Here is a 57,671-nt window from a genome sequence, read left to right as displayed (position 1 = left end):
GGCGCGGCGCTCTTCGAACCAGGCCGGAAGCATCAGCTTCCCGCCCAGCGTTTCCGCCGCTTCGTCGACGGCGAATCCCGGCGGATCGGTCGCAATCTCGAACAGGATGCCGCCTTCTTCCCGGAAATAGACCGCGTTGAAGTACTGACGGTCCACCACCGGCGTCGGCTGAAAACCGCTGCCGCTTACCTGCGTCCGCCACAGTTCGTGCTGCTCAAAGTCCGCGGCGCGCCAGGCGATATGGTGCACCGTACCCGCGCCGCCCGCTCCCCACGGAGCCGCCGCCATCGGCAGATCGATCAGGTTGCCCAGTTCGCCCGACGCGCGGAAGCGGACAAAACCGTTGAATTCCCCGATCCGCTCCATGCCGAGCACATGCTCCAGCGCATAAGCGGTTCTCTCCGGATTCACGCTGTACAGCACCGCGCCGCCGAAGCCTTTAACCGCTTTGTCCGCAGGCACGCCGCCGAACGACCAGGTCGCGGCCGGTCCCTGCTCGCGTTCCACCAGTTCGAGCTGAAGCCCTTCGTTGTCTTTGAATTGAATATACCGTTCGCCGAAACGTTCCGAGCGCGTAAACGACATCCCGAAACCTTTCAGCCGTTCGATCCAGAAATCCATCGCGCCCACAGGAATGACATAAGTCGTAAAACCGACCTGTCCGCCGCCGATCCGGCCTCTGCGCGCTCCGGGGAACGGGAAGAAGGTGATGATGGTGCCCGGATCGCCCTGTTCGCTGCCAAAGTACAGATGATACACATCCGGCGCGTCGAAGTTGATCGTTTTCTTCACCAGACGAAGTCCGAGCACGCCCGCGTAAAAATCGACATTGGCCTGCGGATCGCCCGCGAAAGCCGTGATATGGTGGATGCCCGCCGTTTGCAAAGTCATCATGAAACACTCCTTTTTGATATAAGCTGTTTAATTCGCATTTAAAAATCTTTAATCCAAAGTATAATATCCGCAAAAAATTCGTGTGTCCGATTCTCAGCTAACTCTATCGTAGAGAAGCGCAGCCCGGCTAACCGCGCTCCGCTCCACGGCCCAGCTTCTTGAGCAGTTCCGCCGCGGCTTCCGTTTCTTCGGCGTTCAATCCGCTCATGATTTCGCTAACCGCCGCCGCATGCCGGGGAAAAATATCGTCGAACAGCTTGATGCCGGCTTCCGTAATCTCGGCGTAAATCACTCTGCGATCGTCGGGACTCGGCACGCGCCGCAGCAGTTCGCGCTTCTCGAGCTTGTCGATATTGTAAGTCACGCTGCCGCTCGTAATCAGAATCTTCTCGCCGATCTGCTGGAGCGGAAAACGGCCTTTGTTGTACAGCACTTCGAGAATCGTAAATTCCGAAGGCGACAAGCCGTGCCGCTTCATATCCTTGACCGCGCGGTCCATCACGTTCTTGTAGGCTTTGGACAGAATCACGAACAGATTGAGCGACGCCGCCTCGACGTTACGATCTTCGTTCTCCGCAGGATGTCCGCCGTCCGGCAGATTCGCTTCTTTGGATTGCGTCATCGTTCCTCGCCTCCCCGATTCAATAATGAATAGATCTGCTTTAAACCCAAAAACTTTGATTTAAACTTCTTTAATTAAAGATAAATCTTTTGCGGATACCTGTCAACTTTTTTTATCGCGGCAAACGGCGGCCCCGTGTCCGGTAATCCATCCCGTAAAAAAGAGACCCCGAAGGATCTCTCGTTGTCTATCCGCGCCTGCGGCGCGCAGGCTGATCCATACAATCTCCGGGCCCGGGCGATCAGCGCTTTCTGCGCATTCCCTGGACGAGATTGATGACCTGTTTGGCCGTGGTAATCACCGTGACGATCGTGCCGACCGTTCGAAGCAGCTTCTTCATCGCAATCCCTCCCCGTATAAACAGCGACGCGAAACCGACAACGTATGCGGTTCGCTTTACCGCTTTTTCACCAAACGGTTAGAGAGCGAAACAATCGTCTCCCGCTCCGTAAACGGCAGGCGCGTCCGGCGCATGCCGATGCCGCGCTTATTACTCGCTGCGCAGCGCCGCCACGGGGTCTTTGCGCGAAGCGAATTTGGCGGGGATAAAGCCTCCGAGCATGGTCAGTCCCACGCTGAGCACAACCAGCAGCAGCGCATGCAGCGGATTGAGCACGGCGACCCCGGACAGATCCGTCAGCGATTTGAGCACCATGTTAATCGGAATCGTTAACAGGTAAGCGATCCCGATGCCGAGCAGTCCCGACGCCGCGCCGATGATAAACGTCTCCGCGTTGAACACGCGGGTAATGTCTTTCTTGCGCGCGCCCAGCGCCCGCAGCACGCCGATCTCTTTGGTCCGCTCCAGCACCGAGATATACGTAATGATGCCGATCATAATCAGCGATACGAACAGCGAAATGGAAGCGAACGCGATCAGCACGATCGTGATGCCGTTCATGATTCCGCTGGACAGGCTGGTTACGGTCGCCGCCAGGTCGGTGTACACGATCTTCGCTTCGTCTTCGCGCCCTTCGTTCCAGCGGTCGAGATAAGCAACGATCTTTTCCTTGGCGTTAAAGTCTTTGGGATACAGCGAGATCGAAGCCGGTTCCGCCGAAGCGCCCAACGCCGCCAGCGCCTGCTGCTGCGTCGTGGCGTCGGCGGGATCGGACGCGCCGCCGGATACGCCGCGCATCATCGCGGCCGGGCCGAACGCCGCGCCGCCCAGATCGAGCCCTCCGGCGCGGAACGGCTGTCCGCTGAGCACGTTGGCCGCGGTGTTTTTCTCCTGCGCGAGCACGATCGCCGACGCCTCCGCCCCGTCGATAAAGTCTTCGGCCAGCTCGTCGGAGTAGCCAATGCCCGGGTCCAGCGTGGACATGGGCGAATCGGCTTTTTCCCGCACGATGCCGGAAATGGTCAGCGTCCGGGCGCCGGCCGAATCGTACAAATTGCTCAGATCGGCCGCGCTTCCGTTCAGCGCGAACAATCCGCCGCCCGCCTGTTTGTAAAACTCGTCGTTGCCGATCAGTTTGTATTCGCGCCCGACGATATCGTCGAACGAAATCTCCGGCGCTTCGTAATCGAAACCGAGCGCTTCCAGCACCGAGGTATCGACCCGGTTATATTCGTCCACGACCAGTACCAGATCGTTCGGCGAAGCCGGATAACTTCCGGCCAGCACATCGTACACCTGCTCCAGATAGCTGCCTTCCGTTCCGGTCGGCTTCGACGGATACGCGGTAAAATTCGCTTCGCCGAGATCGACTTCCGTCGCCGCGTTTCCCTGCTTTTTCAATACGTTCATATTCACCTGCCGCGTGTACGACACACCGTCCAGCAGACCGGGCTCGATCCCGTTCAAATACTGCAAATATTCGTCCGTGATCTTGTTGCTGTGCAGCACCATATTGATGCTCGGATCGTGCGGATACACTTCCGTCTGCGACGGAAATTCAGGTAGGCCTTCCGCCGAATCGTCCCGCATCGACGGCGGTCCGGCCGACAGATCGACATTGGCCGCGGTCCGGCTGATCGTCACCGGGAAGTTCGACAGCGCGCCCGATTCGTAGGTGCTGATCTGCTTGTCGAATCCGTTCGAGAGCGAAAGGATCAGCGCGATGCCGATAATGCCGATACTGGAAGCGAACGCGGTCAGCGCCGTTCTCCACTTCTTGGTCAATACGTTGCGGCCCGACAGCTTGAGCGCGGTCAGATAGCTCATCGCCGTTTTTTTCAGCCGGTAATTCGGATTCTCCGCTTCCGTTTCCGGCGGGTTGCTGTCCGAGACAATCTGTCCGTCGCGGAATTCCACGATCCGGCCCGCGTAGCGCTGCGCCAGATCGGGATTGTGCGTGACCATCACGACCAGCTTGTCGCTGGCGATCTCGCGGATCAGCTCCAGGATCTGTTCGCTCGTCGCCGTGTCCAGCGCTCCCGTCGGTTCGTCGGCCAGGATAATATCGGGATCGTTCGCCAGCGCGCGGGCGATCGCGACGCGCTGCATTTGTCCGCCCGAGAGCTGGCCCGGCTTTTTGTGCAGGTGTTCTTTAAGCCCGACCCGCTCCAGCACGGCTTCGGCTTTGCTTCGCCGCGCCGCAGGGCCGATTCCGCTGAGCGTCATGCCCATTTCCACATTGCCGACGATGCTCATGTGCGAGATCAGATTGTAGCTTTGAAAAATAAAACCGACGCTGTTGTTGCGGTACGCATCCCAGTCGCCGTCTTTGAAATCGCGCGTCGAACGCCCGTTGATAATCAGGTCGCCTTCGTCGTACCGGTCGAGTCCCCCGATTACGTTGAGGCAGGTCGTTTTGCCCGAACCGCTCGGTCCCAGTATCGCGACAAATTCATTTTCCCGGAAGGACAGGTCCACGTTATCCAAAGCGGTCTGGGTGAATTCCCCGGTCGTGTACCTTTTCGAAATCGATTTGAGCTGAAGCATCCCGATGCATCATCCTTCCCCGGTCTCCGGCGTTTGCGCCGGGTGTCTCCGTTTCTTCATCCTAGCATGTTCGGCGCCGGGGTTCATCCGTCGTCACTTTTTGGACACGGACTAAGTCGAATAAAAAAAGAGCCGTAAAGGCTCTGGATTGTCGAGAAACGATTGGATGCAAATCTAACTAGATAGGTTCGATTGGAATAAAAGGTCGGGGAAAGGGCTGGAAAACTAAAGCAATCGGCAAGGCGAATCTGAAATAGATACGTATATACCCTTATTCCGGCTTAATTTTGCGTTTTCGAGAAAATAACTGCGCTCATACACTTATTTCGTGCTTTTCCGCTTCGATTCGGCTTTTGGCTCCCGAATAGCTGCACCTGCGTCGCTATTTGAAGAAATCAAAGCATTTCGCCCAAAATAAATGTACCTGTGCCGCTATTTTCCGTTTGGTACCCTACCCGGCTTTCTCGACAGCCCGAGAGCCGTAAAGGCTCTTTTTTTCAGCCCGCCAGCTCCCCGCGGTTGCGCCCCGCTTCTTTGGCGCGGTAGAGGGCGCGGTCGGTTTCTTCGACCAGTTCGTTTTCCGAGAAACGCGGGTACATGCCGATGCCGAGCGAGACGGTGATACGGATCACGCGGCCTTCGGGCAGCACGAAGTCGGTTTCTTCGATCTGCCTGCGCAGTTTCTCGGCCGTCTCGTACGCTTTCTTCGCGTCGCACGGGCGCAGGATGATCGCGAATTCTTCCCCGCCTTTGCGCGAACTGCACCCGATCCTGCGCACGCCTTCCCGCAGGATCTTGCCGAGCTGGATCAGGACCGCGTCGCCCGCCGGATGTCCGTATGTATCGTTCACTTTTTTGAAATGATCGATATCCATCAGCAGCAGCGCGAACGGACTGCCCGAAGCGACGGCCATGCGATACCGGGATTCGAAGCCGCGCGAGTTGTACAGACCCGTCAGGAAATCGTGCTCGATATCCTGTTTGAGCGCCGTGTGCAGTTCGCGCGCGGTACGCAGATAGCGCATCAGCAGATACGTGAAGAGGCAGGCGACGATCTGGACGGCCGCCAGCAGCAGGATGAGCGGAATGCCCGCCGGACCGAGCCGGTAATAGATCAGCCCGATCGCCAGCAGCATGGACGTCAGGGCAGCGGTCGCCCACTGCTTTTCGAACGAAATCCGCAGCAGAAAAGCGGGCGCTACGGCAGCGAACGTCAGCAGGGCCGCAAATGCGCCGATCAGCGCCGAAACGTTCACTTCTCCCGCGATAATCAGGCGTCCCGCCGCAATAATCGAAGAAGTCAGCAGCGCCGGCCACACGCCCCCGAGCGCCGCGGAGACCATGATCGAGAGCTGGCGGAAGTCCAGAAGCATGCCGTTGGGCAGTTCGAACGTAAACATCATCTGAAGCACGCCGAACAAACCCAGCGCGGTTCCGTACAGCGTTTTGAGCAGCGCGGGCCTGATCGTAAACCGGTCCTGAATCATATACCCGAACATGTCCCCGAAAAATAGAAAGGAGGACAGCAGGCAAAAATTTACAAACAGATCGCTAACCATAATTTTACCTCTTCCTCCAGATAATAAATGATTCACTTTCGCAGGTTCTTACTAACTGTATCGGACAAAAAGAATTCATTTTAAAGTCGGTTCCGTGCATTTTTTTGTCGAATACGCGATTAACAGATATCCAAGCGCGGTTAATTCTTAACATTCGGCGGAAAGGGCGTAAGGTCCCGGGCCACGCCGGCAGTTTCCGCGCAGACGATCTATAAGGAGGCCTTACTTTGCCGCAATCGAGCCAGTATCCGCACCTTCTCCGCTATGCGGAGACTTTATGCCGCAGTCAGTTCGGCAAAATCCCTCAGTCGGTAGAGTTGAAGGTCGACAAACGCTGCATCGTTTTTGTGCTTGACGGGCTGATCGCGGAAGGAGACGACCGTCTGCCCGAAGATCCCGACGAGCTGTATACGCATCTTTACATTTTGCTGGACCAGTTTATTTTCCCGCCTCTGCGCCGCAAAGTGGAGAAAGAACTGGGCAAGATCGCTTATACGTTTATCGATTGGAAAAGCGAAAACAACCAGGCGATGATCTCGGCTTTCTTCACGCCCAATGTGTACGAACCCGTAGAAGATATTTATCCGGGCAAAGCGGAGCTGCATCTTCAAATCAGCAGGATCACCGAAGAAGTGCAAAAAGAACCGGCTGCTGTCGAATCGTTCTGGCTGGATGACGATACGGTTATGGTAATCCGCAGGGGGCTGCTGTTCAGTCTTGAGAAGCAGATCGTCAAAAAAGGTTTTAACAGCGCACTTCGGGTATCCAAACGCGAGCTGGAACTGGACCGTTTTTACGAAAATCTCAAGATCTCCGACCTGTTCGGCCGCAAGCTCGACGCCGCTTTTCTGGATTGGGCGTTCGACGACGATATCAGTCTGCTGGCGCTCAAGCTGGAGCAGGCCGGCGAACCGGCCTGAGCCGCAAACGCAAAACCGCCTTCCCTCCTCAGCGGAGTGGAAGACGGTTTTTTTATATTGGGCGCAGTCGGCTCGAATCCCTGCAGCGCCGCGAAAAGTTTACTCTTCTCCGCTCTCCCGATAGTGCGCCGCGCAGAAAGCTTCCGTCTCCTCCAGCTCGTCGTCTTCCAGCTCGAAGTCGAGAATCCGCTGCGTGCCGCGTTCGATGATTTCGTGCTTGACGATTCTTCGTTCCTCGCCGTTCACGGAATAGATCACTCTCAGCAGCAGCCCCTGCGGCGTGTACAGTTCGTCTTCCTCGTCCACTTCGAACTCCAATATGAACTCGTAGCGCTCTCCCTGCACGATGCCGAAGGCGTCGCGAATCTTCTCCACCGTGTATTCCGTAAATTCCATCTCAATTCTCCTTTGCGGCGCCGCGGGGCAGCAGGCTGCCGATCCGCTCGCGCACTTCGTTTTGCCGCAGGGCCTGTCCGAAAATGCTGACGCGGCCGCTGTCCGAACTTGTACGGATCAGCCGGCCGATGCCCTGGCGAAGCCTCAGCAGCATATGCGGCATATCCACTTCATGGAACGGATCGGCCGATTCGCGCCGCTTGGCGGCGAATACCGGATCGTTCGGCGGAAACGGCAGCTCCCAGACGATGACGTGGTTCAGCGAATCGCCGGGCACGTCGAGACCTTCCCACAGCGTCACCGCGCACAGATTGACGAATGTGCCGTTCTGGAACTCCGAGATCAGCCGGCTGATCTCCGCGTCGCCTTCGTACAGCAGACGGTGTTCGGAGAACGCCGGGCCGGCTTCGGCCAGCCCGCGGAACCGCTCCATTTCTTCGCGCGACGGAAACAGCAGCAGCGTGCCGCCTTCGCGGCGGTTCAGCGCGTCGAGCACGTACCGCGTTTTGGCGGCGTCGTCCGTTTCCGTCAGCAGCGAAGATTTCATCCGCTGTTCGTAATCGTACGGCGAAGCGACGGAGAACGACAGATAATCGGTTACCCCGAGGCTGTCCGCGATATAATCGAACGATTCGTCCGCCGACAGCGTGGCCGAAGAGAAGACGATCGGCATTTTCTTGGAGAATACGCGCTCGTTCAGGATTTCTTTGACTTTCTTCGGCATGAGCACGAGCGTCAAGTCTCCCGAATCGTCCTGCGTCCAGCAGATCAGTTCGCCCGGATTGCCAAACAGCGCAAGCGCCGTCTGCATCATCTCCAGATGTTCTTCGACGATGCGCAGCTGGTATTCGTCCAGGCTGAACATGCCGCTCTCGAACACGATCTCTTCTTCGATGGCGTCGATCGCCGAGCGGAACGCGCTTACGCCGGCCATCAGCTCGGCGCTCAGCTCAAGTTCGCTGCGCTCGGACGCCGGAACCGGCGTGCTGAAGCGCGCCAGCAGCTCGAACAGCACATCGCTGCGCTCGATCGATTCCTCGATCGACAGCGCCAGCGTCTCGCGGACTTCGCCTTCGAGCAGCCGTGTGACGATCGACTCGAAAGCCGAATGCTTCAACTTGTAGGTCAGCGCGCTCTGGGCCGCCGTTTCCAGCAGATGGCCTTCGTCGAATACGACCGAACTGTGTTCGGGCAGCAGCGGAAGCTGGCCTTCGCGCTTGCGCGCTTCGAACGTCCACACATGCTCCATGTAGAAGTCGTGCGAGCAGACGATCAGGTCGACGGCTTTGCGGTAATGGTCGCGCGACAGCGTCTGGCCGCAGCGGTGACGGCGCGGGCAGATCAGGCAGTCCTGGAACACGTCCCAGCCTACCCGGCTCCACTGGTCGTCGCGCAGCTCGGGATAGTCTTTGCGGCTGCCGTACGGATAGAACGCTTGAAGCGTATCGGGAAAATGCACGAACGGCGGCAGTTCTTCGTAGATATCCTGAAAAATCTGTTCGTTCTCGCCGGGTCCGCGCACTTCTTCCAGTTTGTTGAGGCACAAATATTGATCCTGCGATTTGCCCAGCCGCACATCGATATTCAGATCGAGGTGCCGGGCGATCTTGGCGATATCGCCTTCCGGCTTGACGAGCTGCTCGATCAGCGATTCGTCCGCGCAGGCGATTACGGCCGGCCTGCGCGTATAGCGGGCGTGCAGCGCGGCGTACAGCAGATAGACCAGCGTTTTGCCCGTGCCGACGCCGGCTTCGGCAAATATCGTTTTCTTTTCCCGGTAGGCACGCTCCAGCTGAAACGCCATAAAGATCTGCTCGTCACGCGTCTCGAAGCCGGCATCCGGCAAAATATCGTAAAAAACGTCCGCGATCCAATCGGACGCCTGGTCCAGAAACGGAGTCTTGGGATCGAAAGTAAACGGGTAAGTGGTCAACGTGAATAAAATCCTCCATTTAGCTTGCGATTTTGGCCGCTTATCTTGTCTCCATCAAAGGAATGGTTAAAACGACAACAATCGGGCCACCCGTCATTATAACCGGAATCGCGCGGCTTGGCGAGAGGGGATTGAGCCGGGCAGGCCGGATCACGAACCGATTTTGGCAAACGGCAAAAAACCGGCGGACGAAGAACACCGTTCCGTCTGCCGGACGCCCTGCGGTCCGCCCGCAGCCGGACGGCCCCTATCTTTTTAAACCCTGCTGTTTCAAAATACGCACTCCGTCGCAATCCGCGGCCGGTTAAGCGTCGGCCAACCCGTTTTCCCCGAGATAAAAGCGGCCAGCTCGGCGCCCATCCGGTAATGCGTCTGATAGCCGGGATGGTAGCCGCCGCCCCACCCTTCCACTTCCGGATGAATCAAGCCCAGGTCGACGACAAACACTTTGGCGTTCCCGCCGCTGTTGAAATGACGTACCGCCTGCTCCACGCCCGGCAGGTAATTGTTGCTCATCGTCCCGACGCAGCAGAAGATATACGGGTCGCCGTACCGCCGCAGAATATCGTCGATAAATCCGATATAAGCGTCCGTATACTCCCCGTCGTCGATCGGCGTGGAGTAATCGTTCTGGCCCAGATTGACGACGATGCCGTCGGGGACGTACCCGGCAAAATCCCAGGGCGTCGTTCCGGCGCCGAGCGTGCCGGCAAAGTGCGCCGGCAGCCCGTTGCGTCCGCCCATCGCGTCCTGCAGCACGCCGATGCCGCAGATCGCCAGCGTATGATACTCCGCGTTCAGCATTCTGGCGCTGATGCCCGCATACGACATATAGCCGTCGTCCAATTCGGGCGCTTCGCGCACCTCGTGCGGATGCCCGATCCCCGCCCCGTCCGTAATGGAATCGCCGAAATATTCCAGTCGGAGCACTTTGGCCGGCGGAGGCGCGAGAAAGCGTCCGCCCTGCGGCAAAGCAAACCCGCGAAACACGATGCCGCCGGTCAATATGCCGGTCCGCTTATGGATCTCCAGCGTATGCTCGCCGCCGGACAGTCCCTGTTCGATCACGTATTCGTGCGTTCCCTGTTTGATATTGATCCAATTCCGGGCCACCCCGTCCAGCACGATCTCCACATAATCCAGGCCGTCCGATCCCTCGGCCGTCATGCGGATTTCCCCGCCGCTAAAGCCCAGAAACACCGCGCTGTTCACCCAGGCGCATCTCGGAGCTTCCGCTTCCGTCCGATCGAACCGGCCCATCAGCCTCGCATGTTCGGCAAAACGAAATTCCACTCTTTTTTCCTCCTTTGCCTTCCGCTTCCGCGTTCGTTTTCGCTTACGCTTTTTTGGCTAAAAATTCGTCGACCTGCCGCTGGAACTCGGTTTGGATTTTTTTGAGAATATCCGCTCCTTCCGCTTTGAACCTGGTCAAATAGTCGTCCGGGTCGAGCGCGCCGTTGAACAATCCGTTGTAATACTTCGCCTGGATCGTCGAGAACTGCGCCACTTCGTTCTTCACCGGCGTCGGATCGAATGTAAAGCCGGTCATGACGTCTTTTGTAAAATTGTCGTCCTGCGTAATGAACTGGTTGTATTTCAGCGTTTCTTCGTCCGATCCCGCCCATTCGCGCTCCAGCACCGGGTTTTGTATCAGCTGGAACGAAACGATTCCGCTGTCGTTGTTCAGCGTCTCGTATTTGTGCTCGCCGGAAGCTTTCCAGTTTACCCCTTCGATTCCGTGCTCCAGCAGATCGTAGTTCTCCTGCCGGTTGGCCCAATCGAGGAACATCATCGCCCGGTCTTTGTGCTTGCTCGTTTTGACGATGCAAATAAAGTTGTCCATTTTGAAGTTGGAAATATTGCTGCCGGGCGTCAGGTCGAACAGCCGGACCGGCTCCAGTTCGCCGCCGGAAGCGACCTGCTTCAACTGGTCGTTGAACGAATCGGGCACGGCAAACGCCATTTGCGGAGTCGCCGCGACTTTGTTTTGCAGCTGCATTTCCGCCGGTCCGCTTTTATTGGTCAGCACGTCCTGCGACATGACTTTGTCTTCGAACAGCTTGCGCGTATCGGCAATGGCGGACAAGATGGCGGGTTCCTCGGTTTCGAAAAAGTTGTACACTTTGCCGTCGTTGCCTTTGTAATAGAGCATCAGGCTCGCGCCGGAGAAATTCGTCGGACGGATATTGACGCTCGTATCGTCGCGGATCAGCCAGTTGACCCAGCTGTACGTTACGTCGTCGGCGCCGGCCAGCAGCGGCGTGATGCCCGAGCCGCCGTCGCGCACGGCGTACAGATAATTTTTCAGGTCTGCGTAAGTCTTCACGGGCGCAAGCTTGAGCTGCTCTCTCAGGTCTTTGCGAATAAACACGGACCGCTGCTGGGTATAGGCGCTGCCGAGCGGAACGCCGTAGATTTTGCCGTTGATTTTATTGGCGTCCCACATCTGATCAGGTCTTGTTTTCTGCACATTCGGACCGTACTGCCCGATCAATTCGCTCAGGTCTTCGTAGTAACCCTGGGACGCCATCGCATCCAGATGCAGCCAAGGCGCGTCGAAGACCAGATCGACATTTTCTCCCGAAGCCAGCATAACGTTCGTTTTCTGGTTCAGATCCGCGAAGTCGAGCATCGTGAACTTGACCTGCGTGTTCATTTCCGTTTTCAGCCGTTTGTTGACTTCCGCCAGCACTTCGTCGAAATTCGCGCCTTTGTTGCCCGGGACGACGATCTCCAGCGTAACCGGCTCAAGTCCCGTTCCGCCGGGATCGGCGGCCGGAGAAGAGTCTCCTCCCGAGCATCCCGCCGCCGCAACCGCCAGCGCAAGCACCGCCGGTACGATCCACATCGTTTTCCATTTGGCCATCTGCCGTTTCCCCCTCCGCTTGATCGCGTTCAGCCTTTGACCGACCCCAGGGTCAGTCCTTTGACGAAGTATTTCTGTACCATCGGATATACGAAAATAATCGGCCCGATCGTCAAGCATACGGTGGCGAGCTTGACGCCTTCCGCCGGCGGCAGCGTCAGCACATTGCCGTGGTTGAGCGAGCTGAGCTGCATCTGCGACATCAGCTGCCGCAGCAGCAGCTGGAGCGGATACTTGTCGCTGTTGTCGATAAACAGCAGCGACAGCCACCAGTCGTTCCAGTACTGAAGCGCATAGAACAAACTGATCGTCGCGATGACCGGCGTCGAGATCGGCCGGATAATCCGGAAGAATATGCTCCACTCTCCCGCTCCGTCGATCTTGGCCGATTCGTTCAGCTCGTAAGGCAGCGAACGATAGAACGAGACCAGAATAAAAGCAAAAAACGGATTCATCACATAAGGCAGCACAAGCGCCCACAAACTGTCTTTCAGATGCAGCCACTGCACCACCAGCAGGTAGAATCCGACCAGCCCGGAACCGAATACCATCGGAACATAGGTCATAAAGGAAAGAATTCCTCCGTACCGGTTCTTCGGATGGGCCAGCACATAAGCGAACAGCATGGTTACCAGCACGCCGAGCAGGGTTCCGATCGCCGTAACCGCGATCGTGATCCCGTAGCTGGTAAACAGTTGTTTGCCCTGCAGCAAAAAGCGGTACGATCCCAGGGTAAACTCGTTCGGCCAGAGCGCATAGCCGTTCAGCGCCAGGCTTTTGGTGCTGGCGAACGAGTTGACGACGATCAGCCAGAACGGAAACAGGCAGAGCAGCGCGAACACAATCAGGAACAATCCCATCGCGCCCGTCGCCAGTCTCTCGGGCAGCCGACTATTCCGCCGGCTCTGTTCCGACCGGTCCAGCGCAGCCGTTCGATTCATATCGGGCACACTTCCTTTCTTTTCATGCTATCCGCGATCCCGCGCTCCGCGCGGTCTTCTTCACGGCCCGCCGGTTCAGAACAAGCGCGAGTCTTTGTCGATCCGGCGAATCAGCGCATTGAACGATACCACGGCGATCAGGCCCATCACGGACTGATAGAATACGATCGCCGACGACATGCTGAAATCGCCGAGCTGACGCAGCGCCCGATAGGAGTAGGTATCGATAACGTCTGTCGTCGGAAACAGTATCCCGTTGTCGCCTATAATGCCGTAGATCATGCCGAAATCGCCGTAGAAGATCCGCCCCACGCCCAGCAGCACGAGAATAATAAGCTGGGGTCTGAGCAGCGGCAGCGTGATGTAGCGCATCTGCTGAAACCGCGTCGCTCCGTCCAGGCGAGCGCTCTCATAATAATCCGTCGAGATTCCCGCGATCGCGGCGAGCAGAATAATGGAGAAATAGCCCGCGCTTTTCCACATTCGCGTCAGGGTCAGAATAATCGGCCACACCCAGGGGGTCTGATACCAGTCCACCGCTTGAAGACCGGCCATGTCCAACACCCGGTTAATCAGCCCGTCCGTGTTGTTGAACAGAATAAACGTCATATATCCGACGACGATCCAGGAAATAAAGTAGGGCAGGAATACGACGGATTGAACGGTGCGCTTAAACCATTTGAGCCGGATTTCGTTCAGGAACAGCGCGATCAGCAGGGCGAATACCAGCTCGAACACAATAAACAGCGCATTCAAATACAGCGTATTGACCGTTACCTGAATCCAATCGCGATTGGAGAAAAAAAAGCGGAAGTTGTCGAGTCCCGTCCATTCGCTGCCCCATATCCCCCTGCTGATCTGAAAATTTTTGAACGCCAGCAGATGTCCCGCGAGCGGGATATAGGAGAAAACGGCGAGAAAAACAAGCCCCGGGATCGCCATCGAATACAGACCGCGATTTCGTATAAGTTCCTTCATCACTCTCAATTTTCGTCCTCCTCTCGTTCGAGCGGCTCGATTCGTCCGATACGGCCGTGTCCGGGCTTCTTTATTATGACCGGAAAATAAGCGGCCGAGAAAGTCCTGATTGCGCCACTCGGAGTGCTGAACCGGCGTTTTGCAAGGAAAGTCCGCCCAAGTATTCCGTCCTGATTCGCACATTGTCAAAATGAGGACTTCCCGCGGGCTCCCCGAAATGCTTTAGTATAAGAAGCGTTCGAACAATAAGCGCGACGATAAACCAGCATGAGGGGTCAGGATTGTGATGATGATCAAGCATTTTTTACGCAAGACCTACATTCGCACGTTTCTGCTGCTGACCGGCGTTCTGATCTGCTGCGTCCTGCCTTTCGTTTATTTCATCTCCGCCGAATTCGCAAAATACACGCTGGTCGAGGTGCGCGGCAATTCGCAAAACGAAGTGGACAATCTGTCCGCCAAAGCCGAGATCATTCTCGGCAATCTGAAAGCCTACGGACTCAGCATGTATGCCGATCAGAATATCCAGAACTGGTTCTTCAATACGCAAAAAGATCCGTTGGTCGATCATGCCGCGCTGGCCGCCCAGTCGAACTTCCTGTCGACGGAGCCGCTGATCCAGCGTTCCTACCTGATTAATTTGAAGCAGGGACTGGTCGTCGATTCCAAAGCGGGCATCGTCGATTTCGACGCTTTCGCCGACCGCGCGATGCTGAAGCGGGTGCAGGCGTTCAACCATCGGTACCTGCACTTTTTCCGGCATGCGCTGAACGGTTCGGAGAGTCTGGCGCTCGTGCTGCCCGCCACGCCGGAGAAGGCGTCCGACTTCTACCTGGTGCTCCTGATCGACAAGCCGCTGCTGTCCAGCCTGCTGCTGGGCGATTCGGTTCCCGAAGAGCGCGATATCCGCATCCTGGACGAGAACGGGCAGGCGCTGCTGGGCGAAGCCGATGCCGAGCTGAGCAAGCGTTTATACGAAGCGGGATTGGAAAGGCAGGGCCGCGGGTTCGAAGTCCGGCTTCCGCAGCAGCGCTGGTTCGTCAATACGGCCGGCATGGCGGCGGAGAACTGGACGATTTACTACTCGACGGAATACCGCACCCTGACCCGCAGCATCCTTTTGCTTCAACAAAAAATGATAGCGTATACAATCCTGCTGCTCGGCATCCTGTCCGTTTTATTTTTCTTGAGTTCGCGGCATTCCCTGCGTTCGATTACTTTTCTGTCGGAAAAGCTCAAAGGCAAAGTCGGCGCCGGCAGTCCGGTCTCCGATCTCAAACCGGATATCCAGTGGATCAACGACGGCATCGAAACGCTGCTGGACAATGTGGAGCAGCTGCACGCTTCCGCCAGGAACCAGTCCGAACTGGTTCGCATGGAGTTTCTCGCCCGGTGGGTGCTGCACGGGACGCCGGATTCCAAAAGCCGCGACTATATCCGCTCCCGGACAAGACTGGCTTCGTGCGACACGCTGTTCCTGGCCGTGCTGCGGCTCGAAGCGTATCCCGTATTCTGCGAACGCTACGATTTCCCGTCGCGCAAGCTGATCAAATACGCCATCCGCAATATCAGCGAAGAAGTGATCGGCGCCGGCCCTTACGCGGTGGAAGGTCTGGACATGGGCGGAGACCACCTGATCCTGCTGATCGGCGGCGGCCGGTCCGGCGAGCTTCAGCTTCGGCGGCTGCTGGAAGAAGTCCTCGGCCAGACGATGCGCATTCTGAATATCGAGTTGACCGCCGCGGTCAGCGGAGCCTACGATCCCGGCGCCAATATCCGCAGCGTATACGACCATATCTACGAACTGACGATGCTGCGCTTCCTGAACGGGGAACGGCAAATTTTTCTGGAAAACGATTATGAAGAGTTTATGGCCGATTATCCCGCCGCGTCCGAAGCGCTGGATACGGTCGATATCATTCAAGCGATCCGGGGCGGACGAATCGAAGCGGCTCTCGCCCTGCTGCGCCGGCAGATGGAACATATCCACGGGATGCCTTATCGCGACTGCAAGCTGTACCTGACTTATTTTACCTACGATCTGCTCAAAAGCTTCAACAAGTCCAGCGCGCTGCACGAGATCGGCGGCATCCGCCAGCAGCTCGACCGCTACCGCACGCTGTCCGAATACCAAACCTGGCTGGAAGAAGTCGTATCGACACTGGCGTCCGAGACGGACGTGCCGGGATCGCTGAGCCGCAAAGAAGAACTGGTGCTGGAGATCCGGGAGTACGCGGACAGCCATCTGCAGGACGCGCAGCTGTCGATCGAACAGATCGCCGACAATTTCTCGTTCTCCGTCAGTTATATCCGCCAGCTGTTCAAAGAAATCATGAACGTCTCGCTGTCCGAATACATCCTGCGCGAACGGATCGAACGGGTAAAGGAAAGGCTGGTCTCGAGCCGCTTATCGGTGCTGGAAATCGCCGATCAGTGCGGATTCCTGTCCAAAGGACATTTCTTCGCCACATTCAAGAAATTCACGAACCTGACGCCCAAGCAGTACCGGGAAATGCACGGCGACCGCGAGATTTCCGGTTGAAAATGCTTTAGGGCGCGTCGATCCGCGCCCCGTTTGCGAGGTGTGCAAAAAACCTTCGCGCTCCGCTTGAAACGCGGCCGCGAAGGTTCTTCGGCTTGCAGGACTTGCAGGACCTGGGCCCAGAGCAGGAAACGGTTTATTGCCCGGAGTTTCCCGGCGCCGCCGTCAGTTCCAGATCGGGATTGTCCAGTTCCAGCTTGTACATGACCTGATTGTAATTGTAGCGCGGCGTCGGCACATGGTCGGTAAACGTATTGGTATACGTACCCTCGAAATAGATCACCCGGCCGTCGTCTTTATTGAAAAATTCATGCTGCGCCACATTGTAGAACGTGTAGTTGTCGTGCGTCGCGATCTTCTTCGCGGTCGTCCACGGTCCCTGCGGGGCGTCCGCTTCCGCGTACCAGATCTCCCCGAGCACCGATGTCGTGCCCTGGATCTGCTGTCCGATCATCGTGTAGCGCTGCCGGTAGTCGTTCCACTCGATATCGCTGGTGGCGATCCGGACTTCCGCGCCGGTATCGGCGTCTTTCAATTGGAAATACCGCGCGTCGCCGCTGCCGATTACGCCGAGCCCGATCAGTTCTTTCTCCTGCTCCTGGGTAAGCGGCGGCGTGTTCTTTTTCCAGCCCCAGACAAGACTGCCGGAAGCGTCCCGTTCCAGCGACGTCTGCGCGCCGTTATACGTCGTGCCCGGCGTCAGCGGCGTAAACGCTTCGTACTGCGTATAATCGATAATAGCGTCGTAATCCGCCGCTACGCGCAAATTCGGCATATGGTGTTCGGTGAACAGCCAGTACCCCTGTCCGCCTTCTTCGTAGTAGGTCGCCTGCCCGCCCGGATGGCGCCAGTCGTTCTTGTCCGGGAACTGGACGACCTGCTCGAATTCTTCGGTCTGGTCGTTGAACGCCAGAATGCCGAACGCGCTGAGATCCGGATTATGCGTGCTGTAACCGGCGAGCAGCCGTTCCTGTCCACTGTCGTCTTCGGCCGTCATCAGCCCGAATACCCAGGCGATATTGGCACCGTCGGGCAGCGCCGGCACCAAACTTTTGACAAAGCCGTCGGGCTGCGTAAAGTAGTCCAGGTCCACGCCGACGTCCGGGTCCAGACCGCCGTTCGCCGGCAGTTCGGACGTCGCGCCGCTCACCCGGAAGTTGCCCAGCGGATACGCCGGCCGGTCGGTGTCGCCCCAGAACCAGTACAGCTTGCCGTTGTACGGAATGGTCTGTACGGAATCCTGGCCCATCACCAGACCGTTGATCAGCGGCTCCTGAATCGGCGTGTTCAACCCGAGCAGCACGCTGTCGCGGTAAATGCCCTGCCCGGTGATCCGGTACAGCCGCTCGGCGATATTGACCCGGTTCATCGTCAGCGTTACGCTGCCGCCCGGCACGGTATCGACCGCCTGGCCGCGGTTGCCGAACATATCGGCGTCGACCTGGTAGCCGTCGCTGGACAGATGGAAGAACACGCTGCGGTTCATCAAGCCGGGCTCGTCGAACGCGACGACGCCCGCGCTGTCCGTGTAATAGATGATATTGTTGGTCGTTCTGAGCTGCACCAGCGGAATGCCCCGCCCCGTCTCGGCGTCCGTGATTTTGATCTGGAAAGGGGCCTGCGCCTGAATGTAGCTGCCGGTCTTCTGCATCTGGCTTCCTCCTGTCGCCTCGGCCGACGCGGCGCCCGGCGCGATCATCGCCATCAGCAGCACGCCGCTCCACAATCCGGCTTTTTTCCACAGACTTTTGTTCATCTTCTCAACCTCCCGATCTGTTATGGTTTGAATCCGCTTGCAGCAGGCGAGACGGCGGCTTCCGGCCCGGGTCAGGAACGGACCTGCGCCCCGACCTGCAGCCGCGACCAATCGAAGTCGAGCGCTCCGAGCAGGGCGCGCGCCAGCACCAGGTGGCCGGTCAGGTTCGGGTGCACCCGGTCCGACGCGATTTCCGTCGGATGGCTGTGCGCAAGCGGCTCCGCAAAAGCCGCCTGCGTATCGACGAATATCGCGCCGGCGCGCTCCGCGACCCTCCGGGCGGCGGCGCCGTATTCGTCCATCCGGCTGCGCATGCGATCCTGCGCATTCGGCTCCAGATAGAACGGCGTCAGGATCACCAGCCCTTTCAGCCCGGGCAGCGCCGAGCGCACCAGCTCCTCCAGCGTCTGCTCGTATTCGTCAAGATTCACATGCGAATCCGTGACGGCCGGCTGGTCGAACTGCCGCCAGACGTCGTTGATCCCGATCATGACCGTCAGCCAATCGGGCTTCAGATCCAGCACGTCGGTCCGCCACCTTGCCTGGAGATCGCGCACCGTGTTGCCGCCGATGCCCATATTGGTTACGCGGACCGGCCGCTCCGGATAAGCCGTTTGCAGCAGTCCTTCCACCAGGGCGGCATACCCTTTGCCGGTGCCCTGGAACAATCCTTCCCCATAAGGAAATCTGCGTTCGCAGTCCGTGATCGAATCGCCGATCAGGACCAGACGCTGTCCTTTTTCCAGCTTCATGCTTGCGCGCTCCCTTCCATGCGAATTCGGATCGTCTTTACTTCGAACGGACGGAAAGAAAGCTTCAGCCCGCCGTCTTCGAGCGGCAGTTCGCCGGCCGTTTCTTCCAGCATATTCGTCTCGAAAGCGGACGCGGCGGGCAATCCGAGCGATACCCGGCAGACCGACGAAGATCCTTTGCTTTCGTACAAACGCACAATCCAGTCGCCCGACCGGTCTTCGGCCAGCTTGACCGTTTCGGCGATGACAGGCGCCTGGTCGAGGCTCAGCAGCGACCGCTCTTCCCCGCCGCTTCCGATCGCCGCGCCGAGCGGATAATTCAGCTCGTACGCTTCGCGCACAACAGAACTGTCCAGGAGCGATCCGTTCCAGAACGTAAAGCCGTAAGTAAACCAGTGCGTGCCCCGATCGGACGTTTCGTCCGGCCAGGTCGGCGCGCGCAGCAGCGTCAGGCTCATCGTATGGCCGTCGACGGAAATGCCGTATTTGCAGTCGTTCAGCAGAGCGAAGCCCCGGTTTGCCTCGGCCAGCGCCGACCATTTGTGCTGAACGACTTCGTAGCGGTCCGCGTCGTGCGGACGCGAAGCGTGATTCGGCCGTTTGACGTGGCCGAACTGGATTTCGTGCAGCGCTTCGTGCGCGTGCGCGGCAACCGGGAAATCGACTTTGAGCAGCTTGTTGCGCTCGCGCCAGTGGATGGTCGTATGGAACTCGACCCGGCGGCTGCCGGCGCGCAGGCGGATATCCTGGATCAGCGTCGATTCGTTCAGACTGCGCTCCACGCGAATATTGGCAAACAGCGGTCCGTTCGCGGTCACGGTGATTTCCGCGCTTTCATCGAGGTCGATCGGCGCCAGGCGATAGCGCCGGTCGATCTCCCAGGCGTCGAAGTCCGAATTCTGGTCGCGGTACATCCGCATAACGTTGCAGCGGTCCGCCGCCCATTCCTCGCCGGTTGCTTTGTCGAGGATGCTTGTCAGTTCGCCCCGCTCGCCGACTTCGATCGCCATATATTCGTTCTCGATGCGCGAGGATGTCGCGGATACCGCCGCAGCGTCCGCAGGCCGCGCCGGAAGACCGGCTTCGACTGCACGGGCTCCGGCCCGTTCGGCTCCATAGCTCGACCAGCCTACGGACGGCGCTTCCGCGGCGGCGTAGTCGACGCCTTCATGCCGCTGCACAACCAGCGGTTTCCCGCTTCCGTCCACAAGACCCGCCGCGCCTTCGGGCAGCGCCACCAGTTCTTGTCTCGGCCACGACAACGAATTGAACACGGTTATCCGATTGCCTTGTTCGCCGGCAATCACCCCCCTTATATCCGAAGCCTGCGCTTCGATCTGCCCGTTCAGCTCCGTCAGCGCAGCCCTCGCTTCTTCGTGCACGCGATGGATGGAAGAACCCGGCAGAATATCGTGGAACTGATGCAGAAGCAGCACTTTCCACAGCCGGTCCAGCTCCGCGTAAGGATAAGCCCGGCCGCAAAGCCGCTGCGCCGCCGCGCTCCACAGCTCCGTTTCGCGCAGGCCGATCTCCGCTTTGCGGTTCAGCTTCTTGATCGCGGCCTGCGTCGTATACGTGCCCCGGTGAGCGGGATAATACAGTTCGCCGACGTAACGGGCATCCGGGACGCCCCGCGCGACCTGGTCTTCGTAGTATTCGATCGGCGACGTCTGTTTGGTGCGCGGCACGCCTTCGAGATCGCCGAGCCGGCGCAGGAATTCGAGATCGTCGCGGTTCGAACCCCCTCCGCCGTCGCCGTGCCCGAACTGCGTCAGGCGGGTGGAGATGCCTTCCGTCTGGACGCGGTCGTTCCACTGGCCGATCAGGAACGACGGATTGATCCGGATCGGATAATAATCGCCGTAATTCAGCAGATGCGACAGCACCCGGGAGCCGTCGATCCCTTCCCACATAAACGTATTGTGCGGGAACGGATCGGCGACGTTGTCGTAGGTGCCGAACATTTTGACGGAACCGAAATATCGGATTCCGCAGCCCTGCATAATCTGCGGCAGATTGCCGGAATAACCGAATACGTCGGGCAGCCACAGCATCTCGCTGTCCACGCCGAACTCTTCTTTGAAAAATCGTTTGCCGTGCAGCGTCTGGCGGATCAGGCTTTCCCCGCCCGGCAGATTGGTGTCCGGCTCGACCCACATGGCGCCTTCGAGCACAAGCTGTCCTCTTGCCGCCGCCGCTTTGACCCGCTCGTACAGCTCCGGGTACAGATCTTTGACCACCTGGAACAAGTACGGCTGGCTCTGGGTATAACGGTACTCCGGGTATTCTTCCATCAGCGCCAGCTGGTTGGACAGGGTCCGCGCGATCTTGCGCCTGGTTTCTTCAAGCGGCCACAACCAGGCGACGTCCAGATGGGACTGGCCCATCAGGTACAGCGTGGGCGCGGTCGAGCCGTTCACGCATTCCAGCAGCGGACGCATCAGCTCGCGGCCCCGCTTGAGATTGTCGCCAAGCGTCTGCCCGCGCAGCGTAAGATCGATCGCCGCGAACACCCGGGTCAGCCCGCTGTCGATCTCCGCCGTGCGCAGCGAACGCGGATCGAGGTGATTGCGCAGATCGAGCAGGCATTCCAGATCGATAAAGAACTGATAGACGTCTTCTTCGAAAATGCAGAGCTTCGATTCGCCCAGTACGGGCTTCCGTCCCGTATGACCGGCATACGCTTCGGCGACGATCTCGTAACTCCTGCCGCTTTCCGCCGAGCGGCTCAGCGTGATGTAGGCGTGGTTGAGGTCCATCGCGCCGGCCGCGGCCCCGTCCACGTATACGGTCGCTTCCGCGCCGAAATCCAGCACGGCCGCGAGCCGTCTGCCGTTCGCTTCCCGCGGAACGGTCACGGAAGACTTGAACCAGCCGTACTCCCAGTCTTCTCCCCAGCGTTCGCCGGGACGGATCGGCTCGAACGTTTGTCCGTCCAACCGGTCGACAAGCAGCTGCCCGCTCGCCGTAAAACCGGACCATTCGACCGGCAGCACCGGCGTCAGAATCAGCGAATCCTTTTTCTGCAGCAGCTTCTCGGCATGAAATAAAATCTCTTTTTTGACGTTCAAGGCTTCGCTCACATCCTATGGGATTATTGAGCCGCCCGCTTGGCGGCATCGTTGTAGATTTTCAGCGCTTCGTCGATATCGCCCATTTTGCGGACTTTGTCGGTAAAAGCCTGCCAGTTGTCGAAACTTTCTTTGCCCGCGACGAATTTGGCCTGTTCTTCTTTCACGAACGTTTGCACCGGGTTCATGATCTCCGAGATGCGCTGGCTTTCCGCTCCCGTCAATTGAATGGAAGGCTCGTCCAGCCACGAAGGTACATAGTCGTTTTTGGGCATCGGCAGACCGGTGATAAACGACGATTTCTCGATCGGGACTTCTTCGTATTTGCCGTCGAAGTACGTATAGTCGGTCGCCGCAAAGTCCACGAACGCTCTGGAGTCGTTGACCATTTGCAGGCCCGGATTATAGTTGCGGCTGGCTCTCATGCCGTATTTGTCGCCTTCGATCCACGGATCTTTGGCTTCTTTCAGCGAATCGACGAACGTCGGAACCCCGTCCGCGCCGACGGTATACGTCGTGCCTTCGATGCCCCAGGTAATCAGCCGGATCATCTCGTCGGAATACTGGTAATCGATAAATTTGATCATCTCTTCGGGATTTCTCGCTTTGGAGCTTATCGCGTACACGCCCCAGCCCAGATCCGGCGTATTGGCGTTGACGACTTCCTGCCACGCTTTGCCGTACTTCGGATTGTCGGGATAAAGCGATACCGCGAAGATCTTGCCGTCGTCGGACGTGCGCGTGTATTCGCCCAGCGTCGTAAACCAGTGCGCCAGCCATATAAAATTGTCGCCGTTCAGCGCTTTTCGTTTCAGCGTGTCTTCGGTATCGATCGTATATTCCGGGTCCAGCAGCTTCTCCGCGTACAGCTTGTTGGCGAATTGAAGCGCGTCTTTGTACCCCTCGCTCAGCACGCCGTATTCGTATTCGCTGCCGTTCCAGAAGATCTCGTCCCGGATATGGCTGGCGGAGAACAACGATCTCAGACTGTTCCAGTTGGTCGCCACCGGATATTTATCCGGGTACAGCGCCTTGAGCTGCTTGGCCGCTTCGTACACCTCGTCGAGCGTTTCGGGAATCTTGATCTTGTTTTCTTTGAACACGTCGTAGCGGTAAGCGGATACATTCTGGATCAGCATGCCGCGGTCTTCGGGGAATCTCGGCGTGGACGTTTCGTGGAACGTATACATCTTGCCGTCGGCGTCCGTGACGCGCGTCATCCCGTTCTTGACCTGGCTGAGATATTTCATATAGTTCGGCATCAGGTCTTCGTACTGGGTCAGTTCGAGCAGCTGCCCCTGCTGGGCCATCTCGCTTGTATCGTAGAACAGCGGCGTTACGAAAAAGTCCGTCAAGTCGTCGCTCGCGATCATCAGCTTGACCTTCTCGTCGTACTCGGAAGACGGAATGTAGTTATACTTGATTTCCACTTTTTTGCCCATGTGCTCTTCCATCTTTTTCAGCCATTCCTTGCCGACCATACTGTTCGGATTGTCCACGCCGCTGCTGGGCAGCGTAACCGAGAAACGGATCGTGTCGTCGTCGCTCGCCGCCGAATCGGTGGAGCTTTTCGACGAGCAGCCCGAGAATACCAGCAGCAGGGACAGCGCAAGCAGCAGTATCTTGACCGGTTTGTATTGGTACATCCTTATTTTCCCCCTTGTCTTTTCCGTAACGGATTATCGCGTACTCAGCCTTTGACCGACCCGACGAATATGCCCTGGTTGAAATGTTTCTGGAAAAACGGATAAATGCACATGATCGGGAACATGGTGATGATGATTACGCTCATGCGCACCGCTTTCGGGTCCAAAGCGCTGCCGGGAGCGTTAATCGCGACGGAACCGCCGCCCACGCGTCCTTGAATCGCCGTCGTATCCAGCGTAAACAGATAGTTTCTCAGCACCATCTGAAGCGGATACTTATCCTGGTCACGCAAATAAATCAAAGCTTCGAACCAGCTGTTCCAGCTCCCGACCAGACCGAACAGCGCGAAAGTGGCAAACAACGCTTTGGACAGCGGCAGCACGATGCGAAACAGCACCACCATATCGTTCGCTCCGTCGATATACGCGGAATCTTTCAGCTCCGAAGGAATATTCATAAAGAAAGTCCGGAACAGAAAAACGTTGTAGGCGCTGATCGCCCCGGGCAGAATCATGACCCAGATCGTATCCAGCAGGTGCAGATTGCGCATCAGCAGGTACGTCGGAATCAGGCCGCCGCCGAAGAACATCGTCACCATCAGGAAGATCGTCAGAAACTTTTTGGCCGCGAAGCCCGGTATGGTCAGCGGATACGCCATCAGCGCCGTAAACAGCAGCATGATCCCGGTCGAGCCGGCCGCGTACAGAATCGAGTTCAGATAGCCTTTAAAAATATACGGGTCCTGAAAAACGGTCGTATACGCTTGCGTGCTGAATCCTTTGGGCCAGATCGTAACGCTGCCCGCGGAGATATAGCGCGCGCTGCTCAGCGAAGTCGCGACAATATTCAGAATCGGATACAGCACGACCACCAGAATAAACAGCATGATCAGCACATTGACCACATCGAAAGCCCTGGAACCCAAGCCCTCCTTTTTCACGGTCACGCCTCCTTAGAACAAACTCGTTTCGGAAAATTTCCGGCTCGCCCAGTTGGTTGCGTACAAGATGGCGAAGGAAATGAGCGACATAAACAATCCGATCGCGGTCGTGTATTCATACTGCGCGCCGAGGATGCCCTGACGATACACATACGAACCGATCACGTCGGCCACCTCGTAGGTCTCGGGCGAATACAGCAGAATGATTTTCTGGAAGTCCGTTCCGAGCACCCCGCCCAGCGCAAAAATCAGCAGGATGGTCGTGGTCGGTCTGAGCGACGGCCAGGTGACGTGCACGATCTTTTTCCAGCGTCCCGCTCCGTCCACTTCCGCCACATCGTACAGCGTCGGATCGATTCCGCTCAGCGCGGCCAGGTAGATGATCGTGCCGAAGCCTATTCCCTGCCAGATGCCGGAAGAAATAAAGATGGTCCGGAAATAATCGGATTCGAGCAGGAACATCACCGGGCTGCCGCCGAAAAAAGCAAGGATATGATTGAACAGCCCGTCTCTCGCCGTAAATTCCTTCAGCATGCCCGCCACGATTACGACCGAAATAAAGTGCGGGAAATAAGAAACGGTCTGCACCAGTTTTTTGAATCCTTTGTGCTTCAATTCGTTCAGCAGCAGCGCCAGAATGATCGGAGCCGGGAACGACCAGAACAACGTATACAAACCGAGCAGCAGGGTATTTTTCAAAACGCGCAGAGCCATGGGATCGTGGAAAAAAGATTCGAAATATTTCAGTCCTACCCATTCGCTGCCCCAGATGCCTTTGGAAGCGTTGAAGTCTTTGAAAGCGATTAAAATTCCGTACATCGGAAAATAGTTGAAGATCAGTACGGTCAAAAATCCGGGCAGCACCATCAAATACAGGTAGCGGTGCCTGAGAAGCTGGGCCGCCGCTCTGCTGCGGGTTGCTTCTCCCCCTTGAGCCGCCGCTCTGCTTCTTGTTGCCATCGACGAAATCCCTCCTGACTGTTGAAATGCCGGCTTTGTTCGCGTTTATTCGCCCCTTTATGTAAGCGTATTCATTTTCACCTCCGGTCCGGTTTGTTTTTTGCGAAGCGGCCAAGAGTACAGCTGCCCCTTTTTCAAAACGTATACTAACTTCGATTCACAGATAGAAAATAACACATACTATTTCAGACGTCAACACATAACAACCGGAAATATCGCTCAAAAAATCGGCTGATATTGGCGCACGGCGCCCAATCTGCGGTAAACCGCCGGGGTCAAGCCGTGCTTGCGTTTGAACAGATCGTAGAAGTAGCTGACGTTATCCAGCCCGACTTCCAGGCAGATCTCCACAATCTCCATGTCCGTATTCAGCAGCAGATTCTCCGCGTACGACATCCGCAGCTCGTTGATATACCGGGTCGGGGACATGCCCAGATGTTTGCCGAACATCCGGCATACATAGGCGTGCGACTTGCCCGACAGCCGGACCAGTTCCGCCGTTCCCCGCGTAAAGCAGTCTTTGCTTCTCGCTTCGCGGCACAGCTTCTTGAGCCATTCCGGCTGTCCGTCATGTTCGCCCGTTTCCCCTTCCGTCTTGATATAACGCGAAAACAAGTCGGTCAGCAGCGCTCTCGCTTCCGCTTTGAGCGCCGCTTTTCGTTCCTGCGGAATCAGGTTGAGCTGGTCCAGCCGATACTGCACATACTCTTTCTCCGTCCGGGACAGCAGCAGCGTCGGCGGCAGTTCCGGCTCCAGCAGCCTTCCGCTCGGAAAGCCGCTGCCCAGAAACGCGATCAGGTCGTCGATCACTTCCCGGCAGAACGACAGATTGATAAACCGGCAATCGCCGTCCGTCGCCTGCTCGTAACAGTGCGCGTCGCGATCCCGGATAAACACCAGCGTATTTTCGTTCAGCAGCAGGCGCTGTCCGTTAATCACGTGCACCACGCTCCCCTGCAGAATCAGAAACAATTCGAAAAAGTCGTGCGTATGCATGCCGATCGTATCTTTCACCGACCCGATCAGCCGGTAGTGCGCCTGGATCTCCGCATCGATTCCGTCAGCGGCGAGCAGCTTCAACATATACGTATCCTCCCCAAGTTCGTATGCGTGCATTTTTCCGTAATGTCAAAATACCATAATCGGCCGCAAAATGGGGCAAGAATCGACACAGGCTTTCTGATTAGGATGAAAAGATAAACAAATGCGAAAGGGGAGGTTCATGATGAATTTGACACAGCGGCGCCGGGAGTTCGAGCAAAACAAGTCGATTTATGAAAGCGCCATGCTTGTTTTCCGCGGAGTCGAAGGCTTCGATGTCTACAATCCGTCGATTCCGTTCGAATGGAACGGCAAACGTTATATCTACGGACGCGTGGAGAAACGGGAAGAATGGGCGAGATCGTGGGTCCGCCTGTTCGAAGAAAGCGGCCCCGACGAGTGGACGGCGGTAGGCGGGACAACGGTCTATCAGCTCGAAGATCCGTATATCAGCGCGATCGGCAATCAGGTTGTGCTCGGCGGGACGCATGTGCGCTGCGCGCAGGGCAAAGTGGATACGTTTTACGGTTATTTTTATAAAGGGCGGGATCTGAACGATCTGCTTTACTTCACGACCGGTCCCGACCGGATGAAAGATATTCGGCTTGTGCAGCTGCAAAGCGGCAGGATCGGCGTGTTCTCGCGTCCGCGCGGCGAAGACGTGCGCCGGGAATTCGGCAGCGAATCGCTGATCGGATTCACGGTGATCGACAGTCTGGACGATTTGTCGCCGGAAGTGATCGAGCGCGCGGATTACATCCACGGCCTGTTCGGTCCGGACGAATGGGGCGGCTGCAACCAGGCTTATCTGCTGGAAAGCGGGAAGATCGGCGTAATCGGGCATATTTGTTACATGGAGGAAGGCATATCGACGTATATGAATATGTCGTTCGTGTTCGATCCGGAGACGCGGCGGTTCTCGGATTTGAAAATTATCGGCACCCGCCCCTGCTACCCGGACGGGCCGGCCAAGATGCCGCATTTGAGCGACTGCGCGTTTACGGCCGGAATCGAGATGCGTGCGGACGGGAAAGTCAATCTGTACAGCGGGATCGGGGATACGCAGGCGGGGCGGATTGTGGTGGATTATCCGTTTGGCGGGGATGTTTTGGGGAGTTCCTATTCGTGAGGAGTCCGGGGACGCTGCGGAGAAAATTCGTTGCGGTCGCGTGTTGAAATCGGGAAATTATGATTAGAGTTGAAGTGGGAATTTCCCGATTTCAAAGGCGAACACTATCGTTCCTTCACTGAATTTTCTCCTCCGCTAAGCGGCTTCCGTTTAAATCGGACGTTTTCAAAACATATGATGTTTGTGAAAGAGCAGACTATACTTTCTTCTGTATAGTCTTAAACGGAAATCAGGGCAAAAGAAAAAGCAAAATCTGGCTGGCATGGTACCGCAAATAACTGCGCCAGTACACTTAATTCCTGCAAATTCTCGCTTTTTGATGGAATAAGTGCGCAGGTACATTTAATTCTTCGGTTTTGCGCTTTGAGAAGGCTGTTTTGGCAAATTAGTTGTATGTGGGCAGTTATTTTGAAAATTTGCAGAGGTTCGGTTGAAATAAGGGCACCCGGGCAGTTATTTGGATAGGCGACAGATCGATATTGGAATGTGCAGGGGATTCACACACGGAAAAAGCCGTCTTCGCGCCAAATGGCGTAAAGGCGGCTTTTTCTATGAATGGGATCGGTTTGACGTGTTTGGCTCTGCCTATCGGCTCCGCTCGGCTCGAATCGACGTTCTGTCTGCGGTCTTGCGGAAGTAGAGAAAGCGGATTCGATTTTAGCGTTTACTCTTCTAACCCGGCGGCGGTAAATACGCGGGTAAAGCCCTGCTGCGAGCGGCGAAGAAGCTGTTCGGGAGTTTCTTCCGGCGCGGAAGAGGTCAGGATCTCCTGCGATACGACGCCGTTGTAGCCGATCCGTTTCAAAGCGCTCAGAAATCCGGGCAGGTCGATGACGCCTTCGCCGGGGTAAAGGCGTCCGTTGTCCAGCACGTCTTTGACCGGAACGTCCGGGGCGTCGTTCAGATGCACATGGACGATTTGGTGCGGTTGAAGGCGCTCGATATCGGCGATCGCGTGGCCGTTGGTGTACCAGTGGTACGAATCGAACAGCAGACCGACGTTGGGTTCGCCGATGGTATCGATCCAGTCCAGCGTTTCGTCCAGCGTCCAGATAAACGGATGCTTCCAGGCGGTGCGCAGATGGTGCGGCCCGACGAATTCAAGCCCCAGCCGAATGCCGTAAGCGCCGAGAATTTGGGCGCATGTCCGCAGGCGGCGCGTGGCGAGCAGCGCAAAATGAGACGCTTTCAAATCGGTCGAAGGCAGAATATACGTGCAGCAGCGCGTGCAGCCGAGCTTTTTCGCCGCAGCGGCTTCTTCGGCCAGCGCCGGCAGACCGGCGAGGAACGTTTCTTCGTCGCTTCTCCATTCCACCGACAAGCCGATCGCGCCCAGAACCAGGCCGTTTTGTTCCAGCAAACGTTTGGCTCCGTCTTCCCCGTACTGTTCGATCAATCCTTTTGCATCGGTGTCCACGGCCCGGAACCCTCCCGCAGCCGCCAGCTCGATCAGCTGTTTGTCGCTTTCAACCGCGCCGAGCCCGGCTTTCGTCAATCCTTTGAGCATCTTTTCATCTCCTTGTGTATGTACGATGTACGGATACGAATTCTCCGCCCTATCCGGGCCGGGATAACAGGTTTGCAAACTTCCGCGCCTGTCTCCGGACCCACACGGCCCCTATGATAATATAAACGATGTACAAATACAAACCCTGTACGGGGTTGCAATTATTCGAAGTTAGTATACTATTTAAGATTATATAAGCTATATTATAAAGAAATGTAAACAACGAGGTGAATCCGCTTGAGTAAAAAAGAATCGCCGCCGCCGAAGCAGCAGCCGCCCAAGTACCAGATGGTCAAAGATTACGTGCTGTCCCAGATCGAAACCCGCGGCTTTACCCAGAACGACCGAATCCCGAGCGAATCGGAATTTTCCAAACTGCTCGACGTCAGCTCCATCACCGTGCGCAAAGCCCTGTCGGAATTGGTGAACGAAGGAGTGATCTACCGCATCCGGGGCAAAGGAAGCTTTGTCGCCAGTCAAACGGCCTCCGCCGAGAAAACGTCCAATCTGGTCGCTTTCGTCATCTCGGGCGTGGATCTGTACGACAGTTCGTATATGCAGATCATGAGAGGCATCCAGTCTTTTCTCGGCAAAAACGGCTGCAAACTTATTATCGAATTTGTCGAAGACGATTTCGAACAGGAACGCGAGCTTGTGCTGGGACTGATTGAATCCAGGCTGAAAGGCCTGCTGATCTACTCGTCCGATCCCGAAGCGGCCAAAAGTTATCTGGGCGAGGTGCGCAAAAAGTCCGTCCCGTTCGTGATGCTGGACCGCTCTCCCGCCGGTTATCCGGTCAACGTCGTCACCTGCAACAACCACGACGGCGCCTACGAAGCGGTCGAGCACCTGATCCGGCAGGGCCACGGCAAGATCGGGTTCGCGGCGTACGATTACCACCTGAGCCCCGAGGTCGAGCGGTACAACGGGTATGCAAACGCCCTGTCGAACGCGTCGCTTCCGCTTTCCGATTCCCGGCTGTTTCTGGAGCACGAGCTGGACTACGCCGCGATCGCGCGCCTTGTCCGGGAAGGAGAACTGACCGCGCTGTTCTGCGCCAACGACAAACGCGCGCTCGATATTCTCGAACGGCTGACCGAGCTGGAGATCGCCATCCCCGGGCAGCTGTCGCTGATCGGCTTCGACGACTTCGAAAGCTCCAAATTCGCCAAAGTGGCGCTGAGCACGGTCAAGCAGTATTTCGACGTACTCGGCTACGAGAGCGCCAAGCTGCTGCTGGAGATCGCCGAAGGCGGCTCTTACGGCAATAAGAAAGTCCTGCTGCCGACCAGTCTGGTGCTGCGAGACACGATCAAACCTTTCGAAAACTAATGCCCGCAGATCGTCCTTTTTCCGTCTTCAATCGAAAAGTATAGCGGCCCGAACCGAGCACGATCGCCGCTTCCTTCTCGCCGGGTTCCGTCCGATCAAGCTCCGGCGCTTCGTTCTCCGCATTCTCCCGCTCCTCCTCCGGCCATATCGTCCAGCCCCGCTCCGTCTCGTCAATCGACGTCACCGTCGCCCCGCTTCGTTCCAAAGGAAAATAAACGTCCGCTCGGCAGTTCGGGGGTACCCGGATTCCGCACTCCCATGCCTCCCCGTCCTCGGCGGACCAGTGAACCTCGTACCGTCCGCGCATCGTATGGATGCGCGCGGAAGCGCGGTTCAGACTCGACGCGCGAAACGGCCGGAACACTCCGCGGCCGAACGCGACGGTATCCGGGTGCGGGGCCAGTCCGGCGGCGTACTTGTAGAACCAGGCGCTCACCGTCCCGAACATGGGGTGATTGTGCGAATCGTGCCCGTCCCAGGATTCCCACAGGGTCGTGGCGCCGTTTGCCATCATATATCCGTAGCCCGGAAATTCCGTCGACGCAATCATTTGCAGCGCCAGATCGATCTCTCCCCGTTCGCCCAGCAGCTCCAACAGCCAGAAAGTTCCGAATATGCCGGTATCCAGCCGCCCTCCCCGCGTTTCTTTGTAATATCGCAGAACCCGCCGCCACACCCGCTGCTCGTATTCGCCCGGAACGGCATTCAATGCGAGCGCAAACAAATCCGCCCCCTGCTTTCCGGACGAGTACACCGCCCTATCCCGATCGAAAAACCATTCGTTGAACGAATCGCAGATGCGCCGGTGCAGTTCCGCAAAGCGCCGCGCGTCTTCCGCGCGACCCAGCGTCTCCGCAATCCGCGACAACAGCTGAACCGTATAGCCGTAATAAAACGTAGCGACCAGCTCTGGCGGCAGCTCGTTGTCTTCCGGCACGCACCAGTCTCCCAAAAACCAGCTTCCTTCTTCTTCGAACTCGATCCGGTCCCCCCTGCCGCTGCGCGTTTCCAGATAAGCGATCCACTGCTTCATCCCTTCGTAATGCCCGGCCAGCAAACGCCGGTCGCCGTACATGGCGTACATCGTCCACGGCATCAGGATATAAGCGCAGCCCCAGGCAACGCCTCCCCCGCCTCCGTTGAACGGCGCGGTATGCGGCACGAATCCCGTACTGCGGTTCTGCGCGTCGCCGATATCTTCAATCCATTTGCTGTAAAAAGAAGCCATATCGAAATTATACATTGCCGCTTCCGCGCTCAGGTGCCCGTCGCCCGTATAGCCCAGCCGTTCCCGGTGCGGGCAGTCCGACGGCACGCCTCCGTGCAGATTGCTCAGCTGCGACCGGCGAAAAGCGCTTTGCACCTTATTCAGCAGCGGGTCCGAGCAGTCGAAGCGCCCCGCCGGTTCGACGGCCGCATGCACCACAACGCCGACGAGATCGGCCGGTTCGGGCACGCCCGGATAGCCGGAAACTTCCGCATAACGAAAGCCGTGCCAGACAAAGCGGGGCTCGTACTGCTCCACGCCCTGCCCTTTCAAGATATAAGTGTCCGCCTGGATCTGGCTTTCGCCTCCGCAGCTGGCGAAGTCCAGTCCGCCGCCGGGCAGGATATTTTCCGCAAACCTGATCTTGACGGAGCGGCCGGCTTCTCCCTGCATCCGAATGCGGACCCAGCCGGAGAAGTTCAGGCCGAAATCGAATACGTACACCCCGGGCCGTACTTCCGTACGGGATACGGGAGCCGTCGTGCCGATCTTTTTATCCGGCGGCGAGATCTGGGCAATCAGCTTTCCGTCCGGCGGACGCACCAGCCGTGCCTGTTCCCAGCGGGAGTCGTCGAAGCCGGCCTCCGTCCAGCCGTTTTGTTCCAGCCTCGCATCGTAGATCTCGCCGTAGAACACATTGTTGAACACGATCGGTCCGGCGCTGCATGTCCAGCTCGGATCGCTTGTAATCCGTTCCCGCGTACCGTCCGCGTAAACGAGATCGAGCTGCGCGATCAGCCGGGGAGCACCATAGCTCATCCGCCCTTCCACCGTTCGTTCCGTCTGATTGTAAAAGCCGTTGCCCAGCATGACCCCGATCGCATTCTCGCCTTGGACAAGATCGTCGGCGACCGCGTGCACCAGATAATGAACCCGTTTGCCCGTGCGGTCGTCAAACGGGTACAGCAGCCCTTCGATCCGCCTGCGGCCGTAATCCGTCCAGTTCGGCACCAGCACTTCATCCCCGATCCGCCGTCCGTTGAGATACAGCTCGAAGTACCCCAACCCGGAAATACACAGGGAAGCCCGTTCAACCTTTTTGGCGATATGAAAAGTCGTTCGAAGCAGCGGCGCCGAGGCGCTTGCAGCGGCGCCGATCCAGGAAGCGGTCCATTCCCGCGGATCGAGGATAGCCGTCTCGAAATAAGCGGCCGCTTCCGGCTCGTAAAACCGCCCGTCCCGGTCCCAGCAGCCGACCGCCCAGTAATAGCGCCGCTGCCCGAGCAAAGGCTCTCCCTCATACTCGATATGAAAAGTCTCCTCCGATTCGACCCGTCCCGAATCCCACAATCGCCCGATTCCGGCAAGCGCTTCATTCTCGTCGCCGGATACCACAATCCGGTAAGCGGCCTGCCGCCGATCGATTTCTTCGCTGTCCGGCTCCCAGCTGAAGCGCGGCCTGTCCGTTTGCACGCCTATGGGATTTACCGCGTATTCGCAGCGCAGCCTCGTCGTTTTGCCCATTCGTTTCTCTCCTTTTTTGCGATAATGAACTGCCCGATCTTCACTCAAATATTATGTTTCCGCTTTCAACGTTCAAAATATAGCATCGTCTTTATACCGGGTCAATAAGTTATTATAATAAAAATAAAATTACGTATACTTAATTATTAGAGTAAAGAAAAAACCGCCTTTACAAGGGCGGGTTTTTCTTTAACTCCCTCGGCAGCTAAAAGTCGATCTCAAGCTTGAGGTTATCCGTGTCCGCATTTTCCTCGTCCACAATACTTTCCAGATACGGCTTCATAAAGCCGCCTTCCGCTTCCATCCATAAGCCGTAGCCTTCGGACTCCACGATCTTTTCCCGGTCGATGCGCTGGGTGCCCGCAAAATAGCTGACATTGGCGTCTTCCATCGTTTTGGACATGGCTTCGACTTCTTCCGCCGAATACGTATCGTCCATAATCAACCGTTTGAACGCCATATCGTAACCGAACTTGCCGAAGAAATCGCGCGAGTACTGCCGGAAATGCAGCAGGTTCCCGTCCGTGCTTCCGGTCCGCTCCGCCCAGCCCTGCACATCCGTTTCCCGCGCCGCGTAATCGAGCGTGCGCTCCGCCGCGTCGTAATGCAGCAGGCCGTAGCGGTGCGGGGAGACCGACAGCGCCCCCGTGACCACGTCGTACACCGTTTTGCCGTCCGCTTTCGCCGCGGCGATATTCTGGATATGCACATGCCCGCTGAGCGACAGCTTCATATCCAGACTCGCGAACAACTGCGCCGCTTCCGCGGCATTGTTCAGCGTAAAGCCGTCCCGCACCACTTCGCTGTGATCCGTCAGGTTATGGTGCATGACCGGAATGATTCGCGCGCCGCTTTCCTGCGCCAGACGGCCGCAATCTTCGATCCATTTTAGCGTCGCGTCCGACAGTTCTCCGTCCGTTTCGGGATGTCCCAGCTTTGTATTGTCCCGGTATTTGCTCGTATCCAGCATCAGCAGCCAGACGTCCTCCGAGGGTTCCGCCAGGTAGCTCAGCGAAGAATCGTCGCGCGATGCCGCTTCTTCGTAGCCGAATTGCCCGTAAATCTGCGCAAACTGCGCGTCGGATATATAATCCGCCACGTACTGCTTATCCTCTTTGAAGCTGCGCGCCCAGGGATTGAACAGATCGTGATTGCCCGGAATGACGTAGACGCGGGTGCCGGCCCGTTCGATCGCTTTCAGTTTGGCGGCCAGATCGAGATGGCTCTGCTTCTCGCCGTTGTTGGTCAGATCGCCGCTCAGGATGAGGACGTCGGGAGCGAGGCCCGTCATTTCGTCCGTAAACGCGTCGAGCAGTTCTTCGCTGTAGTGCAGCTGTTTGCCGTCGCCGGCCGATACGTATTTCTCGAACGCTTCTCCCTCGTCGGTCAGCTTGTCGCTCAAATAGTGCAGATCGGTCGCCACCGCCAGCGTAACGTTTTGCCCCGCTCCGATCTTCGGCTCCGGCGTCCGCGCGGGCAGCGCGGCCGAGCCTTTTTCGCAGCCGGACAAAGCCAGCGCAAGCAGCGGAAGCAGCATAAAAATAATGCGCCGTCTGCGCCGCGGTTTCCGGTTTGCAGCGTTATAGGTGTTCGTCGTTACGGATACAGTCATACGGGTTCCTCTTTCCTGTCTCGCTTGTGCGCGATCGAACGCGCCAAAAAAACCGTCTCCTTTAGTGTAAAGGAAACGGTCCCCGGCGGGTATCGGCGATTGTGACGCAGCGTTGAACTCCTTCGCAAACGACGGCGAAAAGAGCTTCCGTCCGCCGGTTTCGCGCTTCGCTTTCCGCTTATTGAAATTCGCGTTCTTCCGGTTTTTCTTTCGCCAGCAGCTCATCCGCCGTGTCCCATCTGCGGCGGAATTTCTCCAGCCGGGGATGCGGCCGCGCCGGCGCTTCGTCCAGCACGAGGCGGATGCGCACGATCCATTCCTCGAATGTGGCGAACGACGCGAAACGGTTGGCGTTGTCGGCCGTCAAATACAGAAACAGCGGCGACGGGTACTTTTCGTCCATAAACCGCAGCGCCGCTTCGAGCGGCGTATATTTTTTGCGTTTGCCGTCCCAATTCTCGACCGTGGCATTGCGCATGATCTGCTGATCGCGCCGCCATTCGTGCACCCGGTCGTCCCGTTTGTAGAACGCGCTGACGGCTTCGCCGCTTAAGCGCTTCTCGGTCGCTTCGTGCAGCGGATACAGCACAAGCTGCGCGAACGAACGGGCGGACGCCACCTGCGCAGCCCGTTCCAGTTCTTCGTCGCTCGTATGTTCGAACGAATCGTAGAAGATCATCGTGCCTTTGGCCGTCCGCTTCGCCGGCTCGGTTCCGAACGGGATGCTGTACGTTTTTCGGCCCATCGGGGTCCCCTCTTTCTTTGCGGCTTTTTTAGAAATCCTTTCTTCTAAATAACCACAATCCGAGGCCGAATGCAAAAATCGCGAACGCGGCGGCATACCAGACGAAAGCGTTCGAAGGCGGCGTTCCGCCCGTCAGGAAAGGAATCGTTTCGCCCGCGCCCCGGGTCAAAATAAACTGCATGCGGCGGTTGAGCCCGTCGGCAGGCATCGCCAGCGACAGGAGCACGCCGATATGCGACAGCGTTTGCTGCGCGTCCGGCTCGACCGGCAGCACGCCGCGCACCTTCTCCACCATGCCGCCGAGCCAGCCCGCTCCGTAGAGCATGGTCATAAACACGCCGTTGCCGATCCCGGAGAAAAGACTCGAACCGAGCATCGAAGCGCTAACCAGCACCGGGACCATCAAGGCGAACAGCAGCAGCGAAACCGCCAGATCGCCGTAATTGCGCGTCATGCCCGCATGAACGCCCGTGATCCATACGATGGACACGAACAGCAGCAGCGCGTAAGCGCCGATCAGCGACACGTAGCCGAGCCAGCGTCCGACATACCATTTCCAGCGCGGAATAGGCCGGGTCAGCACCGACTGCAGCACGCCCTGCTCCGCTTCGCCGGAAATCACGGAGAACGAGCTGAAGATCGCCAGAAACGCAACCACGAATCCGCCGAAAAAGAAACCGAGCGACAGGATCGCGCTGCGCCGCGCAAACTGTTCCAGCATCCGCGTTCCGTCCGGAACGTTCAGCGCGACCGTCCCCGCGATGTACCAGAATACGGCGAGAAAGAGCAGGGTCAGCACGGCGGTCAGCAGCAGCATTTTGCGCCGCAGCAGTTCTTTCCAGGTCGCCGCTATGATTGTATTCATCTTTTCTCCCCCCTGTGATCCAGCCCGGCCACGGCATCCATAAACCAGTCTTCCAGCTTCTCCCGTTCGTTCACGGTCTCGTACAGCGTCATGCCCTGACCGACGATCAGCGCGTTGATGCGGCCGGCTTGGTGCTCGTCTTCCAATTCGGCTTCCAGCCAGACCGGCTCTTCCCAATCCTGCGGCTCCGCTGTATGGGAAAGGTTTATCGGCAGACCGGTCTCGGCGATCAGCCAATCCAGCACAACGGGCGAAAATCCGCCGACTTTGAAACGCCGGCGGACTTTCACTTTGAGCATGTCGCTTACCGATCCGCTGCGGATCATATCGCCGTTGAGCATCAGCGCCATCCGGTCGCATACGGCTTCCACGTCTTCCAGCAGATGCGAGTTGAGGAACAGCGTTTTGCCCCTCTTTTTCAGCTCCAGCAGCAGATCCCTGACTTCGCGCCGCCCCACCGGGTCCATCGCCGACGACGGCTCGTCGAGAAACAGGATATCGGGGTCGCCGAGCAGCGCGCAGGCCAGGCCGAGCCGCTGCTGCATCCCTTTGGAATACTGCTTGACCCGGTCGGAGCCTCTTTTGCCGATGCCCACTTCGTCCAGTCCGGAACGGATTCGCGCTTTCGCATCCCCGCTTTTGATTCCGAGCAGCCCGGTGTGCATGCGCATGACTTCTTCGCCGCTCAGCCACTCGGGATAGCGGTACAGCTCCGGCAGATAACCGATCCGTCCGCGCGCTTCCAGCGAGCCGATGGGATGACCGAGCAGCACGCCTTCCCCGCCGCTCGGCCGGACCAGCCCGACCAGCGTTTTGACGAACGTGCTTTTGCCCGCTCCGTTGGGACCGAGGAAGCCGAAGGCTTCCCCCTGTCCAACCGTAATCGTGATGTCCCTGCAGCCGCGTCCGTTGCCGTAAATTTTGCTGAGTGCGTGAGTTTGAATCGCGGGAATCACCGTATTCACTGGGCGATCAGTCCTTTCACGAAGTCGAGGAAGCCGGTTTTACCGCCTTCAAATTCATCGCTGGCGTCAAGCCGGTACAGCTGTTCGTTCTTGGTCCAGAACGCTTCCTGCGAACGATCGGCTTCGCTGTGCGTATACGTGACTTTGATGCCGTCGATGTCGATCTGCTCGGCTTTGCCGTTGGCGTACATCGGCAGCGGGAGTCGACCGCTCGACACCGCGGCCTGCTGCAAGCTTTCTTTCAGATCCTCCGGCAAATAAGGGAAATTGATCACAGCCTGCATCGTTTCTTCCACCGGGAACGACGAATCGAACTCCACGGTAGGCGCGGTGGACTGGCTCAGCGTCGCCCAATATTGTTGTTCGGTCTCGAAATTGTACAGGATCGCGGCCGGCTCCGTCAGGGTGATCTCTTTGCCGTCCGCCTCCTGCGGGAACAGATCTTTCGCATCCAGACGCTTCAGCGCATCGTTGACCGCGCCGACATTCAGCTTCATCACCGTTTTGTTTTCGGCATATACGGCTGTGTTTTGTTCTTCCGCTCCGGAAACCTTGTCGTATTTGAACGTTTCCCGCGCCTGTTCGACACTCATTTCCGACTCTTCCCAGTCCGTGGACGAGCTGACAAAAGTGCCGAACGAATTGACCGTTTCTTTGTTTCCGTCCGCATTATTCAAGCGGTCGATGATGTTGTCCATATCCGACGTCTGCACGATCACGACATCCTGCATCGTGAACTTGTTCAAAATATCCGCCAGCGCGCGGTTGCCCGCCGGCGTTACCGCCGTGACCACGGCAGCTGCCGCCGCAACCGACAGCGCCAGACGCGTCACAAGTTTGCGATTCCGGCGCGAAGTCTTCCGTCCCGCCGCCGCCGAAGAAGCGCCGGTAACCGTCCTATCCTTATCCGCCCCCGTCGTCGGCTGCATGGATGCGGCCGCCGCCGTCTCCCGCTCTTCGCTTTCCGCGCCGCTGCCGCTCTGCCGTTCCAGCTCCGCTTTGCGTGCGTCCCAGGTGTTCCAGACCGGATTGACCGGTTCCTGCCGAAGCCGGTCCTGCATGTTTGCCCAGGCTTCGCTTGCCCGTTCTTGTTCGCGCCGATTGTCTTCTGTATGTGTCATGAGTTTTGCCTCCCGGAATAATTAAATTAAAAATTTGCCCGTTATACCTTCTGATCCGCGTTTTCTTTACAATTCCATTCCGTTCGATCGCCCCGCCGCCCGTTTGCGCAGCTTGTCGGCCGCCCGGCTGAGCAGCGAGCCCACTCTCGGGGGATTGACGCGAATCTCTTCGGCGATCTCCGCGTAGCTGTAGCCGGAGTAGCGCAGCAGCAGCGCCTGCCGGTCTCGTTCGGGCAGCTCGCCGAGCAGCTCGGTCATGCGTTCGCGGTCTTCGCTGCGCACCAGCGTCTCCTCGCCGCTTTCCCACGTCTTCTCCCGGTCGAAATACCGCTCCTGCTTCTCCTGAAGCTTGCGCTGCCGGACCAGCTTGTCCGTATGGTCGTAAGCGAGCCGGGTCAATACCCGGTGCAGCCAGGCTCCGATAACCCTCGGATCGTCCGGCGGATTACGGTACAGCCGCAGAAAGACTTCCTGCGCCAGATCCTCCGCCGCCGCTTCGTTTTTGACCATGGCGATCAGCTTCCGGCGTACGCCGGGATAGTATTCGAGAAATACCGCGCGAAACGCGTCGGATTCCGTATAATTGTTGTCCATCGGTGAACCTCCTTCGAAGTGCGGCCGCCCTTCCTTGCCGTATATACACCTGAAAGACAGGGCGTGCTCCGGTTTTGTATCGGGTTTGAACGGAAAGCGCGAAACTTTTTTTGAATTCCGGTCTTTTTGTATAAAGGGCTGCGCCGGCAAAGCCGAAACGCTCGAAATCTTACGCCGCTTCGGGTTAAGATAGACTATACCGCTTCAAAGGAGGATCTGCATGATCTATCGGGTAACTTATTTGTCGGACGGTCTTCGGGTGACGGGCTATGCCGCCCTGCCGCCGGAGATCGAAGTATCGGAAAAGGAAATCGCAACATGGTTGAGGCGGGAATGCGGAGATCTTGAATTGACCGCCGAAGCCGTCGCCTGTGTGCTGCCGCGCGCGGTCCGGGAAGCGGAAGCTTATCGGGAAAAAGTCCGAACCGGACGCGGGCTTGCAGCGCGGGAATCGGATAGCAGCCGGACGGACGGCGGCAAACGCCGATACCCGGTCTTTGTCTACTGCCGCGGCGGGATCGGACGCGTCGGCCGGGTGCGGCTGGATTGGATGGCCGAGTTCGCGTCGTTCGGCCATATTGCGGTCGCTCCCTGCTACCGAGGTGGAGAAAGCGGCGTAGGCCGCGACGAGTTCGGCGGCGCGGATCTGGAAGATTCGCGCGTCGCGGTGCGGCTGGCGCGCAAGATTCCGTTCGCCGATCCCGGCCGGGTCGCGGTAATGGGCTTCTCGCGCGGCTCGATCAACGCGGCGGACGCGGCGGTGAACGAGCGGACGGCTCGGCTTGTGCTGTGGGGCGGTCTGTCGGATCTGGCGCAGACCTATGAAGAACGGATCGATCTGCGGCGCATGATGAAACGGGTGATCGGCGGGTCGGCTTACAAACTGCCCGATGTGTACCGGGAGCGTTCGCCCATCCATATGGCGTCCCGGATACACTGCCCGGTCCTGATCGTGCACGGCACGGAAGACGCGCAGGTGGACTTCGGACACGGACAGCGGATGTACGCGGAATTGAAAAGGCTCGGCAAAAACGCCGATTTCGAGATCCTGCAGGGGCTCGGTCATCATATGCCGCGGGAAACGCGAATGGAAGTGCTGGCGCGGATCTTCGCCTGGCTGGAAACCGGACAGCCTGGCAAAGCGCGGCCTCAACCGTTGTAAGCGAACGCCGAAAAAACCTTTCTCGTCTTTTTGAAGAAAGGTTTTTTCGGCGCTGTCACAGATGTGCGTTTTTGGCAGTTATACAGCATGAAAGACAAAGCGAAAGGAGGTGCCGCGGCATGGAGAATCATTCGAACGGGGACGACGCCGAAGTGGAGCCGATCTTGGTCCGCGTCCGGCAGGGCGACAAAGAAGCGTACGCCCGGATCATCGAGCGTTTTCAGCGGCCTATTTTTCTGTACGGCTACTATATGCTGCGCAGCCGGCAGGAAGCGGAAGACGCGGCGCAGGAAACTTTTTTGAAAGCTTACCGCAGCATCGGACAGTTTACGCCCACGCATTCGTTCTCGGCCTGGCTGTACAAGATCGCCAAGAACGTGTGCCTGGACGAACTCCGCAAACGTAAAAAGCGGCTGGATCTGTTTGCTTTTTACCGGGACCGGCAGCACGAACAGCAGCATCCTTCGTACGGCGACCTGATCCACGACGTTCTGGACAAACTGACGGAAGCGGAGAAGCAGATTCTGCTGCTGAGGTCGCTCGAAGAATACAGCTATGACGAGATCGCGTTTATCCTGGATTCGAAACCGGCCGCTATCCGCAAAAAGTACGAACGGATCCGCAAAAAACTGATTAAGGAAAAAAAGCAGGGAGTGAATATCTATGAGCATACGTACCCGGCCGACCGCAAAGCCTGAGCTGCCGCTCCAAGGCGAGATGAACCGAGAAATAAGCCGATTGAAAACTTCCATTCTGTCCACGCCGATCGAGGTCGATCTGACAGGGCGTATTATGCAAAGCCTGGATCGCAAAGCGGGAGCTGCGCCGGCTTCGAGCCCGGGAATACGTTCCGCCGTAAACAAACGCTTCTCCCGGCGGCGCAAAGCGCTGACGGCTGTTATCGCCGCGGCCGCCGGATTTGCCCTGCTGCTCGGAACGAGCGCTTTCTCCCCCGCCGCGGCTTCGGCTTTCGCGCAGATTCCGGGCGTGGGCGGCATTTTCCGCGCGGCCGGCGATCTGGGCCTCGAGATCGCGGACCGGGACGGGCTGTACAGCGAAATCGCGGCCGAAGATACGCATCGCGGCCTGACGCTGAAAGCTTCGGCCGTGTCGTACGACGGGACCCGCGTTTCCGTGGCGATCGAGCGCAGCGGTTCCGAGGATCGCGAAGACCTGGGTTCGACGCTGCAGGACGTCAAGCTGACGATAGACGGACGGAAACTTCAGGCTTACTCTTCCCTTGAAGACAACACTCCGGGCATATTTACGTATCCGACGTCCGACAAAGATAGCCTGATCGTCGAATTCTCGGATCTGAAAAACCAGGGCGGCGAGGCGTTTCCCGACCGGTTCGACGCGGCGCTCCGCTTTTACGTCGCCGGGATCGACCAGCCGTTCGAACTGGACGTGCCGGTACGCAAAAATACGGACGCCAACCTGGTGCTGGCGTCCGATGCAATACACTCGCTCCGGTTGAAAACTTCGAAAACATTCGAAGGCGTGACGTTTACGTTGAAAAAGATCGAAAGCACGCCCGTCACGCTCAATGTTACTACCGAACTCAAACTGCCGACCTCGGTGCGGTCGTCCCGGGCATCCGGCCAAACGTACGGTTACGATCTGCTGGACGACCAGGGCCGCAAATTGAAGCAAATTTCCGGCAGCGGCTGGAATGCCGCCGACGGCAGCGTCCTGCTCGAAGACGACCGGTTCGAACCGTTCGAAGAACGGCCGCAATCGCTCACGATCAAACCGTTCACCTATCGTTATCGGGCAGGCGGCGACGGATTGTTCGAACTGGACGACAACGGAGGAATCGTCGTGGATTATATTCCCCGGCTGGAAATGACGATTCCGCTGGACGAAGCGGCGGCAGATCCCGGCCGTTGACGGGCCCTGGATCACAAAGCGCAGGCGCGAAGTCCGCGTCCGTCAGCGAAGCTTAGCCGCGGCTTCCAGCAGCATCACGCCGCTGAGCTGCACGCTGAGCTGGACGGGCGGCTCCGGCTGCCGGTCCCAGCCCGGCGCGCACAGGCCGGTATCGCGATCGAGCCCGCGCTCCCACAGAATCTCCGCGTTGCGCAGCAGAACGTCGCGCACGCGCGATTCTTCCGGCGCTTCTTCCAGCAGCAGAAGCAGGTAACGCACCAGAATGCCTTTGAACAGTCCCGTGTCGTCGATGCCTTCGTCCGGAAGCAGCAGCGTCTGCGGATGACACAGCTGGTCGATGCAGGCGGCGGCGGTCCGTTTGGCTTCGTGCAGATAATGCGATTCGCCGGTGCAGCGGTAAAGCTCGACGCCCGCGCCGAGGAATACGCCCTGGCAGTACGTAAATTTCCAGTCGTAATCGATCTGTCCGTCGCCCAGACGATTCATGCCGTCCCAGACGAAGCCGCTCCGCGGATCGACCAGATTGGCGCGGTTCCACTCGTAGATCAGCTTCGCCCATTCCAGATCCCGCTCGTCTCCGAACGCCCGGTACAGCCTCGCCGCCAGAATCGCGGCGGGCGCGTTGGCCGGCGTGTTTTTGTAATCCGGCTGGTCTTTTTTCCACGCCATGCCTCCGCCGCAGTGATCGTTCCAGGCCGTTTGGATATCGGTCCAAAGTTCGAGCGCCGCCTGCCGGTACTCTTCCCGCCCGGTGGCGTCGTAAGCGCGCAGCAGCGCCAGCGCCGTCCATTCCATATCGTCGTAATAATTGTGCAGGAACGTCCCGCCGTTGTAAGCGCGCAAACTCCGGGTCAGTTCTTCGAGCTGGGCGGCATAGGTTTCGTCGCCCGTGCGCTCCAGTCCGTCGACCAGCACGTCGATCACGTGCGCCTGCCACCAGTAATAGAAGTTTTCGTTCTCCGCTTTGTATTCGCGCGGGAACCACTGGTTCAGGATGCCCGTTTCCGCATTGCGATAGTTGCGGTGCAGCGCTTCCTGAACATAGTCGGCTTTCTCCGCCGGCGTCTCCCCGCCGGAAGGCGCGTTCGTGGCGCGCTCGGGCCGGCCGCCGCTTTCCATCCGCGCGGCGCATTCCAGCAGCATCACGCCGCTGAGCTGCGTGCTCAGCTGCACGACCGGCTCCTCCGGCGCGCTCCGCCAGTCGGGGCCGAACAGCGCCGAATCTTTCGCTCTGCCGCGCGTCCACAGCGCTTCCGCGTTGCGCAGCAGCCAGCCGGCTGCGTCGAAGCCGGCAAACGCCGCTTCGGCGTCCGCGGCCTGCGCGCCGGCCGCAAGCCCCGCCGCATCCGCCGCGTACCGGGCGAGGATGCCTTTGAACAAGCCGGCGTCCCCTCCGCCTTCCGCCGGCAGAATGCCGTCCGCGCCCGCGAGTTCCTCGCGCGCGGCCTTGAGGGTGCGCGCGGCGTCGCCCAGGTACGCCGCGTCGCCGGTGCAGCGGTACAATTCGGCCGCCGCCCCGACGAACACGCCCTGGCAGTAGGTAAACTGCCAATCGTAATCGATCCGGCCGTCGCCGAGACGGTTCATGCCGTCCCAGACAAAGCCGCTTTGCGGATCGACCAGGCGGCTGCGCTGCCATTCGTAGATCTTGATCGCCCAGTCCAGGTCGGCCGGGGCGCCGAAAGCGCGGTGCAGCCGCGCGGCCAGAATGACGGCCGGCGCGTTGGCCGGCGTATTCTTGTAGCCGGGCTGCTCTTTGTGCCAGGCGATGCCGCCGCCCATCGCATTGTTCCAGCCCGTTTGGATATCGGTCCACAGTTCCAGCGAAGCCTGCTTGTAGCGGTCTTCGCCCGTCGCTTCGTAGGCGCGCAGCCAGGCCAGCGCCATCCATTCCATATCGTCGTACAGCTCGTTCGGCCAGGCTCCGCCGTTGCGCGCCAGCAGCCCGTCGTACAGCCTGGCGAGGCGTTTCTTATAGAAGGAATCGCCCGTGCGCAGATAGCCGTCGATCAGCGCGTCGGCCGCATGCGCCATCCACCAGTAATGAAAAATCGTATTGCAGGCTCCGTCCGGGCAGGGCGTTTCGATATCGTACATCGAAATCTCTTCGTTCCAGAACCTTTCTTCCAATACCCGCTGCGCTTCGTCGGCGGTTTTGGACCAACTCGTCGAAATCGTCGGCATGATCCCGCTCCTCTCTGTTTTACGAATAAAAAGTCAGCCTTTGATTCCGCTGAACGCGATGCCCTGGATAAAGTAACGCTGGAGCGCCAGGAACAGGACCAGGATCGGCAGGATCGCCACCAGCGCGCCGGCCATCATCGGCCCGTAGTCGGTCTGGAAGTTGAACGAGAACGCCTGCAAGCCCATCTGGATCGTCGCTTTGTTCGGATCGTTCAGCACGATCATCGGCCACAGGAAGCTGTTCCACCCGGCCTGGAACGTGAAGATGCCGAGCGTGGCCAGCGCGGGCTTGGTCAGCGGCAGATAGATATTCCAGAAGATGCGGAATTCGCCGCAGCCTTCGATCCGCGCCATCTCCATCATGTCCGACGGCAGCGTCAGGAAGAACTGCCGCATAAAGAATACGGCGAACGTGCCCGAAGCGCCGGGCAGGATAATGCCCCAGAACGAGTTCATCAGCCCCATGCCGCCGCTGCCCAGCAGGTCGTTGCCGCCCATCAGCGGGAAATGGCGCAGCACGTAAACGCTCGGAATCATCGTCACGATGCCGGGCACCATCATCGCCGCCAGCAGCACCCGGAACATGGCGGAGTTGCCTTTGAATTTCAGCTTGGCGAACGCATAGCCGCTGAGCGAGCCGAAGAACAAGTTCAGCACGACGCCCGTCGCCGCCAGGAAGAACGAGTTCCAGAAATACAGCCCGAACGGAACCGTCGTAAACGCTTTGCGGTAATGTTCGAGCGTCAAAGAAGTCGGAATCCAGCGGATCGGCATGGCGAACATGTCTTCGTCCGGCTTGAACGACGTCATCACGCTCCAGTAAAACGGCAGGAACATCACGATCGCGATCAGGATGCCGACCGCGTAGAAAGCGGCCCCGCCCAGCCGGCGGCGCGCCGCCGGACTGAGCGAGCGGCCCGTCTGCGGCGGTCCTCCCTTTGTCGTCATTGTGCTCATGAATTATCCTCCTCCATCATGCGAACGAAAACCTGCTATATTCGGTGAAACAAACCGTTAGAGTATCGGTTCCTCGGATTTGTTGATCCGCATGCTGATCAGCGAGAAGATCAGAATCGCGATCGCCAGCACGAAGGCCTGGGCGGAAGCATAGCCCATCTGGAGCTGATTGAAGCCCTGCTGATAGATCAGGTAAACCGGCGTCTTGGTCGCATTGGCCGGTCCGCCCTGCGTCAGCACGAACGCCTGGTCGAACAGCTGCAGCGCCCCGATAATCGCCATGGTGCTGACGAGGAACGTGGTCGGACGAAGCTGCGGCCAGGTGATGTAGCGCAGGCAGTCGAATTTCGAAGCGCCGTCGAGACGCGCCGATTCGTACAGATAATCCGGAATTCCCTGCAGGCCCGCCAGGTAAATAATCATATTCGAACCGACCGACTGCCAGAGCGTCATCAGAATAATCGATACCATCGCCGTTTCGGTCTGCGAGGTCCAGGCCGGGCCGACGATGCCGAACATCGACAGGATGCCGTTGACCAGGCCGTACTCGGGATGGAGCATCCAGAGCCAGACGGTGGCGGCGGCGACCGCCGAGGTCAGCGTCGGCAGGTAGTAGAACGTGCGCAGGATCTTGACGCCGCGCGCGGCGCGGTTCAGCAGTACCGCCAGCAGCAGCGAAATGATCAGATTGAACGGTACGAACACGACGGCGTAGAAACCGACGTTGACGAACGTTTTCCAATAGAGATTGTCGTTTAACAAACGGGTGTAATTCTCCAATCCCACCCAGTCGTTTTTGCTGAGCACGTCATAATTGGTAAAGCTCAAATACAGCGCCATCCCGACCGGAATTACCATAAAGATCAGGAACAGCAGCATGGTGGGCAGAACAAACAGATACCCCATCCGGGCCTGGTGCTTGCCGAGTCTGGCCGCGGCCGCGGAGCGCCTTTTCTCCAAATTTCCGGCTGAAATCATATGCATACCCCTTTCCCGTAACGCCGATTCCCGCCGGCCGGGCCGGCGGGAATATCCGCTTTACGATTGCCGTTTGATCTGCGTTCGCGCAGCTTCGGTTTGCTGTCGTTCCGGCGGTTTACTGCACGGTCGCGTTTTCCGCCAGCTGCTTATCGCCTTCGGTCTGCGCTTTTTGCAGCGTGTCGTCCACGCTTTGTTTGTTTTGCAGGAACAGCTCCAGGTTCGGGATCAGCGCGTTTTCCTCCATGACGGAGTAACCCGGATGGGTCGGGCGCACTTTCGCGAATTCCAGCGCTTCCAGGAACGGCTTCCAGCGCTCGTCTTCCGAGAAGTACGGATCTTCGACCGCCGGACGGAAACCCGGAATATTCTGGCTCGTTTTGGCCCAGAGCAGCGCATTGTCTTTGTTCGCCGTCCACCACTTGATGAATTCCCAGGCTTCGTCCGGATGCTTCGAGCCCTGCGGAATAACGAGGCCGAATCCGCCCATGTTGCCGCCTTTGTCGCCGTTCGGTCCCGTTACCGGAGGCACGATGCCGTATTCCAGATCTTTGCCGTATTTGTCGTAAGTGCTCAGCATCCAAGGTCCCGTGTACAGCATCGCCACTTTGCCGGTTACGAAAGCGTCTGCGCCTTCGCCCAGTCCTTCTTCGAAGCCGACTTTATACACTTTGTCCTCGTTCATCAGGCGTCCCCAGAAATTCAGCACTTCTTTGCCCGCGTCCGTGTTGACGTTGACTTTGTTGTCTTCGGTCAGCATACTGCCGCCGGCCTGCTGGATATACATGCTGAACAGTCCCGGATCGCCGAGCGACATACCGGCCGTCGTCAGCTTGTTTCCGTTCCATTTGGTCATGGCTTTGGCTGCCGTTTCGAGATCGTCCCACGTCTTGGGCGGCTCCATTCCGGCTTCCGCAAGCATCTTTTTGTTGTAGAAAAGCGCACGGGTATCGACAGTGAGCGGCAGTCCGTACAGTTTATCCTGGTAGGTCAATTCTTTGAGCGCTTCGGAATAAAAATCTTCGCGGTTCAATCCGTCCCGCTCGATATACTCGTCCACCGAATGCAGCACGTTCTTCGGCGCGTAAAGCGCGGTGCGCCAGCGGTCCCAGAATACGATATCCGGCGTCTGGCCGTTGGTCGCCGAAGTCAGGAACTTGGTGATCACGTCCTGTTGGACCGCATACTTGACTTGAATCTTGTCCTGCGATTTGTTGAACGCGTCGAGCATCGTCTGGATCTGCGCCTGTCCGTCGCCGCCCCAGTCGCCCCACAGCGTCAGCACCGTTTTGCCGTCCGCCGTTTTGCCGCCGGAAGCTCCGCTGCCGCCGCCTCCGCACCCTGCCAGCATCGCCAGCACCAGCACCGCGGCCATCCCCATCATCCACGCTTTTTTCATCCTTTTCCGCCTCCTTGTCGATATCGGTTCTTTCCTTTAACGCGGCCGCCGTTTGGGGAGCCGCTATTTCTTGACGACGATTCCGCTGTCCATCAGCACCAGTTCGCAGAACATCATGTTGGCCCAGGAGAACCACGGCCGGGTAAACTCCTCCGGCCGGTCGACGTGGAACCCTTCGTGCATATAACCCGTGCCGGCGTCGGTGTTCATCAGCAGCCGGAGCATCCGGGCACGTTCTTCTTCGCTTTGCGCCGTCATGCCCTGCATCGCCAGCGCGATCGGCCAGATATAGGATTCCGGCGTATGCGGACTGCCTATTCCTTCCGCCGCCGCGCCCGAGTAAAAGTACGGATTGCGCGGACTGAGGATAAATTCCCGCGTCGCTGCGTAAACCGGATCTTCCGCCGGCCGGTAGCCGAGATAAGGAATCGCCAGCAGGCTCGGCACATTGGCGTCGTCCATCAGATTGGCGGAGCCGAGCCCGTCGACTTCGTACGCGTAGATCTTTCCGAGCTCGTCGTGAAGCACCGTCCCGTGCGCTTCGATTCCCGCTTCGAGTTCGTCCGCCAGTTCCAGCGCCCGCCGTTCCAGCTCGGCGTCGGACAGAATATCGCGCGCGATCTCCGCCGCGCCGCGCAGCGCCACGACCGCAAACATATTCGACGGCACCAGATACCCGTAAGTACAGGCATCGTCGCTCGGGCGGAAGCCCGACCAGGTCATGCCGGTATGGGCGGTTTCGGAACCGAGTCCGCCGCGTATCAGCGTATCGGTCGGCGCTCCGGTCGTCCGCTGGAAACGGTACGGTGACTTCTGTTCGTGATGCTGTTCGGTTGTCCACGTTTCGATAATAAGCCGGACGCCCCGGCGGAAATTCTCGTCGAACTGCGTCGTCCGGCCGGAGTTCTTCCACAGCAGATAGGACAGCTGGATCGGGTAGCACAGCGAATCGATCTCGTATTTGCGTTCCCAGATCCACGGGCCGGTATCGGTCAGGTCGCCCTGGTGGCCGCGGCCGCTGCCTTGCTCGTTAAACGCGTTGGCGTAAGGATCGAGCAGCACGTAATCGAACTGCCTGCGCACCACGCCTTCGATCAGGTCCCCCACTTCTTTATTGTCGCTTGCGGTCAGGAACGGCCGCACCTGCGCCGCCGAGTCTCTCAGCCACATGGCGGGAATATCGCCTGTGATCACAAAGGTCGTTCCGTCCTCCAGAGTCTTCAACGTCGTGTTCCAGGTATTCGCCAAACCGTTCTCGAATCGCTTGGCCACATCGGGCGGCTGGCTGCTGCGCACCCGCTGCGCCAGACTTTCCAACGCTTCCGGAAGTTTGGTCGTCGATTGCATATCGGCACCCCTTTCTTTATGTAAACGCTCTCAATAAGGAGTATATTGGCATACATACAACATGTCAATATATTATTTTATTAACCGCCATACAATTGATATGAGAAAAGAGTCACAACATATTAAAAAGTCCGGTTTCCGCGAAGGGAAACCGGACTTTGAAGATACCGATACTGCGTATACGAATATTCGGGCGGACAGGACCTGCAGAGACCGATGTTCAGCAAGTCCGGGACGCGGCCGCAAATCCGGACCGCCAACGTGCGGGAGCGCGGGGTTGGCAGGGCGCAGTCTAAGATTTCCGTTTGGGCGCCTGCGCCGTCGACGCTCCGGCAACCAGCTCCGCGGGCAGTCTGGAATCCGTCGCCGGCATATCGCCGTTCAGGATGCCCAGGACCGTTTCGATCGCAAGCCGGCCCATCTCTTCTTCGCTCTGCCGCATATGCGTAAACAGATAACCTTCGCCGACATTAAGCGTCGGGCTGTCGAAACAAATAACGGACAGATCTTCCGGCACGCGCAGACCGATCCGCTCCGCCGCTTCTTTCGCGAGCAGCGCGATATAGTATTCGATGGCGAAAAAGGCGGTGATTTCCGGGTGCCGCCGCAGATGCTCCATGATCCGGGCGATCTCGCGCTCGATATTGTTTTCGGAAAACGCGTCCGGGAGCGTCGCCGTGACGTCGCTGATCCACAGCTCGCGGTCGGCGGCGATGCCGCGGTCGGCATGCGCGCTTACAAAGCCTTCGATCCGCTCTTCGATCGCGGTCGTATCGCGCGGAGGCGGGGACAGCAGCGAGATATGCCGGTGCCCCAGATCGAACAAATGACCCGCCGCCCTTACGGCGGCATGCGTATTGTCCGTGCTGATCGAAGCCGCGGCGACGCCTTTGAGTTTGCGGTCGATCAGCACCAGCGGAAAACGCGCGATGACCAGCTTGAGAATTTCGGCGTTGAAATATTCGCCCTGCGCCGGGAATACGATCAGCCCGTCCACGCCGAGGCTGCGCATTTTCTGGATCGCCGCTTCCTCGCTTCCCTGATCGCCCAGCGTGCGGCGCAGCACAAGGAAACAATCGTTCTTGCGCGTGAATTCCTCCAGGCTGTACAGCAGTCTCGTGCCGTAGCTGGCGGAGAAATCGGTCAGGATCAAGCCGATCATTTTTTCGCTTTTGGCGGCCGGCTGCCGCGGGGAAAGCCCGGGGGCGGAAGAGATTCCTGCGCCCGCTTCTTCCGGCAGCCGGTCTTTTTCCGTCGCGACGAACGAGCCTTTGCCCGGCATGCGGACGATTACGCCTTCCGCGGCCAGCAGGTCCAGCGCTTTCTTGCTGGTGATGCGGCTGACTCCGTATTCGTCGGCCAGTTCTTTCTCGGACGGAACCTTTTCGCCCTCGCGGTATACTTGCGTTTCGATCAGTCTTTTCGTCTCGTTGAAGATTCTTTCGTACATCGGAATCGAAGATGCCATATCTTTCAAAGGTCTATCCCTCCCGCCGTTTCCTGCTTGTCTTATATACCAATATAACATGATATATAAGAAACTGTCCATGTATAGACGCAAACAAGCCGCTTCCGGTTGAGTGGCCTCATATCCGTAAACGGCTTGTTCAAGCGATAAGCGGTTTGCTTCGAGAAGAAAATACCGCTTCGCCCGCTTCGCTTATTTGCGTTTGCGGGAAACCAGGGCGAACGCCGAAAGTCCGATTGCGACAATAGACAGCGCCAGCGTAACGTAGAGCAGCGCCGAATTGTTCGGTCCGGAAGTCTCCGACGAAGCTTCGTCGGCCGGAACGGTCGCGGGATCGCTGACCGTTTCGCCTTGCGTATCGCCCGCGCCGCCCGAAGCATCCGAGCTTTCGGTGTCCGCGCCGCTTTCGGCCCCGTCCGCCGGAGCGGCGGCGGGATCGGATACGGCTTCGTCCGAAGCTTCGTTATCGGCCGCCGGATCGGTTCCGGCCGCTGCGGTTTGCCCATGCGCGTTGGCGGCTTCTTCGCCGGCGGCCGCCCCGATCGTCGTGATCGCGTGCGGCGTATCCGCATTCTCGTCGCCGGTCCATTCCACGATGCTGCCGTCCGTGTAATATTGGAACGCGTCCCAGGCGAGTTCTCCGGCTTCGGCCGGATTTTTGACAACGAACGCGAAGCGCTGGAATTCGCCGGCGGCGATACCGTCGCCTTCGGCTTCCCAGGTCACGGTTCCGGTTTTTTCGTCCACGGTCGTTTTCCAGCCCGGTACCGGCTCGTACTGCTGGAATTCCGCGCCCTGCGGAATTTTCAGGACGACTTTGTTGGTGTTCACGTCTTTTTCGACCGGCACTTTCATCGTATACGTTTCCCAGGCGCCCGTGCCCGATTCTTTGGGCAGCACGGAAACGTGCGCGCTGGCTATTGCCGCGAACATCAGCATAGCCGCGGATGCCGGAGCGGCAAGCGCCAGCAGTTTTTTCCAGGTCCGGTTGAGACTCTGGCGCGGAGCGCCCGCGGTATTTACTGCGTGTGTGGAATTCGTTGTCGTCTGCTTCATTTGGATAGATCCCGCCTTTGGTTAAAGTATAGTTCGAACCGAGTCATGCGCTATTTCACTTCCATCTCGAACAGCCGATCCGCCTGCTCGAAACTTTCCGACAGGCCGTGCACCTGCACATTCCATACGCCCGGACTGCCGAAATACAGACCCGACGCCGTATAACCGCCATCTTCGCCGCGTTCGGTCTGGACCTCGGTCGCATCGCCTGGCGCGGCCTGCGGCGCGATGCGCAGCGTGACCTGCTGCCAATCGTCCAGCGGCGCGCCCTCCCCGTCCGTAAACCGCACGGCAAACGTCGACTGGCCGACCTGCAGCGGACGAACGTCCAGCGCGATATTGACGTTGTCCAGGCCTTCCGCCGGCTGCGAAGCCGAGAACGCGCTCGGCGCGGCCGCCGCGGGCTGCGGCGTCGGCACATTGGTCAGCAGGCCCGCCAGCGCGAGCACGACGACGCCCGCGGCAAGTTCCGCCGCCAGCGACAGCGTGCCGCGCCGCGTGGATTCCCGGCGCGCGCGGCGGAAATGCACCGCGCCCAGCGCGCCCATAACCAGCAGCAGCGCAGCTTTGGCGACGATCAGCAGACCGTACCGGCTGGTAAAAAGATCGGCCCACGACGGCACATGCGCCGCGCTCATGATGACGCCGCTGACAATGAGCGCCGCCACCGAAGCCAGCGCCCAGGGCGCGAAGCGGCGAAACGCCGTTTTCCAGAACGGAGGACCGCCGCCCGCCGCGGCCGGCAGCGCCAGCAGCAGCATCAGCAGACCGCCGACCCAGACCGAAGCGCCGAGCAGATGCAGCGTATCCGCCATCACCTGCAAGAAAACGTGCTCGCTGCCCGCCGCATGGCCGGTCACCGCTTTGGTCACGAGCAGCAGTACGAAACCGATAATCGCGATCGTCCAGTGTCCGCCCCTCTTGCCCCAGTCCATCAGGTCGTTAACGACGACCGCGCCGCCGATTAATAGGATCAGCAGAATTTGCATCAGGAACATTTTTCCCGACGACGTGCCCTGCAGCGTCTGGCGCAGGATTTCTTTGCCGAACGCTTCGCTCCACGGCACATCCGCGAATACTTTGGCCTGCAGCGGCAGCCCGATCAGGACGATCAGCAGCGCCGCCGCCAGCGCGACCCAGAACCAGATCCGTGCCGGGCGCGCGATCTTCCTGTTCCCGCGCAGCTCCGCCGGCAGCAGAAACGCCAGGAACAGCATGCTGCCCGCGATCAGCGAGAAGGACGTGTAGAGCAGCGCCCGCTGCGCCACCGTATCGGCTCCCGGCGTATAATCGGCTTCGCCTCCGGCGACGCCCGCGTCGGTCAGCGCGCCTTCCGCGCCGATCCCGAACCGGAGCGTGCCCCGGATCGGGTGTCCGTCCGCCGAGACGACGCGCCAGTTCAGCGTATACACGCCGTCCGGAAATTCGCCTTCCGTCGGCGCCTGCACCACGTGGGAATCGTCCGGCGACACGGCGGCTTCGCCGACCGGCATCTTGTCGCCGGACGTATTCGTGACCTCGATCGACAAAAACTCGCCCTGAATCGGTTCGTTGTAGGTCAGTTCGATTGTCTGCGGCATCTCGGCGGCCGATGCCTGGTCCGCCGGATTCGACGAAACCAGCGTCGCGTGCGCGGAAGCGGTCCCGGGCAGCAGCAGCGCCGCGGCCGTCAGGATTGCCAGCAGCACCGGCAGACATTTGCTGCGTATAAAAGAGGGTCTTAAGGGCATGGTCTCTTCCTTTCTTTGCGCTTATTTGCGTTCGCTGTCGCCGAAACCGCCTTTGCCGACCCAGCCGCGCTCCATCGCGTAGCGGGTCAGCTGAACGCGGTTTTGCAGCTGCAGCTTTTGCAGGATGTTTTTGAGATGGTTCTTGACCGTATGTTCGGAAATGCCGAGATTCTCGGCCGCTTCCCGGTTGGTAAGGCCGGAAGCAACCTGGCGCAGAATTTCCCGCTCGCGCGCCGTCAGCGCTTCGGCTTCCGTTTCGGCGGCGGGCGCGGAGAATTCTTTGAGAATCTGAAAAGCCAGCTCGCGGCTCAGCGGCGCTTCTTCGCTTACGATCGCGCGAAGATATTCGATCCAGGTGGAAGGCGCCAGATTCTTGAGCAGATAGCCCTGCGCCCCCTGCTTCAACGCTTCCAGCAGATACGCGATATCGTCGGAAACGGTAATCATCACGATCTTGACGTAGGGATACGCGATCTTGATCCGGCCGGTCGTCTCCAGCCCGTCCATTCCGTTCATGCGGATATCCATCAGGATCAGGTCGGGCATCCATTGTTCGGTAAACGCGATCGCTTCCGCGCCGCCCGAAACGACGCCGATCACTTCGAACAGCGGATCGAGCGACAGGATCTCGCATACGGCTTCCTGCGCATGTTTATGGTCGTCCACGACCAGTACGCGGCAGCGGTTCATCGCTCTTCGCCTCCTTGAGCGGCGGCTTCCCGCCCGCTCTTTGCTTCGGCCGAAGCGCCGTTCTCGCCTCTTCCGGACGGCTGTTTGCCGATTCGGACGACCGTGCGGCCCGGCTTCGATTCCAGGCCGAAGCTCCAGCCCATGTCCGCCGCCCGGTCGGCCATGATCTTGAGCCCGTAGCGGCCGGGCGCCGCCAGCGGATCGGCGTCGAAGCCGCGGCCGTCGTCCGCGATCTCGACCGTCCATCCGTCCGCTCCGCCCCGCCCGGTCACTTCCGCGTGCGCATGCTTGCGCACATTGATCACCGCTTCGCGGACGCACGCCAGCAGCTCCGCTTTCTCGCGGCTGCCGAGCGCGCCGTCTTCCAGGCTCCAATCGACATTTACGTCGATCATCGCTTCCCCGGCCAGCCGCCCGACGCGCGCGGCCATCGATTCTTCCGCCGCCGTTCCCGCGGCGAACCCCCGCCGCGCGGCCGGCTCCGCCGCGCTTCCGCCGCTATCCGCTCCGATTCCCCGCGCCTTGTCCGCGCGGCCCGGCGGCATTCCCGCCCGGCCGGCGCCGGCCGGCGCAGCGATTCCCGCCGCCGGCCGCTTCAGGTTCGCCAGCGCCTGGCGAACGTAACGGTCCACTTCGCGCACCGTCCGGCGCACCGCGCCCAACTGCTCGCGCATGCCATTTTCTTCCATTCCGCTTTCCATCCGGTCCAACTTGACCGATAATAGAAACAGCGACTGAGCGATGCCGTCGTGCAGCTCCCGCGCCAGTTCTTCGCGCGCTTCGAGATTGGCTTTGACGGTCCGGGCTTCTTCCAGCTCCCGCCGGGTCCGCTCCAGCATCGCGAACAGCCGGCGCAGCAGCGTGATGCTGACGAGAAACACCAGCACCGGCGTCAGCCAATTGCCCGCTTCCATCGACAATACGGGCATCAACAGCTGATGCCGCACATATTCCCACAGGCCGACGACTACCGTCGGCAGAAATAAGATCAGCCGTTTGATCTGCGCATAACTCATGGTATTCATAGCTTTGCCCGCCTTCCCTGCTTCCGCCTTCAGGCTCTCCATTAAATTTTAAACAAAAAAAGCGGGACAGGTATGACCCGTTCGGGCTACATTCGGCCCTTTTTTGTCTTTTATCCGCCGCGGCTCCGCCGCATTGTTCACTTATTGCTCACAATCCGGTAAAGTACGAGATATAAGCAAACCGGTTATCGTCCGACGGTCTTGCATACAGGCTTCAACCGGACTTAATTCTTATTCGAAAGCGGAGGTCGCAGCAATTGGAAGTATTCTCGCTTACCCACGCCCCCTGGTTCGTGATCGTATTGAACCTGCTCCTGGCACTGGCCGTCGTATTTCTCGAACGGCGCGATATCGGCGTTACCTGGGCCTGGCTCATGGTGCTGTTCTTTTTGCCCATCGTCGGATTCGTCCTCTATCTCTTTCTTGGACAAAATCTCAGTAAAACCAAACGTTACCAGTTCAAAGAACAAGAAAAAATTCTTCTTCCCGGCATTTCCGTGCAGCGCCAGCAGCTGTTAAGCGGCGAACTGGAGTTTAACGATCCCCGCACGGCGCGCTACCGCGAGCTGCTGCATATGAACATGGTCGGCGATTATTCGCTGTACACGCAGGACAACGCCGTCACCGTTTACGCGGACGGCACGGAGAAATTCGACGCGCTGCTCAAAGATATCGAGCGGGCCGAGCATTATATCCACGTTCAGTATTATATCTGGCAGAACGACGGCCTGGGCCGCCGGCTGATCGACGCGCTCACCGAGAAAGCCAAACAGGGTCTGGAAGTGCGCGTGCTCTACGACGCCTGGGGCAGCAAAAAGATCGGCCGGCGCTTTCTGCACGATTTCCGCGAAGCGGGCGGTCTGGCGGCTCCTTTTTTCCCGTCGCGAATTCCGTTTATCAACTTCAAAATGAACTATCGCAACCACCGCAAGCTGGTCATCATCGACGGCTCGTGCGGCTATATCGGCGGATTCAACGTCGGGGACGAATATCTCGGCGAAGTCAAAAAGTTCGGCTACTGGCGCGATACGCATCTGCGGATCGAAGGCACCGCGCTGATTCAGATGCACGCCATTTTCCTGCACGACTGGAGTCTTTCGGTGCGCCAGAAGCTGCCGGAGAATCTGTTCCTGTCCGTCAGCCATCCGTTTCCGGGCAAAGTCGGCGCGCAGATCGTATCCAGCGGTCCGGACCAGAGCCGCGAAACGATCAAGCTCGCCTATATCAAAATGATGGACGAAGCGCGCGAAACGATCATGATCCAGACGCCGTATTTTATCCCCGACGAGAGCATGATGACCGCGCTCAAGATGGCGATCCTGTCCGGCGTCGAGGTGCATCTGATGATCCCGAAAGTCCCCGACCACAAAATGGTGTACTGGGCCTCGTATTCGTATCTGGGCGAACTGCTCGATCTCGGCGTCAACTGCTATCTGTACAAGAAAGGCTTTTTGCACGCCAAAACGATGGTCGTCGACGGGCGTCTCGCCTCGGTCGGCACGGCCAATATGGATATCCGCAGCTACAAGCTGAACTTCGAAGTCAACGCGATCCTGTACGATTCGGAGAAAGCCGGCGAGCTGGAAAGACTGTTCCGCGCGGACATGGAAGACAGCGAGGTGCTGACGGTCGACGACTACAAGCTGCGGCCGGCGCTGCGCAAACTGCTCGAATCGTTCACCCGCCTGCTGTCCCCGATCCTGTAACGCACGGCGTTATGTAACGAATAGGTTTCCGGTAAAAAATCCGCTTCGATCCCGCTCCCGCGGCGGTTGAAGCGGATTTTTCGTCGCGGGAGGCGGAAAGCGCCCCCGCCCGCTTCCGGCCGGCGAACGGGGACGTTCGAGCGCGGGGCGAATCGGGCGCGCGAACCCGACGCTCGCACGTCGACCCGGCCGGAAGGCGCCGGCGCGGCTTGACGCGGAGCTTGCGGTCCGCTTCGACGGCCCGGTCCCGTCTACGTCCCGCCGCCCGGCTGAACCGGACGTTCGACGCGGAACACGCGGCCCAGCCCGGCGTATTCGCTGCCGGCCAGGCGGCCGACCGGACGCAGCGCTTCGGTATCGATGTACTGGCGTTCCTCGTCGTAGACCGATTCGTCGAGTACGATGCGCAGGACGCGCGCCAGCAGCAGGTCGTGCGTGACGCGCCCGTCGTCGGCTTTGATCGGCAGATGGGATTCCAGCCTGCATTCGAACCGCACTTTGGCTTCCTTGATGCCCGGCACCGAGACCGCTTCGCTGCCTGTCAGGCTCAGGTTCGTCAAGGCCAGTTCGCTTTCGCCGGGCGGCAGAGCGGCCGCTGTCCGGTTCATGGCTTCGACCAGCGTCTCGTCGCAAATCTGTACGACCAGCTCGCCGGTATCCGTCACGTTGCGGGCCGTATCTTTCATCTCCCCATCCGCCCTGCGCGCGACCGAAACCGCCAGCAGCGGCGGATCGGAGCTGACCATGTTGAAATAGCTGAACGGAGCGGCGTT

The 57,671-nt window shown here is 58.6% G+C and carries 44 protein-coding genes (2 of these 44 cut by a window edge); 8 read left to right on the top strand and 36 right to left on the bottom strand.

Going from position 1 to position 57,671, the window contains the following annotated elements; translation table 11 throughout:
- The 4 genes from QWJ34_RS18725 to QWJ34_RS18710 all read right to left on the bottom strand — a co-directional run.
- A protein-coding gene (locus QWJ34_RS18725) for a VOC family protein (RefSeq protein WP_302730258.1) crosses the window boundary here: on the bottom strand, positions 1-891 show its 5' portion. Its footprint begins 69 nt before the window's first position; only the first 891 of its 960 coding nucleotides appear in the window; it begins with the start codon at positions 889-891; the stop codon falls past the left edge of the window.
- A gap of 130 nt (positions 892-1,021) precedes the next feature.
- On the bottom strand, positions 1,022-1,516 hold the full coding sequence (locus tag QWJ34_RS18720; protein ID WP_302730187.1) for a MarR family winged helix-turn-helix transcriptional regulator: 495 nt from the start codon (positions 1,514-1,516) through the stop codon (positions 1,022-1,024).
- Between the two features lie 490 nt (positions 1,517-2,006).
- Positions 2,007-4,403 (bottom strand): ABC transporter ATP-binding protein/permease, encoded by a 2,397-nt coding sequence (locus tag QWJ34_RS18715; RefSeq protein ID WP_302730185.1) that lies wholly within the window; start codon positions 4,401-4,403, stop codon positions 2,007-2,009.
- A gap of 497 nt (positions 4,404-4,900) precedes the next feature.
- Positions 4,901-5,962 carry a GGDEF domain-containing protein gene (locus QWJ34_RS18710; RefSeq protein ID WP_302730184.1) on the bottom strand — a complete coding sequence of 354 codons (1,062 nt, stop codon included), beginning with the start codon at positions 5,960-5,962 and terminating at the stop codon, positions 4,901-4,903.
- Between the two features lie 227 nt (positions 5,963-6,189).
- Between QWJ34_RS18710 and QWJ34_RS18705 the strand changes: the two genes are divergently transcribed.
- Positions 6,190-6,882, top strand: a complete 693-nt coding sequence (locus QWJ34_RS18705) for a hypothetical protein (RefSeq protein ID WP_302730182.1) — start codon at positions 6,190-6,192, stop codon at positions 6,880-6,882.
- Between the two features lie 99 nt (positions 6,883-6,981).
- Here QWJ34_RS18705 and QWJ34_RS18700 read toward each other — a convergent pair whose 3' ends face one another.
- From QWJ34_RS18700 to QWJ34_RS18675, 6 genes are all read right to left on the bottom strand, one after another.
- Positions 6,982-7,278, bottom strand: a complete 297-nt coding sequence (locus QWJ34_RS18700) for a DUF6509 family protein (RefSeq protein WP_302730181.1) — start codon at positions 7,276-7,278, stop codon at positions 6,982-6,984.
- A 1-nt stretch (position 7,279) separates the two neighbouring features.
- On the bottom strand, positions 7,280-9,211 hold the full coding sequence (locus tag QWJ34_RS18695) for an ATP-dependent DNA helicase (protein WP_302730180.1): 1,932 nt from the start codon (positions 9,209-9,211) through the stop codon (positions 7,280-7,282).
- A gap of 270 nt (positions 9,212-9,481) precedes the next feature.
- Positions 9,482-10,504, bottom strand: a complete 1,023-nt coding sequence (locus QWJ34_RS18690; RefSeq protein ID WP_302730179.1) for an SGNH/GDSL hydrolase family protein — start codon at positions 10,502-10,504, stop codon at positions 9,482-9,484.
- Positions 10,505-10,547: 43 nt separating this feature from the next.
- Positions 10,548-12,077, bottom strand: a complete 1,530-nt coding sequence (locus tag QWJ34_RS18685; RefSeq protein WP_302730177.1) for an extracellular solute-binding protein — start codon at positions 12,075-12,077, stop codon at positions 10,548-10,550.
- Between the two features lie 29 nt (positions 12,078-12,106).
- Complete coding sequence (locus tag QWJ34_RS18680; protein WP_302730175.1) at positions 12,107-13,018, bottom strand: carbohydrate ABC transporter permease; 912 nt, start codon at positions 13,016-13,018, stop codon at positions 12,107-12,109.
- Positions 13,019-13,093: 75 nt separating this feature from the next.
- Positions 13,094-13,996, bottom strand: coding sequence for an ABC transporter permease (locus tag QWJ34_RS18675; protein WP_302730256.1), 903 nt, complete (start codon positions 13,994-13,996; stop codon positions 13,094-13,096).
- 286 nt (positions 13,997-14,282) lie between these two features.
- On the opposite strand from QWJ34_RS18675, the gene QWJ34_RS18670 reads away from it, so the two are divergent.
- Complete coding sequence (locus tag QWJ34_RS18670) at positions 14,283-16,538, top strand: helix-turn-helix transcriptional regulator (RefSeq protein ID WP_302730173.1); 2,256 nt, start codon at positions 14,283-14,285, stop codon at positions 16,536-16,538.
- Between the two features lie 136 nt (positions 16,539-16,674).
- On the opposite strand, the gene QWJ34_RS18665 is transcribed toward QWJ34_RS18670, so the two are convergent.
- From QWJ34_RS18665 to QWJ34_RS18635, 7 genes are all read right to left on the bottom strand, one after another.
- Positions 16,675-18,294: a hypothetical protein gene (locus QWJ34_RS18665; RefSeq protein ID WP_302730172.1), complete on the bottom strand. Its 1,620-nt coding sequence runs from the start codon at positions 18,292-18,294 to the stop codon at positions 16,675-16,677.
- Positions 18,295-18,365: 71 nt separating this feature from the next.
- A complete protein-coding gene (locus QWJ34_RS18660; protein WP_302730170.1) occupies positions 18,366-19,046 on the bottom strand; it encodes an SGNH/GDSL hydrolase family protein in 681 nt (226 codons plus the stop codon).
- Positions 19,043-22,117: an alpha-mannosidase gene (locus tag QWJ34_RS18655; protein WP_302730168.1), complete on the bottom strand. Its 3,075-nt coding sequence runs from the start codon at positions 22,115-22,117 to the stop codon at positions 19,043-19,045. Before QWJ34_RS18655 ends, QWJ34_RS18660 begins: the two co-directional genes overlap by 4 nt.
- Positions 22,118-22,140: 23 nt before the next feature.
- Complete coding sequence (locus QWJ34_RS18650; protein ID WP_302730166.1) at positions 22,141-23,763, bottom strand: extracellular solute-binding protein; 1,623 nt, start codon at positions 23,761-23,763, stop codon at positions 22,141-22,143.
- Between the two features lie 44 nt (positions 23,764-23,807).
- The gene (locus tag QWJ34_RS18645; protein ID WP_302730165.1) at positions 23,808-24,704 is read right to left on the bottom strand and encodes a carbohydrate ABC transporter permease; all 897 of its coding nucleotides are present in this window, start codon (positions 24,702-24,704) and stop codon (positions 23,808-23,810) included.
- Between the two features lie 12 nt (positions 24,705-24,716).
- The gene (locus QWJ34_RS18640; RefSeq protein ID WP_483314290.1) at positions 24,717-25,571 is read right to left on the bottom strand and encodes an ABC transporter permease; all 855 of its coding nucleotides are present in this window, start codon (positions 25,569-25,571) and stop codon (positions 24,717-24,719) included.
- A gap of 312 nt (positions 25,572-25,883) precedes the next feature.
- The gene (locus QWJ34_RS18635; RefSeq protein ID WP_302730162.1) at positions 25,884-26,747 is read right to left on the bottom strand and encodes a helix-turn-helix domain-containing protein; all 864 of its coding nucleotides are present in this window, start codon (positions 26,745-26,747) and stop codon (positions 25,884-25,886) included.
- 139 nt (positions 26,748-26,886) lie between these two features.
- Here QWJ34_RS18635 and QWJ34_RS18630 point away from each other — a divergent pair, with 139 nt between their 5' ends.
- Positions 26,887-27,834 carry an MTP-1 family protein gene (locus tag QWJ34_RS18630; protein WP_302730160.1) on the top strand — a complete coding sequence of 316 codons (948 nt, stop codon included), beginning with the start codon at positions 26,887-26,889 and terminating at the stop codon, positions 27,832-27,834.
- A gap of 664 nt (positions 27,835-28,498) precedes the next feature.
- Here QWJ34_RS18630 and QWJ34_RS18625 read toward each other — a convergent pair.
- Positions 28,499-29,341 carry a sugar phosphate isomerase/epimerase family protein gene (locus QWJ34_RS18625; RefSeq protein ID WP_302730159.1) on the bottom strand — a complete coding sequence of 281 codons (843 nt, stop codon included), beginning with the start codon at positions 29,339-29,341 and terminating at the stop codon, positions 28,499-28,501.
- A gap of 237 nt (positions 29,342-29,578) precedes the next feature.
- Here QWJ34_RS18625 and QWJ34_RS18620 point away from each other — a divergent pair, with 237 nt between their 5' ends.
- Positions 29,579-30,673 (top strand): GntR family transcriptional regulator, encoded by a 1,095-nt coding sequence (locus tag QWJ34_RS18620; RefSeq protein ID WP_302730158.1) that lies wholly within the window; start codon positions 29,579-29,581, stop codon positions 30,671-30,673.
- Here the strand turns inward: QWJ34_RS18620 and QWJ34_RS18615 are convergent.
- The 7 genes from QWJ34_RS18615 to QWJ34_RS18585 all read right to left on the bottom strand — a co-directional run bounded on the left by QWJ34_RS18615 (position 30,654) and on the right by QWJ34_RS18585 (position 39,306).
- On the bottom strand, positions 30,654-33,404 hold the full coding sequence (locus QWJ34_RS18615) for a family 78 glycoside hydrolase catalytic domain (protein WP_302730157.1): 2,751 nt from the start codon (positions 33,402-33,404) through the stop codon (positions 30,654-30,656). The genes QWJ34_RS18620 and QWJ34_RS18615 overlap by 20 nt on opposite strands.
- 205 nt (positions 33,405-33,609) lie before the next feature.
- Positions 33,610-35,016, bottom strand: a complete 1,407-nt coding sequence (locus tag QWJ34_RS18610; protein WP_302730156.1) for a metallophosphoesterase — start codon at positions 35,014-35,016, stop codon at positions 33,610-33,612.
- 178 nt (positions 35,017-35,194) lie between these two features.
- On the bottom strand, positions 35,195-35,761 hold the full coding sequence (locus tag QWJ34_RS18605) for a hypothetical protein (protein ID WP_302730155.1): 567 nt from the start codon (positions 35,759-35,761) through the stop codon (positions 35,195-35,197).
- 28 nt (positions 35,762-35,789) lie between these two features.
- On the bottom strand, positions 35,790-36,626 hold the full coding sequence (locus tag QWJ34_RS18600; protein WP_302730154.1) for an ABC transporter permease: 837 nt from the start codon (positions 36,624-36,626) through the stop codon (positions 35,790-35,792).
- Positions 36,623-37,582, bottom strand: a complete 960-nt coding sequence (locus QWJ34_RS18595; protein WP_302730254.1) for an ABC transporter ATP-binding protein — start codon at positions 37,580-37,582, stop codon at positions 36,623-36,625. Before QWJ34_RS18595 ends, QWJ34_RS18600 begins: the two co-directional genes overlap by 4 nt.
- 5 nt (positions 37,583-37,587) lie before the next feature.
- Positions 37,588-38,712 (bottom strand): hypothetical protein, encoded by a 1,125-nt coding sequence (locus QWJ34_RS18590; protein WP_302730153.1) that lies wholly within the window; start codon positions 38,710-38,712, stop codon positions 37,588-37,590.
- 66 nt (positions 38,713-38,778) lie between these two features.
- Positions 38,779-39,306 carry a sigma-70 family RNA polymerase sigma factor gene (locus tag QWJ34_RS18585; RefSeq protein ID WP_302730152.1) on the bottom strand — a complete coding sequence of 176 codons (528 nt, stop codon included), beginning with the start codon at positions 39,304-39,306 and terminating at the stop codon, positions 38,779-38,781.
- Between the two features lie 220 nt (positions 39,307-39,526).
- Here QWJ34_RS18585 and QWJ34_RS18580 point away from each other — a divergent pair, with 220 nt between their 5' ends.
- The 3 genes from QWJ34_RS18580 to QWJ34_RS18570 all read left to right on the top strand — a co-directional run bounded on the left by QWJ34_RS18580 (position 39,527) and on the right by QWJ34_RS18570 (position 42,358).
- The gene (locus tag QWJ34_RS18580; protein ID WP_302730151.1) at positions 39,527-40,468 is read left to right on the top strand and encodes an alpha/beta hydrolase family protein; all 942 of its coding nucleotides are present in this window, start codon (positions 39,527-39,529) and stop codon (positions 40,466-40,468) included.
- A gap of 119 nt (positions 40,469-40,587) precedes the next feature.
- Complete coding sequence (locus QWJ34_RS18575) at positions 40,588-41,166, top strand: RNA polymerase sigma factor (RefSeq protein ID WP_302730150.1); 579 nt, start codon at positions 40,588-40,590, stop codon at positions 41,164-41,166.
- On the top strand, positions 41,132-42,358 hold the full coding sequence (locus tag QWJ34_RS18570; RefSeq protein ID WP_302730148.1) for a DUF5643 domain-containing protein: 1,227 nt from the start codon (positions 41,132-41,134) through the stop codon (positions 42,356-42,358). The genes QWJ34_RS18575 and QWJ34_RS18570 overlap by 35 nt, the downstream gene beginning before the upstream one ends.
- A 42-nt stretch (positions 42,359-42,400) precedes the next feature.
- On the opposite strand, the gene QWJ34_RS27130 is transcribed toward QWJ34_RS18570, so the two are convergent.
- The 10 genes from QWJ34_RS27130 to QWJ34_RS18515 form a co-directional block, all read right to left on the bottom strand.
- Positions 42,401-44,542 (bottom strand): glycoside hydrolase family 76 protein, encoded by a 2,142-nt coding sequence (locus tag QWJ34_RS27130; protein WP_368046849.1) that lies wholly within the window; start codon positions 44,540-44,542, stop codon positions 42,401-42,403.
- Positions 44,543-44,575: 33 nt separating this feature from the next.
- On the bottom strand, positions 44,576-45,490 hold the full coding sequence (locus tag QWJ34_RS18555) for a carbohydrate ABC transporter permease (RefSeq protein WP_302730251.1): 915 nt from the start codon (positions 45,488-45,490) through the stop codon (positions 44,576-44,578).
- Positions 45,491-45,556: 66 nt separating this feature from the next.
- Positions 45,557-46,477 (bottom strand): carbohydrate ABC transporter permease, encoded by a 921-nt coding sequence (locus QWJ34_RS18550; RefSeq protein WP_302730146.1) that lies wholly within the window; start codon positions 46,475-46,477, stop codon positions 45,557-45,559.
- 118 nt (positions 46,478-46,595) lie between these two features.
- The gene (locus QWJ34_RS18545; protein WP_302730144.1) at positions 46,596-47,876 is read right to left on the bottom strand and encodes an ABC transporter substrate-binding protein; all 1,281 of its coding nucleotides are present in this window, start codon (positions 47,874-47,876) and stop codon (positions 46,596-46,598) included.
- Positions 47,877-47,939: 63 nt separating this feature from the next.
- Positions 47,940-49,223, bottom strand: a complete 1,284-nt coding sequence (locus QWJ34_RS18540; RefSeq protein WP_302730142.1) for a glycoside hydrolase family 125 protein — start codon at positions 49,221-49,223, stop codon at positions 47,940-47,942.
- 292 nt (positions 49,224-49,515) lie between these two features.
- Positions 49,516-50,700, bottom strand: coding sequence for a GntR family transcriptional regulator (locus tag QWJ34_RS18535; protein WP_302730140.1), 1,185 nt, complete (start codon positions 50,698-50,700; stop codon positions 49,516-49,518).
- Between the two features lie 183 nt (positions 50,701-50,883).
- On the bottom strand, positions 50,884-51,747 hold the full coding sequence (locus QWJ34_RS27165; protein WP_483314289.1) for a DUF1775 domain-containing protein: 864 nt from the start codon (positions 51,745-51,747) through the stop codon (positions 50,884-50,886).
- A gap of 50 nt (positions 51,748-51,797) precedes the next feature.
- On the bottom strand, positions 51,798-53,477 hold the full coding sequence (locus QWJ34_RS18525; protein ID WP_302730138.1) for a copper resistance protein CopC: 1,680 nt from the start codon (positions 53,475-53,477) through the stop codon (positions 51,798-51,800).
- Positions 53,478-53,498: 21 nt separating this feature from the next.
- Positions 53,499-54,167 carry a response regulator gene (locus tag QWJ34_RS18520; RefSeq protein ID WP_302730136.1) on the bottom strand — a complete coding sequence of 223 codons (669 nt, stop codon included), beginning with the start codon at positions 54,165-54,167 and terminating at the stop codon, positions 53,499-53,501.
- Entirely contained in the window at positions 54,164-55,192 is a 1,029-nt protein-coding gene (locus QWJ34_RS18515; protein WP_302730134.1) for a sensor histidine kinase, read from the bottom strand. The genes QWJ34_RS18520 and QWJ34_RS18515 overlap by 4 nt, the downstream gene beginning before the upstream one ends.
- Before the next feature lie 257 nt (positions 55,193-55,449).
- Here QWJ34_RS18515 and cls point away from each other — a divergent pair, with 257 nt between their 5' ends.
- Entirely contained in the window at positions 55,450-56,898 is a 1,449-nt protein-coding gene (gene cls, locus QWJ34_RS18510; RefSeq protein WP_302730132.1) for a cardiolipin synthase, read from the top strand.
- A 251-nt stretch (positions 56,899-57,149) separates the two neighbouring features.
- Here cls and QWJ34_RS18505 read toward each other — a convergent pair whose 3' ends face one another.
- Positions 57,150-57,671, bottom strand: the 3' portion of a protein-coding gene (locus QWJ34_RS18505; protein WP_302730129.1) for a flavin reductase family protein. It continues 120 nt past the right edge of the window; 522 of the gene's 642 nt are visible here — the last part of the coding sequence; its start codon lies beyond the right edge, outside the window; it ends in the stop codon at positions 57,150-57,152.

The organism is Saccharibacillus sp. CPCC 101409, assembly GCF_030518235.1.
In the GTDB taxonomy this organism is placed as follows: Bacteria; Bacillota; Bacilli; order Paenibacillales; family Paenibacillaceae; genus Saccharibacillus.
This window is presented reverse-complemented; position numbering and strand designations above follow the sequence as displayed.

Excerpts from the sequence above, each read along its gene's own strand:
- QWJ34_RS18615 (WP_302730157.1), bottom strand. The coding sequence starts at position 33,404 with ATGGGCAAAACGACGAGGCTGCGCTGCGAATACGCGGTAAATCCCATA.
- QWJ34_RS18550 (WP_302730146.1), bottom strand. The coding sequence starts at position 46,477 with ATGATTTCAGCCGGAAATTTGGAGAAAAGGCGCTCCGCGGCCGCGGCC.
- QWJ34_RS18590 (WP_302730153.1), bottom strand. The coding sequence starts at position 38,712 with ATGACACATACAGAAGACAATCGGCGCGAACAAGAACGGGCAAGCGAA.
- QWJ34_RS18635 (WP_302730162.1), bottom strand. The coding sequence starts at position 26,747 with ATGTTGAAGCTGCTCGCCGCTGACGGAATCGATGCGGAGATCCAGGCG.
- QWJ34_RS18715 (WP_302730185.1), bottom strand. The coding sequence starts at position 4,403 with ATGCTTCAGCTCAAATCGATTTCGAAAAGGTACACGACCGGGGAATTC.
- QWJ34_RS18675 (WP_302730256.1), bottom strand. The coding sequence starts at position 13,996 with ATGAAGGAACTTATACGAAATCGCGGTCTGTATTCGATGGCGATCCCG.
- QWJ34_RS18600 (WP_302730154.1), bottom strand. The coding sequence starts at position 36,626 with ATGAATACAATCATAGCGGCGACCTGGAAAGAACTGCTGCGGCGCAAA.
- QWJ34_RS18520 (WP_302730136.1), bottom strand. The coding sequence starts at position 54,167 with ATGAACCGCTGCCGCGTACTGGTCGTGGACGACCATAAACATGCGCAG.
- QWJ34_RS27165 (WP_483314289.1), bottom strand. The coding sequence starts at position 51,747 with ATGAAGCAGACGACAACGAATTCCACACACGCAGTAAATACCGCGGGC.
- QWJ34_RS18680 (WP_302730175.1), bottom strand. The coding sequence starts at position 13,018 with ATGAATCGAACGGCTGCGCTGGACCGGTCGGAACAGAGCCGGCGGAAT.
- QWJ34_RS18585 (WP_302730152.1), bottom strand. The coding sequence starts at position 39,306 with ATGGACAACAATTATACGGAATCCGACGCGTTTCGCGCGGTATTTCTC.
- QWJ34_RS18700 (WP_302730181.1), bottom strand. The coding sequence starts at position 7,278 with ATGGAATTTACGGAATACACGGTGGAGAAGATTCGCGACGCCTTCGGC.
- QWJ34_RS18575 (WP_302730150.1), top strand. The coding sequence starts at position 40,588 with ATGGAGAATCATTCGAACGGGGACGACGCCGAAGTGGAGCCGATCTTG.
- QWJ34_RS18610 (WP_302730156.1), bottom strand. The coding sequence starts at position 35,016 with ATGACTGTATCCGTAACGACGAACACCTATAACGCTGCAAACCGGAAA.
- QWJ34_RS18555 (WP_302730251.1), bottom strand. The coding sequence starts at position 45,490 with ATGACGACAAAGGGAGGACCGCCGCAGACGGGCCGCTCGCTCAGTCCG.
- QWJ34_RS18665 (WP_302730172.1), bottom strand. The coding sequence starts at position 18,294 with ATGAACAAAAGTCTGTGGAAAAAAGCCGGATTGTGGAGCGGCGTGCTG.
- QWJ34_RS18515 (WP_302730134.1), bottom strand. The coding sequence starts at position 55,192 with ATGAATACCATGAGTTATGCGCAGATCAAACGGCTGATCTTATTTCTG.
- QWJ34_RS18720 (WP_302730187.1), bottom strand. The coding sequence starts at position 1,516 with ATGACGCAATCCAAAGAAGCGAATCTGCCGGACGGCGGACATCCTGCG.
- QWJ34_RS18580 (WP_302730151.1), top strand. The coding sequence starts at position 39,527 with ATGATCTATCGGGTAACTTATTTGTCGGACGGTCTTCGGGTGACGGGC.
- QWJ34_RS18570 (WP_302730148.1), top strand. The coding sequence starts at position 41,132 with ATGAGCATACGTACCCGGCCGACCGCAAAGCCTGAGCTGCCGCTCCAA.
- QWJ34_RS18670 (WP_302730173.1), top strand. The coding sequence starts at position 14,283 with ATGATGATCAAGCATTTTTTACGCAAGACCTACATTCGCACGTTTCTG.
- QWJ34_RS18625 (WP_302730159.1), bottom strand. The coding sequence starts at position 29,341 with ATGCTCAAAGGATTGACGAAAGCCGGGCTCGGCGCGGTTGAAAGCGAC.
- QWJ34_RS18540 (WP_302730142.1), bottom strand. The coding sequence starts at position 49,223 with ATGCAATCGACGACCAAACTTCCGGAAGCGTTGGAAAGTCTGGCGCAG.
- QWJ34_RS18710 (WP_302730184.1), bottom strand. The coding sequence starts at position 5,962 with ATGGTTAGCGATCTGTTTGTAAATTTTTGCCTGCTGTCCTCCTTTCTA.
- QWJ34_RS18545 (WP_302730144.1), bottom strand. The coding sequence starts at position 47,876 with ATGAAAAAAGCGTGGATGATGGGGATGGCCGCGGTGCTGGTGCTGGCG.
- QWJ34_RS18525 (WP_302730138.1), bottom strand. The coding sequence starts at position 53,477 with ATGCCCTTAAGACCCTCTTTTATACGCAGCAAATGTCTGCCGGTGCTG.
- QWJ34_RS18660 (WP_302730170.1), bottom strand. The coding sequence starts at position 19,046 with ATGAAGCTGGAAAAAGGACAGCGTCTGGTCCTGATCGGCGATTCGATC.
- QWJ34_RS18630 (WP_302730160.1), top strand. The coding sequence starts at position 26,887 with ATGATGAATTTGACACAGCGGCGCCGGGAGTTCGAGCAAAACAAGTCG.
- QWJ34_RS18685 (WP_302730177.1), bottom strand. The coding sequence starts at position 12,077 with ATGGCCAAATGGAAAACGATGTGGATCGTACCGGCGGTGCTTGCGCTG.
- QWJ34_RS18650 (WP_302730166.1), bottom strand. The coding sequence starts at position 23,763 with ATGTACCAATACAAACCGGTCAAGATACTGCTGCTTGCGCTGTCCCTG.
- QWJ34_RS18640 (WP_483314290.1), bottom strand. The coding sequence starts at position 25,571 with ATGGTGCTGCCCGGATTTTTGACCGTACTGATCTTCAACTATTTTCCG.
- QWJ34_RS18605 (WP_302730155.1), bottom strand. The coding sequence starts at position 35,761 with ATGGGCCGAAAAACGTACAGCATCCCGTTCGGAACCGAGCCGGCGAAG.
- QWJ34_RS27130 (WP_368046849.1), bottom strand. The coding sequence starts at position 44,542 with ATGCCGACGATTTCGACGAGTTGGTCCAAAACCGCCGACGAAGCGCAG.